General features: G+C 37.5%; 46 protein-coding genes, 1 pseudogene and 1 CRISPR repeat array (1 of these 48 only partly in view). Of the genes and pseudogenes, 28 read left to right on the forward strand and 19 right to left on the reverse strand.

Features of this window, described 5'->3' with window-relative positions:
* Positions 1-240: 240 nt before the first annotated feature.
* A complete protein-coding gene (locus F6K23_RS10875; protein WP_293154627.1) occupies positions 241-1,065 on the reverse strand; it encodes a phytoene/squalene synthase family protein in 825 nt (274 codons plus the stop codon).
* A 1,013-nt stretch (positions 1,066-2,078) separates the two neighbouring features.
* Positions 2,079-3,041 carry a hypothetical protein gene (locus F6K23_RS10880; RefSeq protein WP_293154630.1) on the reverse strand — a complete coding sequence of 321 codons (963 nt, stop codon included), beginning with the start codon at positions 3,039-3,041 and terminating at the stop codon, positions 2,079-2,081.
* Between the two features lie 631 nt (positions 3,042-3,672).
* Here F6K23_RS10880 and pstS point away from each other — a divergent pair.
* Complete coding sequence (pstS, locus tag F6K23_RS10885) at positions 3,673-4,710, forward strand: phosphate ABC transporter substrate-binding protein PstS (protein ID WP_293154633.1); 1,038 nt, start codon at positions 3,673-3,675, stop codon at positions 4,708-4,710.
* 86 nt (positions 4,711-4,796) lie between these two features.
* Here the strand turns inward: pstS and F6K23_RS10890 are convergent, their stop codons facing one another.
* Positions 4,797-5,108 carry a hypothetical protein gene (locus tag F6K23_RS10890; protein ID WP_293154636.1) on the reverse strand — a complete coding sequence of 104 codons (312 nt, stop codon included), beginning with the start codon at positions 5,106-5,108 and terminating at the stop codon, positions 4,797-4,799.
* A 441-nt stretch (positions 5,109-5,549) separates the two neighbouring features.
* Between F6K23_RS10890 and F6K23_RS10895 the strand changes: the two genes are divergently transcribed.
* Entirely contained in the window at positions 5,550-5,927 is a 378-nt protein-coding gene (locus tag F6K23_RS10895) for a DUF2237 family protein (RefSeq protein WP_293154639.1), read from the forward strand.
* A 536-nt stretch (positions 5,928-6,463) separates the two neighbouring features.
* Positions 6,464-7,213: a CRISPR direct-repeat array (repeat unit 36 nt; unit sequence CTCTAGTGCTTCGTCTGAAGCGGAATTAATGGAAAC).
* 576 nt (positions 7,214-7,789) lie between these two features.
* Here the strand turns inward: F6K23_RS10895 and cimA are convergent.
* Complete coding sequence (gene cimA, locus F6K23_RS10900) at positions 7,790-9,397, reverse strand: citramalate synthase (RefSeq protein ID WP_293154642.1); 1,608 nt, start codon at positions 9,395-9,397, stop codon at positions 7,790-7,792.
* A 154-nt stretch (positions 9,398-9,551) separates the two neighbouring features.
* Here cimA and F6K23_RS10905 point away from each other — a divergent pair, with 154 nt between their 5' ends.
* The 3 genes from F6K23_RS10905 to F6K23_RS10915 all read left to right on the forward strand — a co-directional run bounded on the left by F6K23_RS10905 (position 9,552) and on the right by F6K23_RS10915 (position 12,375).
* A complete protein-coding gene (locus F6K23_RS10905) occupies positions 9,552-9,890 on the forward strand; it encodes a 2Fe-2S iron-sulfur cluster-binding protein (protein ID WP_293154645.1) in 339 nt (112 codons plus the stop codon).
* 755 nt (positions 9,891-10,645) lie between these two features.
* Positions 10,646-11,740, forward strand: coding sequence for a glycine oxidase ThiO (gene thiO / locus F6K23_RS10910; RefSeq protein ID WP_293154648.1), 1,095 nt, complete (start codon positions 10,646-10,648; stop codon positions 11,738-11,740).
* Positions 11,741-12,024: 284 nt separating this feature from the next.
* Positions 12,025-12,375 (forward strand): SH3 domain-containing protein, encoded by a 351-nt coding sequence (locus F6K23_RS10915; protein WP_293154651.1) that lies wholly within the window; start codon positions 12,025-12,027, stop codon positions 12,373-12,375.
* A gap of 426 nt (positions 12,376-12,801) precedes the next feature.
* Here F6K23_RS10915 and F6K23_RS10920 read toward each other — a convergent pair whose 3' ends face one another.
* Together F6K23_RS10920 and F6K23_RS10925 are read right to left on the reverse strand one after the other, a co-directional pair.
* Complete coding sequence (locus F6K23_RS10920; protein ID WP_293154654.1) at positions 12,802-13,335, reverse strand: hypothetical protein; 534 nt, start codon at positions 13,333-13,335, stop codon at positions 12,802-12,804.
* Complete coding sequence (locus F6K23_RS10925) at positions 13,289-13,726, reverse strand: hypothetical protein (RefSeq protein WP_293154656.1); 438 nt, start codon at positions 13,724-13,726, stop codon at positions 13,289-13,291. Before F6K23_RS10925 ends, F6K23_RS10920 begins: the two co-directional genes overlap by 47 nt.
* Before the next feature lie 59 nt (positions 13,727-13,785).
* On the opposite strand from F6K23_RS10925, the pseudogene F6K23_RS10930 reads away from it, so the two are divergent.
* The 3 genes and pseudogenes from F6K23_RS10930 to F6K23_RS10940 form a co-directional block, all read left to right on the forward strand.
* Positions 13,786-13,904: pseudogene (locus tag F6K23_RS10930) on the forward strand (IS701 family transposase); the annotation flags it as partial.
* Positions 13,905-15,471: 1,567 nt separating this feature from the next.
* Complete coding sequence (locus F6K23_RS10935) at positions 15,472-15,996, forward strand: ferric reductase-like transmembrane domain-containing protein (protein ID WP_293154658.1); 525 nt, start codon at positions 15,472-15,474, stop codon at positions 15,994-15,996.
* Positions 15,997-16,043: 47 nt separating this feature from the next.
* Complete coding sequence (locus tag F6K23_RS10940; RefSeq protein WP_293154660.1) at positions 16,044-17,492, forward strand: WD40 repeat domain-containing protein; 1,449 nt, start codon at positions 16,044-16,046, stop codon at positions 17,490-17,492.
* 228 nt (positions 17,493-17,720) lie between these two features.
* Here the strand turns inward: F6K23_RS10940 and F6K23_RS10945 are convergent, their stop codons facing one another.
* The 10 genes from F6K23_RS10945 to psaA form a co-directional block, all read right to left on the reverse strand.
* A complete protein-coding gene (locus tag F6K23_RS10945) occupies positions 17,721-17,975 on the reverse strand; it encodes a transposase (RefSeq protein WP_293154662.1) in 255 nt (84 codons plus the stop codon).
* A complete protein-coding gene (locus F6K23_RS10950; protein WP_293154664.1) occupies positions 17,941-18,648 on the reverse strand; it encodes a transposase in 708 nt (235 codons plus the stop codon). The genes F6K23_RS10945 and F6K23_RS10950 overlap by 35 nt, the downstream gene beginning before the upstream one ends.
* Positions 18,649-18,706: 58 nt before the next feature.
* Complete coding sequence (locus tag F6K23_RS10955) at positions 18,707-18,847, reverse strand: helix-turn-helix domain-containing protein (protein ID WP_293154666.1); 141 nt, start codon at positions 18,845-18,847, stop codon at positions 18,707-18,709.
* Between the two features lie 109 nt (positions 18,848-18,956).
* Entirely contained in the window at positions 18,957-19,193 is a 237-nt protein-coding gene (yidD, locus tag F6K23_RS10960; RefSeq protein WP_293154668.1) for a membrane protein insertion efficiency factor YidD, read from the reverse strand.
* Positions 19,194-19,538: 345 nt separating this feature from the next.
* Positions 19,539-20,420: an aspartoacylase gene (locus F6K23_RS10965; protein WP_293154670.1), complete on the reverse strand. Its 882-nt coding sequence runs from the start codon at positions 20,418-20,420 to the stop codon at positions 19,539-19,541.
* 776 nt (positions 20,421-21,196) lie between these two features.
* Positions 21,197-22,054 (reverse strand): D-alanyl-D-alanine carboxypeptidase family protein, encoded by an 858-nt coding sequence (locus F6K23_RS10970; protein ID WP_293154672.1) that lies wholly within the window; start codon positions 22,052-22,054, stop codon positions 21,197-21,199.
* A gap of 154 nt (positions 22,055-22,208) precedes the next feature.
* The gene (locus tag F6K23_RS10975; protein ID WP_293154673.1) at positions 22,209-23,192 is read right to left on the reverse strand and encodes a glutathione S-transferase family protein; all 984 of its coding nucleotides are present in this window, start codon (positions 23,190-23,192) and stop codon (positions 22,209-22,211) included.
* A 124-nt stretch (positions 23,193-23,316) separates the two neighbouring features.
* Positions 23,317-23,946 carry a hypothetical protein gene (locus tag F6K23_RS10980; protein ID WP_293154674.1) on the reverse strand — a complete coding sequence of 210 codons (630 nt, stop codon included), beginning with the start codon at positions 23,944-23,946 and terminating at the stop codon, positions 23,317-23,319.
* Positions 23,947-24,207: 261 nt separating this feature from the next.
* Positions 24,208-26,436: a photosystem I core protein PsaB gene (gene psaB, locus F6K23_RS10985; protein ID WP_293154675.1), complete on the reverse strand. Its 2,229-nt coding sequence runs from the start codon at positions 26,434-26,436 to the stop codon at positions 24,208-24,210.
* A gap of 280 nt (positions 26,437-26,716) precedes the next feature.
* Positions 26,717-28,972 (reverse strand): photosystem I core protein PsaA, encoded by a 2,256-nt coding sequence (gene psaA, locus F6K23_RS10990; RefSeq protein WP_293154677.1) that lies wholly within the window; start codon positions 28,970-28,972, stop codon positions 26,717-26,719.
* 1,052 nt (positions 28,973-30,024) lie between these two features.
* Between psaA and F6K23_RS10995 the strand changes: the two genes are divergently transcribed.
* On the forward strand, positions 30,025-32,544 hold the full coding sequence (locus tag F6K23_RS10995; protein WP_293154679.1) for a hypothetical protein: 2,520 nt from the start codon (positions 30,025-30,027) through the stop codon (positions 32,542-32,544).
* An 859-nt stretch (positions 32,545-33,403) separates the two neighbouring features.
* On the opposite strand, the gene bluB is transcribed toward F6K23_RS10995, so the two are convergent.
* On the reverse strand, positions 33,404-34,048 hold the full coding sequence (gene bluB, locus F6K23_RS11000; protein ID WP_293154681.1) for a 5,6-dimethylbenzimidazole synthase: 645 nt from the start codon (positions 34,046-34,048) through the stop codon (positions 33,404-33,406).
* Between the two features lie 202 nt (positions 34,049-34,250).
* Between bluB and ribBA the strand changes: the two genes are divergently transcribed.
* The 9 genes from ribBA (at position 34,251) to F6K23_RS11045 (ending at position 40,988) form a co-directional block, all read left to right on the forward strand.
* A complete protein-coding gene (gene ribBA / locus F6K23_RS11005; protein WP_293154683.1) occupies positions 34,251-35,987 on the forward strand; it encodes a bifunctional 3,4-dihydroxy-2-butanone-4-phosphate synthase/GTP cyclohydrolase II in 1,737 nt (578 codons plus the stop codon).
* Between the two features lie 675 nt (positions 35,988-36,662).
* Positions 36,663-37,487, forward strand: coding sequence for an asparagine synthetase B (locus tag F6K23_RS11010; protein ID WP_293154685.1), 825 nt, complete (start codon positions 36,663-36,665; stop codon positions 37,485-37,487).
* 8 nt (positions 37,488-37,495) lie between these two features.
* Positions 37,496-38,479 carry an asparagine synthase C-terminal domain-containing protein gene (locus tag F6K23_RS11015; protein ID WP_293154687.1) on the forward strand — a complete coding sequence of 328 codons (984 nt, stop codon included), beginning with the start codon at positions 37,496-37,498 and terminating at the stop codon, positions 38,477-38,479.
* Positions 38,480-39,130: 651 nt separating this feature from the next.
* Entirely contained in the window at positions 39,131-39,322 is a 192-nt protein-coding gene (locus F6K23_RS11020; protein WP_293154689.1) for a hypothetical protein, read from the forward strand.
* A gap of 131 nt (positions 39,323-39,453) precedes the next feature.
* Positions 39,454-39,639, forward strand: a complete 186-nt coding sequence (locus F6K23_RS11025; protein WP_293154691.1) for a hypothetical protein — start codon at positions 39,454-39,456, stop codon at positions 39,637-39,639.
* Positions 39,640-39,843: 204 nt separating this feature from the next.
* Positions 39,844-40,029, forward strand: coding sequence for a hypothetical protein (locus F6K23_RS11030; RefSeq protein WP_293154693.1), 186 nt, complete (start codon positions 39,844-39,846; stop codon positions 40,027-40,029).
* Positions 40,030-40,080: 51 nt separating this feature from the next.
* The gene (locus F6K23_RS11035) at positions 40,081-40,266 is read left to right on the forward strand and encodes a hypothetical protein (RefSeq protein ID WP_293154695.1); all 186 of its coding nucleotides are present in this window, start codon (positions 40,081-40,083) and stop codon (positions 40,264-40,266) included.
* A 171-nt stretch (positions 40,267-40,437) separates the two neighbouring features.
* Positions 40,438-40,623: a hypothetical protein gene (locus F6K23_RS11040; protein WP_293154697.1), complete on the forward strand. Its 186-nt coding sequence runs from the start codon at positions 40,438-40,440 to the stop codon at positions 40,621-40,623.
* 170 nt (positions 40,624-40,793) lie between these two features.
* The gene (locus F6K23_RS11045; RefSeq protein WP_293154700.1) at positions 40,794-40,988 is read left to right on the forward strand and encodes a bacteriocin; all 195 of its coding nucleotides are present in this window, start codon (positions 40,794-40,796) and stop codon (positions 40,986-40,988) included.
* A gap of 613 nt (positions 40,989-41,601) precedes the next feature.
* On the opposite strand, the gene F6K23_RS11050 is transcribed toward F6K23_RS11045, so the two are convergent.
* Complete coding sequence (locus F6K23_RS11050) at positions 41,602-41,892, reverse strand: GIY-YIG nuclease family protein (protein WP_293154703.1); 291 nt, start codon at positions 41,890-41,892, stop codon at positions 41,602-41,604.
* A 774-nt stretch (positions 41,893-42,666) separates the two neighbouring features.
* On the opposite strand from F6K23_RS11050, the gene F6K23_RS11055 reads away from it, so the two are divergent.
* The 7 genes from F6K23_RS11055 to F6K23_RS41740 all read left to right on the forward strand — a co-directional run bounded on the left by F6K23_RS11055 (position 42,667) and on the right by F6K23_RS41740 (position 52,980).
* Entirely contained in the window at positions 42,667-44,874 is a 2,208-nt protein-coding gene (locus F6K23_RS11055) for a PhoX family phosphatase (protein WP_293154705.1), read from the forward strand.
* A 1,257-nt stretch (positions 44,875-46,131) separates the two neighbouring features.
* The gene (locus F6K23_RS11060) at positions 46,132-47,865 is read left to right on the forward strand and encodes an iron uptake porin (protein WP_293154708.1); all 1,734 of its coding nucleotides are present in this window, start codon (positions 46,132-46,134) and stop codon (positions 47,863-47,865) included.
* 815 nt (positions 47,866-48,680) lie between these two features.
* Positions 48,681-48,812, forward strand: a complete 132-nt coding sequence (locus F6K23_RS11065) for a hypothetical protein (protein ID WP_293154711.1) — start codon at positions 48,681-48,683, stop codon at positions 48,810-48,812.
* A 56-nt stretch (positions 48,813-48,868) separates the two neighbouring features.
* On the forward strand, positions 48,869-49,753 hold the full coding sequence (lgt, locus tag F6K23_RS11070; protein WP_293154714.1) for a prolipoprotein diacylglyceryl transferase: 885 nt from the start codon (positions 48,869-48,871) through the stop codon (positions 49,751-49,753).
* Positions 49,754-51,181: 1,428 nt separating this feature from the next.
* A complete protein-coding gene (gene cobM, locus F6K23_RS11075; RefSeq protein WP_293154717.1) occupies positions 51,182-51,982 on the forward strand; it encodes a precorrin-4 C(11)-methyltransferase in 801 nt (266 codons plus the stop codon).
* 398 nt (positions 51,983-52,380) lie between these two features.
* Entirely contained in the window at positions 52,381-52,659 is a 279-nt protein-coding gene (locus tag F6K23_RS41735) for a hypothetical protein (protein ID WP_367267684.1), read from the forward strand.
* Positions 52,660-52,980: a hypothetical protein gene (locus tag F6K23_RS41740; RefSeq protein WP_367267685.1), complete on the forward strand. Its 321-nt coding sequence runs from the start codon at positions 52,660-52,662 to the stop codon at positions 52,978-52,980.
* A gap of 439 nt (positions 52,981-53,419) precedes the next feature.
* Here F6K23_RS41740 and F6K23_RS11085 read toward each other — a convergent pair whose 3' ends face one another.
* Positions 53,420-53,662, reverse strand: coding sequence for a hypothetical protein (locus tag F6K23_RS11085; RefSeq protein ID WP_293154720.1), 243 nt, complete (start codon positions 53,660-53,662; stop codon positions 53,420-53,422).
* A gap of 750 nt (positions 53,663-54,412) precedes the next feature.
* Here F6K23_RS11085 and F6K23_RS11090 point away from each other — a divergent pair.
* The 3 genes from F6K23_RS11090 to F6K23_RS11100 all read left to right on the forward strand — a co-directional run.
* Positions 54,413-55,756 carry a TIGR03279 family radical SAM protein gene (locus tag F6K23_RS11090; RefSeq protein WP_293154722.1) on the forward strand — a complete coding sequence of 448 codons (1,344 nt, stop codon included), beginning with the start codon at positions 54,413-54,415 and terminating at the stop codon, positions 55,754-55,756.
* A gap of 287 nt (positions 55,757-56,043) precedes the next feature.
* Entirely contained in the window at positions 56,044-57,327 is a 1,284-nt protein-coding gene (locus tag F6K23_RS11095) for a transposase (protein WP_293154725.1), read from the forward strand.
* 49 nt (positions 57,328-57,376) lie between these two features.
* The coding region annotated (locus tag F6K23_RS11100; RefSeq protein ID WP_293154728.1) for a hypothetical protein crosses the window boundary (this coding region is incomplete at its 3' end): on the forward strand, positions 57,377-57,671 show 295 of its 1,550 nt. The annotated region continues 1,255 nt past the right edge of the window.

Raw genomic sequence — 57,671 nt, forward strand, 5'->3', positions numbered from 1 at the left:
CGACCGAAGGAAAGGTTATATCAAATCCGTTTGCTTCGGATTAATATAGTTCTATTGTCGTCATACAATGGTTAAGGGCGAATGCCATTCGCCCCTACAATGTCAACTCTTATCTTTAAATACTGAATAACACCGATGCTACCGGATTTGATATTAGGGCAGATAAAAAGCTTAAAAGTTAGACAACGCAATATTTTTCCTTCTTCCTCTTTCCTTCTTCCTCCTTCCTTCTTCCTTCTGCTATGCAGAATTACTGCAGCGTGAAATTAGTTCCATCACTTGCGAACGACTCAACTTGTCTTGCCCCATAGTTAAAATATCTAGAGTAGCATGAGCAAGAGTCAAAGGAATTTGGCAAAAATTTCGAGCAGGTCCTGGAGGAAGAGAGTTAGTATAAGAGTCAGCTAATAAAAGATTACGTTGGGCATAGGTTTGCAAATCTTCCGCAGTCCAATTATCGGGAAAAAAATCTACGCCCCTAGCTAAATCTTCTGTATGGTTGCGGAGAATATTCACCGCTTGTAGACCTCGCCCAAACCCAATTGCTTCAGTACGATTAGTCTTAGTATTATCATACCAACTCCATAAATCAGAAAGTAATAATCCCACTGCACCAGCCACACTAAAAGTATAGCGGTCTAAATCTGATTCTGTGTGAATTGCCCAATTATTTTCAGCCCAATAAGCCATCCGGTCTGCCATTGCTGCTGTTACATCCCAGATCCTGGGCGCTATTGTCTCTGAAGCCAGTATTGCCCATTCTCCTACTCTTTGAGTTACTTCTGGTAGGTGAGTAATATTAAAGTCTAACTTGGCTGAAAAATTTTGGAAACTTGAATGGTCAACTCCTTCCTGTAAAAGTAAACTAATCTTTCGCAACAATTTTGCCTTTGTGAAGCTATCTAAATCTGGATGATCCTCAATTTCATCAATGGCACGCATACAAAGATAGGCTGATGTAACTGCCTCTTTTAGCCCAGATGGTAATTGACTAATAGGAATATAGAAAGTACGACTTGTTTCTTTTAGTATATATAAGGCATCTTTATCTTCAGGTCTGTTCATCTTAATTCAACTCCTCACGGCCATTTTTGGTTTAATGTATTAGTTTAATTGATGCTCAACACTAGATAGTTGGGGCATTTCTGAAACTTAATTACAATAAACTGTCAGTTTACTATAACCGTAGTGAAGTAGTCAGTAGTAATACCATTTCACTGAAGTTATAAGTCAAAAGTCAAAAGTCAAAAGTAAGATTTTATCAGTGTCAGTCCAGTAGTGGCGTGACACGCCTAAAACTGTGTAATAGATTTTTGTTTCTAGGTGTCTTGATCTCCCCACACTCCCCACACCCCCCACACTCCCCACACCCCCCATCTAATCCACCATTTAAGGTGTGTCATGCCAGTAGGGTGCGTTAATGAAATGTAACGCACCATCTAGATTTGAATTTTCGGTGTGTTACGCTGATGATTTCACATTTGGATAGGTTATCAAAATTTTGGCAGGAAATCTGAGATTATTTTGCTAGCGAAACTTCCGACTCAAGTGCGACCTGGTGGCGCTTCGTTCCGACTGATTGCCACAACCTGCGGGGTCGAACCGCTATTCCCTATTCCCTATTCCCTGTTCCCTGTTCCCTATTCCCTGCCATAGCCATAACTTAATTAGTGCTTGCTGATTAAATATAAAAGCATTGATAGGTAAAGGTTTGAGCCTTCTTTAATTCCCAAGGGGTGCGCTTGTTTTAGTCTAAAACCCTCAAAAAGTTAGTATAAAAGGCAAACCTTCGGACAGAAAAATTGAGGAACAATTCTTACTCTTACCTCCTCGCTCCCGACCCTTTTCTCCTGTCTTACCAAAAAATGAGGTCCAAAGCCTCCCCTTTTAAGGGGATGAAAAAATATTCAGTTCAGTATTTCAAGCCTCCAGCTTTAGTCGGAGGTACTGATAACTGATAACTGAAATGACCCTCCACGGTCGGGGGAGGGGCGAGGGGTGGGTTTTCTCCTGTCTCCTGTCTCCTGTCTCCTGTCTCCTGTCTCCTAACCCGACCAAAAAGCTTTATTCAGCAAACCCTAATTACTCATAATTTTTTCTAGAAAAGGAAGTCCAAAGGCAATAATAATACTAACCGCTAAACCAGCGAAAGCTTTTAAAGCATCACTAAAAATAATCTTACCTACATCCTTCATTTCACGGTTTTGGAAATTGTGAGCTATTGCTATTTCTCTTCCTGCTAAAAGACCGATAAATACCCAAGTTGTACTCATTGGCATTTTGCTCCATTCTTTAAATAATAATAAGATTAATCCATAAATCAAATCTACAATTGTTGCCGAACGAATATCTTGAGTATTAGTTTTACTGGTAACTATATGTTGAATTGCACCACCATTTCTGTAAAAGATAATTGCGTGTAAAATTAACATCACAAACATGGAAAAAAATAGCATTGAAGCATCAAGATTTCGTGGCAAGTATGCAAAGATATTTGCTAAGTCTTGAATTAACCATTGGCTCCACAAAAATGCTGTTGATACCCACTGCAAAATTACCCAATGAATGGGTGCTTCTTTGTCTGCTGTACTGAGAAATTTCTCTTCTAAAGTTTTAGTGATGAATTTATAAATAAGTATAGCTGTGACAAAAGCTAACCCATAGCCAAAAAATGATTTAGTCAGCATACTGATGAGATTGCTAGGAGCAAAAACTGTGATAATTAGAAAAGTGGTACTAACAGGAATTCCCCAATTTGTTAAAAATAGAAGTACAAAAGGAGGAACTATATAAATCCAACTAAAATTTTCAGGAAAAGGAAATTCTGCCAAACGCCCATAAGCTACATCTCCATCATTAGTAATCCAGCCATATAAAAAAACTACCAACAAAACGGAGGAAATAAACAGCCATAAAACCCACCAAGGGCGCTGAGAATTAGAACTTAAAAATGTGCCAAGAGTTTGGATAGCATCGTTAGCTACAATTGAATATGATGCTAATAGAAACCCTAGCAACATCAATATATATTGACTGTTCATATTTTGTCGATATATTCTCAGATATTGAACAATTATAAGTAAGCATTCAGCCGTCAGCTATCAGCTATTGCTTTTAGTTTACGATAAAAGCTTTATTAATTATATTACTAGAAAAGTTGCTTCCCTTATTTTTAAAGTTTATATTAATTTTAAAATGTCCTTAATAAAATAGTTTTGTTGCGCTCTATTTTGCAGCTAATAGATATTTGCGCAGCATTCCGCAGGAAATGCTTACAATTATAATAACTACAGTTTACCTGATGAATATTTTTATTTGGAGAATGATTATACTTATAGCGGAAGTCAGGAAATAGGGATAAATAATTGATAATTTATGGATAATAATTGATTTGATTTTTAATTTTCGGAGATGTCTTAGTTTCAGGCTAAAATATTTTTTAGTTATCTAATAGAGAGTACATAATAAAAGTTTTCGACTAAAGTTAACAATAGATTAAAATATTGGCAAAATCTTGAGAAGATTATATAATTAAATTATTGCCTATAGAAACTCTATAAAAATTGTAATATAAAGATTTAGTAACATAGATAAAGTGCCTCATATTCAAGCTGCTATCCTCGTTATTATCTAGAGACTTATAAATAATTAGATTTTTCCGGAGGCTCATATATGGTTTTATTAAAAACTATTTGGCAAAATGCTCTAACAGTGACAGTTGCAGCAGTTACTCTTTCACTTGCTACATCTGGTGAAGCCATCGCCCAAACTATTGAAGGTGCAGGAGCATCATTCCCTGCTCCTTTGTATGACCGTTACTTTCAAAAATTAAAACAAGATACAGGAATTACAGTAAATTACAATTCGGTGGGTAGTGGCAAAGGTATTGAGAGTTTTATTTCAGATACCGTTGACTTTGCAGGTACAGATGCACCACCAGTTGCAGCAGAAATAGAGCAAATGCCAAAAGGAGTAGTTATGGTACCTACCGCAGGAGGTGCTGTAGCAGTAGTTTATAATTTGCCCGGAGTTACCGAACTCAAACTATCTCAGTTAGTATTGCCAGATATCTTTGCAGGTAAAATTACTAAATGGAATGATCGCCGAATTGCTCAGGACAACCCAGGAGTTGACCTACCTGACTTACCTATTAAAACTGTGGTACGAGCTGATGGTAGTGGTACAACTTTCATTTTCTCCAGGCATTTGAGTGCTGCCAGTCCAATTTTTAGTCGAGAAGTGGGTGCATCCAGAAAACCTGATTGGCCAAAAAATCCCTTGGAAGGTAACAAAAATGATGGAGTAGCTGCTTTAGTGAAAGAAACTGAAGGTGCGATAGGGTATGTACAAGATACTTTTGCTCGTCAAAACAACTTGTCAACAGCAATGCTGGAAAACCTAAAGGGTCGGTTTGTCGAACCTACTCTCGAAGAGGCAAATATTGCATTATCCGGACTGAGATTTTATCAAGACTTTACTCCTGCTAACGAAGCTAACCCTGATGATGGATACCCTATCGTTGGAGTCACTTGGTTATTAATTAAGGAAAATTATGAGACTTCAGGTCAAGCAACTGCAGTTAAGAAAATGGTCAATTGGGTTTTACAGGAAGGTCAAAACTTGAACAATACTCTTGAGTATACCCGTGTTCCAGAAGCTATAGGTGCAAAAATTCTGGAGAAAGTTGAAATTCAAGTAGCAAATCAATAATCAGACTTTGAACTATATATTTGCAGGGTAGGTTGAAGAAGGTTTTTCAACAATTAATAATTACCTACTCTGCTGCATTCCATTATCTATTCTATGACTTTCATTTTTGAAACTATCCGTTCTTTACGAGTTTTACCACAAGGTTCAATACTCTCGCAGTCATTAATATTGACTTCTTCATAAGTTAATCTAACTTTTTTGTTGAGATAATAATCTTGGTCTGCACAAATATCAAAGTTAGCACCTACATTATATTCTGTACCACTTTTTAAGTCTCCGGTAATTAGCTCTTGTACCGTTCCCACCTCTAAAGGAGTATCTTGAGCAATTGCACTGATAGAAACAGTGGCCAAAGCAATTGCAGCTAGAGAAACAGAAGCTGTAATTTTTTTGAGCATTTGTAGTCTACCTTTGTTAAAATCGCTATAAGCATAAATATTACTAAACAATTAGTAGCACAAAAAAGTAGCGATCGCCCATCAAAACACCCTATTTAGGGTTTGCTGAAAAAAGTAAAGTGTGGGAAGGGTGGGGAGTTTGGGAACTTTGGGGAGTTTGGGGAGTTTGGGGAGTTTGGGGAGATTGAAGGCGAGAATGTGTGGATAGAACTATAAACATATACTGTATAACCGGATTCTATATCAGGAGGAGAAAGAATTACAAAGATGAGCGTAGTGATGACTATTAGACATCTCCAAAAATAAAAAATAAAATCAATTATCGCACTCTTATTTATCAATTATTTTTCCCTACTCCCTACTTCCTCTCTTCCAAAGTACCAAAGTGAATCTCTCTGGTAAACTAAGAAATTGAACTAAATTGAACGGAACTATTTTAAAATGATGGAATCACTAAATGTATTAGGCGAAAAGCTAGAAGTTTGCTGTACTTCTCCCATGACTGGATTTTATCGGGATGGGTTTTGTCAGACTGGACTATCAGATTTTGGTTCCCACGTTATTTGTGCGGTAGTGACAGCAGAATTTTTGGAATTTACTAAGCGTCGTGGTAATGATTTGAGTACACCTAGACCAGAATATTCTTTTCCTGGTTTAAAACCGGGCGATCGCTGGTGTTTGTGTGCGTCTCGTTGGAAAGAAGCTCTAGATTCTGGAGTTGCACCACCGGTAGTGTTGTCAGCAACTCATCAAAAAGCTTTAGAAGTTGTGCCTTTGGAGGTTTTGCAGGAACACGCTCTTTCAATAGTTGATAATTAATAATGGATAATTGATAATTACCTCTCGTTGAAAACGGATAGGGTTGACTAATCATGAAAATCTTTTCTTGCTTCTTCTTTAAAGGAGAGGATTTTTACCTTAATTATTCGGTAAGTTGAAAAAGGCGGTTAGTACTGATAACTAATAACTAAAAAAACTTCTAACTTCTGACTTCTGACTTCTGACTTCTGACTTCTAAAAGGGGGTTGACAATTTGTATACTTAAGGTTAGTATAGAAAGTAAGGAATTTGGTATAAAGAACCTCGACAAATGAATAACAGTAACTTTTTAATCTTTTTTAGTATTTAAAGAGTGGTTAAAAGGTTGTTTTTCATCTTTGCATGGTACCCCACATACGCGCCTCCGAGAATCGCTGAAACCCTGATTCTCTCGTTGACCCGCATTGATGCCATGCTAGGAGAGGGTTTGAGGCGTGTCATTTTGGCAAAATTTGCCTTGTTGATTTTTTTATCAAAGGGGCGCGTATATTTGGGGGTCTGAAAGCCTTACTCTGTCGTGGTTCTAAAACCGAACTCTCTAGTGCTTCGTCTGAAGCGGAATTAATGGAAACAACTGAGTTTCCACGAAAATTGCAACAAAGAATCTCTAGTGCTTCGTCTGAAGCGGAATTAATGGAAACCTTGCGGATCCTGATCATGAATTTCATTATAGAACTCTAGTGCTTCGTCTGAAGCGGAATTAATGGAAACTCCTGGAGTGTTAGGATCTTTCTCTTCAGCATTCTCTAGTGCTTCGTCTGAAGCGGAATTAATGGAAACAGCATGTTAGAGGCATGCATACTGCGGGGGAAAACTCTAGTGCTTCGTCTGAAGCGGAATTAATGGAAACTATTTTCGCTAAACTGACATGCTGCTTTTTTTTCTCTAGTGCTTCGTCTGAAGCGGAATTAATGGAAACCAAAAAAAGCTCTCTTCATAATTGCTCAAAAAAAAGTTGCTCTAGTGCTTCGTCTGAAGCGGAATTAATGGAAACAGCTTGGTTTTTAATGCTTCTTTACTTAGATCGGACTCTAGTGCTTCGTCTGAAGCGGAATTAATGGAAACATTATATCAGCTCCTTGTAGTTGGGCCTTGTCTTCGAACTCTAGTGCTTCGTCTGAAGCGGAATTAATGGAAACTTTCAGAAACTTTTAGGGCTGTTCTGAAAGCTATTTTCCTCTAGTGCTTCGTCTGAAGCGGAATTAATGGAAACCTTCCGACAAAAGACCACCAGTTTTGGATTTTTGAAGCTCTAGTGCTTCGTCTGAAGCGGAATTAATGGAAACTCAAGATATATCTTGCTTGACACATCTTCTATTACCGAAATATTGTGGTTTAAAACCTCCCCTTTTAAGGGGATAATAAATAAATAAAAATTTTCATGATTAGTCAATCCTCTCCTTGAAAAGAAGAGGTAATTCTAAATTCTAAATTCTAAATTCTAAATTCTTGAATCTAGTGCTTCGTCTGAAGCGGAATTATCATTTCTAAAAAAACTTTCTCCCTTCTAAACTCCCCCCTTTCAAAGGGCAGGGCTGTTTTAAAGTATTGTAATTAAGGATGCGCGGGAGAATGGGAGTAATGGGAATAGTGGAACAGTGAAATTTGCCAAAATTTGCCGATTTTTCAGCCAATAAGCGTTTTTAAGCTCTGAGAGGATATTTAGTTTAACGCCTCTTAAAAGCCTCTATCCCCGTGTCTCTGTGTCTCCGCGTCCCCGTGTCTATTGAGAATGAAACAGCCCTCCCTTTCAAAGGGGGGTAGGGGGGGATACCTTCTGCCTTCGGACCTCCAAAGTGTAAGTATTCAACCGGACATAAGATTACAACTGCACCTGACTATCCTCAAAAGTGCTGTAAGACTCAGACAACGTAAGATTCCCTTCTGCCTTCTGCCTTCTGCCTTCTGCCTTCCAATATCAAACCATACTCTAAACTTTCAACAACCGCCTGATAAGAAGCATCCAAAATATTAAAAGAAACCCCTAAAGTAGTCCACCGTTGCTGACCATTACTAGACTCAATTAACACCCTAGTTTTAGCAGAAGTACCAGCTCTACCATCCAAAATTCTCACCTTATAATCAGTCAAATAAAAATTAGCGATCGCTGGATAAAAATTTTCTAAAGCTTTCCGCAAAGCAGCATCTAAAGCAGAAACCGGACCATTTCCCTCCGCAGCTTCCAAAATATCCTGACCATTAACAGTAACTTTCACCGTTGCCAGAGAATTACTAACTTTTTCACCATCCTTATCCAAGTGAACCTGAAAACCCTTAATTTCAAAGAAATGCTGCCTTTGGTTCAAAGCTTTTCGCATCAATAACTCAAAACTAGCTTCTGCTCCCTCAAATTGATATCCCTCATTTTCTAACTCCTTTAACTTATCCAGAATTTGCCGACAAGCAGGGTTTTGACGCTCCAGCTCAATACCAAAACTTTTTGCCTTTGCCAACACATTACTCAAACCTGCTTGGTCAGAAATCACAATGCGACGACTATTCCCTATCTGTTGCGGTTGAATATGTTCATAAGTCAGAGGGTTGCGCTCCACTGCGGACACATGAATACCACCCTTATGAGCAAAAGCAGACAAACCCACAAACGGCGCGTGGTCATCAGGAGCAAGATTCACAACTTCACTAATAAAGCGACTGGTCTGAGTCAGTTTTTCCAGTTGTTGTGCTTGAATGCAATCATAACCCAATTTAATTTGTAAATTAGGAATCAAAGTACAAAGGTTAGCATTACCGCAACGTTCGCCATAACCATTGATAGTTCCTTGTACCATCTCTACTCCTTCTCGGACAGCAGACAAAGCATTAGCAACAGCAGTACCCGAATCATTATGAGTGTGAATGCCTAATTTTGCAGTGGGCAAAGCATGGGAAACATCTGCTACTATCTGAGTAACTTCGTGAGGAAGAGTACCGCCATTGGTATCACAGAGGACTAACCATTCCGCACCAGCATTGTTTGCAGCAGCTAAGGTTTGCAAAGCATAATCAGGATTATTTTTGTAACCATCAAACCAATGTTCTGCATCATAGATAACCTGACGACCTTGACTGCGGAGATAAGAAATCGTATCTGCAATCATTGCCAAATTTTCTTCCAGAGTAGTTTTCAGCCCCTCAACAACGTGCAAATCCCAAGATTTGCCAAAAATTGTCACCCACCGCGTACCAGCAGATAAAATAGGTTGTAGAGTGGTATCAGATGCTGCCTGTTTTCCCGGACGACGAGTGGAACAAAATGCTACTACCTCTGCTTGAGTAAGAGGTTGTTCTTTTAGTTGCCAGAAAAATTGTACGTCTTTAGGATTTGCACCTGGCCAACCTCCTTCAATAAAAGGAACCCCCAAGCTATCGAGTTGGTGAGCGATGCGTAGTTTGTCTTCTAAGGATAAGGATAGTCCTTCTCGTTGGGCACCGTCGCGTAGGGTTGTATCGTAAATCCAGAGTTTTTTCATTATTAGTAGGGATGTTAGAAATTCAGAGAATTTTTCAACTTAATTTAAACTTTATAATTAATCCTACTTTTTCACTAATTTTTTACTTTATCTTTTAACTTTTAACTGCTAACATAGATAACTAATATAGGTCAAGATTATGAAATAATTTGTTATGGTTAAGATTCAGGCTCAAGGTAAAACTATAAGTTGCGATCGCGGTGCAAATCTGCGTCAGGTTTTACTGAAAAATGGTGTTGATGTCTATAATGGCAATGCTTCTATTATTAACTGTCGTAGTATTGGTACTTGTGGCACCTGTGCAGTGGAAATAGAAGGAAAAGTTTCTCCACTTCAATGGCGAGAAAAAGCCAGACTTTCTGTACCTCCTCATTCTCCTAATTCTTCTAAACGTTTGTCTTGTCAAGTGCAAGTTTTAGGAGATATAAAAGTAACTAAATATAATGGTTTCTGGGGGCAAGGTTCCGAAATTGTTTGGACTCCTGAAGGATAGAATATACCTTGAAAAAAATTACTAAAAATATCTGCAAAAAACGGACATATTAGGGATAAAAGTTTCAGACTTTTGAGCTATTTTTTGGTTTTTTACAAATGATTTGGGATTATTCTCTGATAATAAAAACATAGAAAAAATATTATTTATAGCAACCGCTAGATTAATGTTTGTTGAAGAAGGAGACAGGAGACAGGAGACAGGAGACAGGAGGAAAATTACATGGGGATTCGCTCCCCCAAGTAATTTTGAACACCCCCGTTGACGGTGGGGTATTAAACCCACAAAGAAAATGATAATTAGTGCGAGCATCTTGCTCGCGTCTTAACGAAGTCAGAACTCAGAACTCAGAAGTCAGAAGTTATTTTTGTAACGGTGATTTGAGCAAGGTTCAAAAAATATTTCTCCTTAAAATGCGGAGTTTTAGACCCATATTATTTTGATAAATCATCATAATTATCCGATGTTTTGACTATAGTGGCGACTGTTATACAGTAGTTTCCGAAGTTATAAGGTACAGGACTAGCGGGCAAGATGCCCGCACTACAAGAATTTTACGATTCAGACCAGTGCATTATTAGTCAGAAATATGCTGTATATTTGAATAAAACCAAAGAAAAGAACTAAAAAAGTGTTGCCAATAATCATCCATTCCTCTTTCTTCTTCTTTCTTTTCTCCTGACTCCTGACTCCTGACTCCTGACTCCTAAGTAATTAAGTTTAATATCATACACTAATTCAGCAACACCTAGAAAATGAATCAATCAAGCAATATCCTAATTATTGGTGGCGGTATTATTGGTCTATCAATAGCAATAGAACTAACATTACGAGGAGCAAAAGTAACAATTATTAGCCGTGATTTTAAACAAACAGCGACAAATGCTGCGGCTGGAATGTTAGCTCCTCAAGCAGAAGCTATCCCCCCTGGTAAAATGTTAGATTTATGTTTAAAAAGTCGGGCATTATATCCAGAATGGGTAACAAAAATAGAATCAATTAGTGGTATAGAAACTGGCTATTGGCCTTGTGGAATTTTAGCTCCAGTTTATACAGAAAAAGACAGAGAAAATTATACTTTACAAAACCTAAATTATCAATGGTTAAATCAAGCAGAAATCCATCAATATCAACCAGGATTGGGTCTAGAGGTAATTGGTGGTTGGTCTTATCCTGAAGATGGGCAAGTAGATAATCGTTATTTGTACAATTCAACTATTGCAGCAGCTAAAGAGTTAAAAATTGATATTATTGAAGGAATTGTTATAGAAATAATTCGTAAAGAAAGTAAAGTTCAAAGCATCAAAACATCAATAGGTGAATTACAAGCAGAACATTATGTATTAGCCACAGGTGCATGGTCTCAGGAGTTATTACCAATTCCTGTATTTCCTAGAAAGGGGCAAATGTTGTCGTTAAAAATCCCTTCAGATATAGCTAGAGAAAATCTACCTTTACAGCAGGTTTTATTTGGAACGGAAAGTTATATTGTGCCGCGCCAAGATGGAAGAATAGTTATCGGTGCAACAAATGAAAATGTCGGTTTTTCAGAGGGAAATACAGCAGCAGGAATTCAAATTTTATTAGGAAATGCTATTCGGTTATACCCGATTTTAAAAGATTACAAAATATTAGAATTGTGGTGGGGTTTTCGTCCTGATACTCCTGATGAAATGCCAATATTAGGAACAAGTAATTATGATAATTTGACTATTGCTACTGGGCATTATCGGAATGGAATTTTATTAACACCTGTCACAGCAATTTTAATGGCTGATTTGATTTGGGATAATAAATCTGATCTGTTATTAGATGCTTTTAATTATTCTAGGTTTATTGATAATGGATAATTATTTTGCCCCCCTAGCCCCCCAATTCTGGGGGGAATAAGAATTCATTAGCTGGTAAAAGTACCCTAATTTTGAGGGATGCGCGGGGGCTTTGATGAGGATATATGAAAAGTTGTTAAATACTGAAATTTGCCCTCCTGCCCAATTCTGGGGGGAACAAGAGTCAATTTGCATCTAAAAGTCCCCCAAAATTGGGGGATGCGCGGGGGCTTTGATATAGCAATGAGCGCTGGTTAAATTTGAAATAATAAAGAAGTTGGAAATAGTATTGTGGGAAGTTCAAAATGAATAATTGGAAAAAATATCTAACGACTACTGCTTGTGCTTTTCTATGTCTATTAGAACTTAAAATAGTTGCTCAAGCTATTACTACTGAAACAAATATTAGAACAATTCCCAAATATCAATTGGCTCAAACTCCTATTGGCTATTGCACAGTAGGAAATCTAACTGATTCACCTCTGAATGTTCGAGACAAACCAGATGGAGAAATAATTGATACTTTGGAAAGTGGAACAGTAGTTGCTCTTGGAGTTACTGATGGCAGTGAAGGTGAAAATTGGATAAGAATTATTACTCCTATAGAAGGTTATGTGTCGGCAAGATATCTCAAAGATTGTCAATATAAGTATTAACTTTATAGGATGATAAGCGCCTCAAACCTATTGATAAATAAAGCATTAATAATAATTTATCTCTACCTAAAATAAGCTTTGTTTTTACCCAAATAAAACCATCATTATAGTTTGTTTTATGTCAATCAATTATATTGGTATAATTTTCTAAAAACCACTCATACAATTTTGATATTCCTACTTAATAGGGGTTTTAACAAAGGTAAACTACAGTAAAAATTCATAGATATACCTAAAGTTTAATAAGTTGCATAAATAGTTGTATTCTATATTAATTAAAACCGCTATAAACAAACACAAAAACTACAAAAAATATGGTAAAAACTCCTGGGGTTAAATAACCTTTATTCACAAAATATTTTTGTATTGACTCATTTATAATTATTATGATAGCTGATATTCTTCTGGATAATCTTGAACAGATATTTATGGATATTCCCTAACAATTTTTTGATTGTTTTCAACATAAAAATATTTTGTTATTTTCTGAATATATTCCCGCTCATAACCAAGTGGTTTTTGAGTATCATTAAATATTAATCTGTAAAGTAATCCTCCTCCATTTAAAATATATTTATTCTTAGTTTTAACAATCGATCTAATTTTATTGATTGCTCTAGTTCTGTGAAGTTTATTAGTATCCAATTTTTCATTTACTCTATCAGATAAAATGCTGCTGTCAAAACCCTCTACTTTTTCTTCTAGGATAGTTTCTAACTGAGCAATCACATCTTGACAATTTTCGCGAAACTTTTCGTATAGAAAAACATGAACTTTGGGAAAATTATCTTGATAAAGTTTGATTAATTCGTAATAACATAGATCGATTAAGTTGATATTGGGAGCTAGATAATTGTAATATCGAGTATTTTTATTCCATCTAAATTTATTGACGGATAAATCATATTGATAGTCATCGTAGGTATATTCTTTTTTTAGGATACCAAATATATTCTTCAATCTTTCCTGTATAGCCACCCATTTTTATTGCTTGATTATAACTAGACATTAGCAGAGATTGGTGACCTCTGATAAAAAGGATAATTTCTGCTTGAGGAAATACTTCTTTGAGTCGCCTAACAATTATACTTCTATTAATAGTAAATTTAATCCCACACAATAGCTCGTCAGAAATAAGTATTTTTGATGCCGTTATTTTCCCTATTTCTTTTTTTATTTCTTCTGAGTCATAATAACAATCATCGGCATATTGTAATTTATTAAAAGCCTTACTTTGTTGAGTATAGGGTCTACTAATCAAGGTTGTATCACTTAGCCTGGGAAAAATTTTCTCCTGTAAAAAAGTTGTTGCTGTCTTAGGCAAACCTACATGAAGAAAAGTTTTTGTCATTCTAGATATTTGTTACACTAAGTTGCTTTTGGTTAAATAATATACACTAACTTTATACCTTAAGTCGAGGATTTAGCCTAATTTTAGATGTTCAGGCCATAGAAAGAGTGGTAATTTTACTGCGGGAATAGGTAGGCAGTACATTGGAAAAATAGGCAAGACAGATAATGGAATTATGACCGAATAATGAATAATTAATAATTAAATAATTCGCGCCTTGAAGCCTCCCCTTGGATAGGGGGAAAAAAAGCGGTCGATCTTCGCAGCTTCCCGAAGGGTAGGATGGCGAGGTCTCCTCGCCATATCCAATAAGTTGCTAAAAACCACTCATACAATTTTGATATTCCTACTACAGCAAACATCAAAACTACAAAAACTACGGTAACAATACCGAGTATTACAGCGGTTTTCATGATTAGTAGACCACAGTAGGGACGTTCCATGGAACGTCCCTACAAGGTTTTGCTTGTGAAGATGTGGTTCATCAATTTGAAAAGCGCTGTAAGTAATATTCCTTCACTAAAAATTTTTGCATTGAAGTGATAGGAACATGTCTGACTTTATCTGGTTTGTAGTTGATAATTATATTTTTCATGGATTAGTTTTTTTGTATTCAAATTTTATATATAAAATAATGCGACTAGGGGATTTACATTTACAAAATTACCGCTATGACTATCTCCCCAATTACAATGACGGCCGTTAATCCACTCATGTCTAAGATCATTATCCCAAACTCGACCTTTACCACGTAAATCAACATAGTTGCTTGATATTGATGGCCATGACAAAGCTCAGATTATTTTTCCGAATGAATCAGCAATGCTGTGTAAATATAGCTTTCATTAAAATTATTTACTGCCAGTTTCACAACTTGCATAACCCTTGAAAACTCAGAAATATATCATCTTAGACAACAAGAAAACTCTAATATAAAATTATTAGGAGTTAGAAAATGGCACAAATTAATAGTACACCCCAAAGCAGTCTGATAGTAGTACACAAGTAGTAATGTTTGCAGTTTATCACCAGACTTATAGAAAGTATATACTGACAAATATCTCTACTTCTACATAATTACTCTTAAATTCAAAATTAATTCACAAAAACAATGAAAATACCGATAATTTTAGGTAAATAATTTATGAAATATTCTTCTTAATACATAACTATAATTTCAGATCATATATTTCATAGTCACCAATAAAAACAATAATATTTTATCACATTAATCAGTGAAAAAACAAACTTAACGCCTAAGCATTATGACTCAATTTTTCAAGAGATTTAGAACTCTAATTTGATCGTAATTAATTATCCGGAATAGATGTTTTATATTTTGAATATATGATGAGGGGTAATCAATTTCAAAATATTCAAAATGTTAGTAGTTGCTTTTTATGCTTGAATTGAGCAATTAATAACTAGAATTAAAAAAAATCTAATTTTCAATATTTTTCTCAGTAATATCTCTTAGATTGGGTATAATCATTTAGCCTGGTAATTCTAGGAATATCATTTCTAAAAAATGATATAAAAATTATCGTTACTAGAGAAAAATAACTGCTGTAAATATTTCTATAACTGAGCAAAAAAATCTCACTTACAGCAGATTCCACTAAGCGTGAGGTACACCCATCGCGGGCAAGATTGCCGCACTTGCATTCATTTAATTGTTAATCTCTGTACTTCATATACTTTGAATATACTGTAAATAAAATTTAGTAACTAAAGGAGAGACTATTTTGGATACAGCACCAGTTGCTAACTACTTAGGTTTTTTAGCATTAGTATGCTATGTAATTACTCTACTACCAAGCATTTTGAGAATTGTGTTTCCAAGCACAAAAAAAACAGAATTTCCGAAAATATTGCTGAAGTATCGTCGTCAAATAGGTGTAATTGCTTTTCTATTTGCTTTTGGTCATGGAATATTGTTAGTGAGCAAGAGAAACTTTGACTTTTTTGATATCCAAACTTATTGGATCTATATACAAGGAGTCGTAACTTTCATTATTTTCACACTACTAACAATTACTTCCAATGATTGGAGTATAAAAAGAATGAAAAAAAATTGGAAGAAATTACATGAACTAACTTATCTAGCAATGTTCCTCTTAGTCTGGCACGTTATAGACAAAATGTGGGGTCATTGGAGCTACCTCACCCCATTAGGAATGCTCGGAATAACAAGTATAACTATTTTATTTATTGTTAGAAGATGGATAGAACGCAGAAAAAAAATGACAAAAACTAAGGGTGCAAATTAAGTCAAAAATAAGCAATAATTTTAATTTTTTTCAACAAGTAATCATCAATGGTAGGATTAAAAATTATGCTAGCTCAACACAAGCGCCGAAAATACTCTACAGTAATAGCAGCAACTACTTTAGCAACTCTTGGTGGACTGTGGTCCTGGCGATCGCTATCAATATCAACCAAAAACTTTGTCCGACCACCTGAGCAAAAAACTCTTCCCTCTCTAACCCTTTCAGGACATAAAGGATGGGTTTATGCAGTTGCTATGAGTCCAGATGGAAAAACTCTTGCTAGTAGTAGTTATGATGGTGTAATTAAAATTTGGAATTTAACCAATGGTAAATTGCTGCATACTATCAATGCTCACGCAGATGCGATCGAATCTCTTGCTATGAGTCCAGATGGTAAAATTCTTGCCAGCGGTAGTTGGGATAACCGTATTAAACTTTGGAATATTGCAAATGGAAGTCTGCTCCAGACTCTCGAAGGTCATACCGATGATGTGAAAGCTATAGCTATTAGTGTTGATGGAAAAACTCTTGCTAGCGGTAGTTATGATGGTGTAATTAAAATTTGGAATCTTAACACTGCTTCTGTTGAGGGTAGTTTTCAACATTCAGCTCCTGTCACATCTCTAGTTTTGAGCAAGGATGGAGAGATGCTTGCTAGTGGAGGTAAAAATGGTCAAATCAAAACCTGGCAATTGAATACAGGTAAACAACTCCACTCCTTGGCAGCACATAAAAACACAATTTGGACGATTGCTTTTAGTCCCGATGGTAAAATTCTTGCTAGCGGGAGTCAAGACCAAAAAGTTAAGTTATGGCAGATGGAAACTGGTCAACTACAATGCACTCTAGAAGGACACGACAAAGCTGTTTTGTCTGTTGCTTTTAGTCCCGATAGCAAAACTCTTGCTAGCAGCAGTTATGACAAAAATATTCATCTGTGGGAACTAGATACAGAAGAATTATTAGAAACATTTACAGATCATTCTAAGGCGGTTTGGTCAGTAAAATTTAATCCTGATGGACAAACTCTTGCCAGTGCGAGTGCTGATGGAACGATCAAACTGTGGTCTGTATCTGACTTTAGTAGTAACGATTTAGAGAATACAACTCCCCCATCTATTGTAAAAGAGAAAGCAGAAATTATATCTGTTTCAGAGATTACTGATATAGCTAAGTTAGAAGAGTTAAACCAAAAATTATATGACCAAATTGACCAAAGTTGGCAACAGACTCCAATATGGTATGAAGATTTAGTGTTTGAGGTAAAAGTTAATGGGGATGGAGCGATCGCTAGTTTAGAACCCATGAATGAACCTGCGCAATATTATAGTCAACAAACACCTTTACCCAAGCTGTTAAATACTGCTAATTCTGAAGTTACGAGTCAGAAAAAGTCTTTTGCAATATTCCGGGTAGTTATGACACCGACAGGGGTACTTGAGGTTAGTCCTTGGAGTGGTTGGTTAAACAAGGAGTCAGCAGTCAGCGATCAGTAGATTTTTTTTTAACTCCCTCCTTTGCAGAGTATTCCAGAACAGAAAGCAGATTTCAACTCCCTCAACTATCCGACTTATCAGAAGTCATATCAAATCTAGTTAATTGCAATAGAACCGTTCTTAGAAACCTACGATAATCTATATAAATCTATGATTATCTGTTCTGTTCTTGCTTCTACCTGGCAACGTCGGCGTTATCCAGTCCGCAAGCTGACACGGACGTTCGCGCTAGCGTTGCGGAGCAAACTGCCCGCCATAGCTAAATTTAATGCTGCATTCAAATCTCGTTCGCGCTAGCGTTGCGGAGCAATCACAGCTGAAATTGCAGTGTTCGCAATTGAAAACGCGCTCTGATAACAACAAAGATTCTTTAACAGTTCCACACCTACTGCAGGTTTTAGAACTAGGAAACCATCTATCAACAATGATTAACTTAGAACCGTATAGCTCACACTTGTACTCGCGCCTGTCTACGAAACTCATAAAAACCCATATCAGCAACGGCCTTAGCTAGCTTGTGATTTGACATCATTCCTGATACATTTAGGTCTTCTATTACTATCTGGCTGTGGTTTTTAGCTAGATAGGTAGTAAGTTTATGCAATGTATCTTTTCTAATATTAGCTATCCTGTTGTGTAACTGAGATATCTTGAGTTGAGCCTTTTTCCAGTTCTGAGAAAATTTGACTTTATGTCGGTTTAAATATTGCAACCGAGAGAGTTTAGCTTCTAACTTTTTATAAGATTTAGCACCAACAAAAACTTCACCAGTGGATAATGTAGCTAGAGATTTTATACCTAAATCTACACCAACTACATCTACTAATTTTTCAGTGCTTTGAGGTTCTCTTTCTACTTTAAAGCTGACAAACCAACGATTAGCTTTTCTACTAATAGTTACAGACTTGGGATGAGTATTATCTGGTAGAATTTCAAAAGTTTTCACCCATCCAATTCGAGGTAGTTTAATACGATTAAAGCCGACCGTAATTGAGCCATCTAAAGTAAAGCTATCATCCCTACCTTTTTTCTTGAATTGAGGTTGTCCTGAAACTTTGCTAAAACAACGCTTCCAAGCAACGGATAAATGCCTCAAAGCATATTGAGGCGCACATTTAGACACTTCATAATACCAACAGTTATTAGGTTTAACCATTGCTACTAAAAGTTTATGTAAGTCAATTGCAGTAGGAAACTTAAGTTTGCTGTCTGGATTATTGGAATTGTGCTATGCGGATGTTTCTAGTTAACCATAATCCCCAATTCCAAGCGTGACGAGCTACACCAGCGTGTTTAGCCAGTAATGTTTTTTGCTGGTTATTCGGATGTAGTTCAGTATGATATCCAAGTAGCATAAACAGATAATCCCAGATTTTTATAGAAAATACCAGATTTTAGCCAACAGTTACAAGCCCTATCTCCGCGTCTGGTGTGTCTCCCCTTCTCCGTGTCCTCAACAACCCCCTACTCCCCACAGTCCTCACACTCCCTTGGAGGAACTGGATCATAACCACCGGGATGAAAAGGATGACAACGTAAAATTCGCATAATTGCCATTCTACCGCCTTTAAAAATCCCAAATCTTTCTATCGCTTCCATCGCATATTCTGAGCAAGTAGGTTGAAAACGACAGGATGGAGGTAATACTGGTGAAATGAAAATTTTGTAGCCTTTAATTAATTTAATTAGTAATACTTTCATATTCTTAATCCCGCATTAGCAAAATATTTTTGGAGGGTTGCTCAAAATCCTTGTTACAAAAATAACTTCTGACTTTTGACTTCTTAATTTTGACTTCGTTATTGGGTCTAATATCAAATCCGTTTTATTGAACATAAAAAAATTCTCCCATCGTCATAAATACGCTCATCTTTGTAATTCCCTCTCCTCCTGACTCCTGACTCCTCCCGACTTAACCATTCTATGGCTGTTTGACCGGATTTAATATAAAACCCCGCCTTTTAAGGCCAAATATTTTTGGAGGGTTGCTCAAAATTCCTGTTACAAAAATAACTTCTGACTTCTGACTTCTGACTTTTGAATTCGTTAAAATGTCATGGTCTCTTTTTTAGTCAAACACATAGCAATACCCTTTTCGTAGTAAGCCGCCTCATTAATAAAAACTGGCCATGTAGGAGTTTCTTCTTCATAATAAATTGTTTCGCCATCAAAGGTTAAAAAAATTGGCTCCCCTGGAGTTAATTGTTGATAATCTCTCCCCTGTAACTCAGGATGAATCATTGCTGTTATTTCTCCATCTTCAGTCTTAGGATAATCCACAACTTTTAGATGTTTATAGACTGTAATATCCTGATTAATTAGATTCAATTTACCTTCATTGAAATTTTCGATAAAATCTAAACTTGCCTGAACTAATATTTCTGTTTTCTGAAATAAATCTGCTTTGAGAGTACCTTGAGCAATGGGACCTACTTCAATACCAAAACTTAATTCACAAATAGAATTTACAAAAGCATTTTCTTCTCCTGGATTAATCCAACTATAAACTCTAACATCTGGTTCAACTGAACTTAAATAAGCAGCCATTTTTAGGTTAAAGGGATGATTATTCGCTAAAACTATTGTTAATCCCATGTTAGCAGTGGTAGTATGCAAATCCAATATCAAATCAAATTTAGGATTACCTTTAGGCCCTAGGATTTGATTAATAGACTTTGCTCTAGTTTCTTCATAGTTAGTCTTGTTTTGATTTTCTAAATCCTGGAGTTTAAAGCAACGATTTAAGTCAGTATCAACGTATCTTCTCACAAGTTCAAATGCTTGAGGATTAGCAAATAATGTTTGAGTTTCAAAATTAGTTCTACTAATCAAGTCAGGAAATTTTTCCAACTTTTTAAGAAGATATATACCTGTAAATTCATTACCGTGAGTTCCACCAACAATTGCCACCTTATTAATTCTTTCCATTTTGATAAATCTCCAGCAGAAATATAATTAATTGATGATTACTAAATTCAATTATTAATCTTTGTATATCATGTCCAGTAGCATTAGTATTGTATAGCAAAAGTAGGGAACAGGGAACAGGCAGTAACGCTTAAGAGCAAGAAAAAAAACTTAAATTTCCTGTATATATTCACCCTTTAGTTTACACAAACGCGTCCCAACAGACATAATATTACTTAGTATTATACCAATTCTCAAAAGTCTTTCAACAATTAATAATTAATAATTAATAATTACCTCTCCTTTAAAACGGATAGGATTGACTAATCATGAAAATTTTTCTTTATTATCCCCTTAAAAGGGGAGGCTTTAAACCACAGTTTTTCTGTAAAAAAAAGATAGTGTAGTGAAGCGGTATTCAATAATTAATAATTAATAATTAATAATTATATCATGTTCGGATAATTAGTGATAAAAAAAGTTTTTGTTTGTAGTTGGGCTTTAGCCCTTACAATGCTTAGTATTAGGACTAAAGTCCAACTACGAGCCTAATTATAACTGTTCTACCGAACATGATATTACCTCTCCTTTTCAAGGAGAGGATTGACTCAATTGTCGGTATTCAAAGAGACATGATATAAGTGGTAGTTATGTGTAAATAATGTCAATGCAAAATACACCAATCTTGTAAATTTTACCCAATCATTTTCAACTATTCAACTATTCCCCTGCCTCCTATTCGCAATTAACTTTAGCAAAGTAGTTTACCAAGTATTTAATAATCAAAACAATAATAATTATTCGTTATTCAATTCTGTATCTTCAAGAATTAATTCTGACTCTTCAGAAACTATATTAGGTTGATTTTTATAAAAAGTTTCTAAACTATGGCGATCGCCTACATAACGCCAATGCCAAGGTTCATAACCAATATCTTTTTCATCATCAGCAGGTATCATTTCAAAGCTAAAATAAGCAGCATAATTTTGTAGCCATTGAAAAGCTGCTGTCTTTTCAAACTCCACATTTTGGTTAGTTGCTGGTGCATTACCATCTCCAATATCAACAGCATAACCTGTTACATATTCCCCATAACTTAAAGGTGAAATTTGATTGGTATTATTGGCATCATTATCCTCAATATTATTAGTATTACTCGCCCAATCTTTTAATTCAGACTTAGACTGAAATCCTCTCAAAGCAACTAAATTAATACCATCATTTCTAGCAGCATCAACCATTTTTTGAAAATTTTTCACTGCATTTATTTGCAATCTAATCTCACTATCAGAAGTTATATACTCTAATTCCATTTCTGATACTTGTGAGTAAGGAAAATCTAATAAAGTATCTTTTTTTAGTTCATTTATCGGAGTTTCATTCACAGAAGATGTAGCTACAGTATTTGCATTATCAACTTCAGTTTGAGTTGATGAAGCATTAACTTGATTGAGATTAGATTGAAATTGTAATCCCAGACTAACTGCTCCCACAACTATAACTATTCCTATCCAACCCCATATCCATTTTTGGCTTTGAGACTGAGTTTGGATAATTTCTTCATCCTTTTGAGGGTCTCGTACTGCTTCAGGAATTTCATCCACAACAGTTTCTTGGACTAATGATAAATTTTCTGACAGACTTTCGTTGTGCAAAGTTCGACTCCTGCTAGTGAATTTCAAAGTCGTTTTTTACTTTACTCAGTAAAAACTTAAAAGTAAACAATATTAGACCTGATTCTAAATTCTAAATTCTAAATCCTTTGATCCAATTTTCTTATTTATTTATAAGAAGAGGTAATTCTAAATTCTAAATTCTAAATTCTAAATTCTTGAAATCTGGACCTACAGGAATAATCCCACCAGGATTAAGAGGAAAAAGATTACCATAATAATCTTGCTTAACTGCTTCTAAATTACAAGTATCTGCTATTCCTGGAAGTTGATATAAATTTCGTAGATAAGCACTTAAATATTGATAGTCCTGAATTCGCCGCAAGTTACACTTAAATAGACCATAATAAACAACATCAAACCGGAATAATGTAGTAAACAAACGTACATCTGTTAATGTTACTGTCTCACCACAAAGATACCTACTAGCAGAAAGTACATTGTCAATTTCATCTAAAGTAGTAAATAATTCCTGACAAGCTTTTTCATAAGCTTCCTGAGTTTGGGCAAACCCACAACGATAAACTCCATTATTAACTGCATGATAAATTTTGTCATTCCACTGGTCTATTTTGGTTTTCAATTGTTCTGGATAAAGGTCAAGATTAGGATTTTTAGCAAACTGATTAAATTCAGCATTGAGCATCACAATAATATCTGCACTCTCATTATTCACAATAGTTTTTGTTTGCTCATCCCATAGCACAGGTACAGTGGCGCGTCCATTATAACCAGGCTTTGCTAAATTATATAATTCCGGTAGAGTAAAACATCCTTCTTGTTCCTCTTCCAATACCCAAATACCCCGATCGCCTGCTGGAGAAACAATAGTTACTGGAATAACATCTTCCAAACCTTTGAGCGATCTAACAACTAGAGTTCGATGTGCCCAGGGACAACCCAACCCTACAAATAGACGATAGCGTTTAGTAGCTGGTTGATATTTGTTTTCTGCTTGTATCCCTACTGTTTCTCTAAATAGACTAGCAGGACGAATGTATTCTCCTGAATTATTCCGTGGGGCAAGTTTTGACATCATTATTTGCCAGAGACTTGTCCAAACCCATTTTCCTAATTTTATTGTCAGAGAAGGTGGAAGTGATTTGCGTTTGTTAACCATTTGTTTTTTTTGAATTTAATTAAGTCAACAGTTATAGCAAGGAACGAGTTGTTGAGAACATATCTCATAGCACAAAAGCTTCTTTTTCAAAAGCAACTTCTAAGATGAAATGTCTTTTTTGAAGCTAATTAATTTCTATATTATATGTTTCTCCAACAGTTTCACAAATATAACCTGGAACTTTTTTATCAACTCTCCAGTATGTAAAAGTCTTTCCTTCAACAGTGCTAATTTTTGCCATTCCTTGACATCTATGATCGCCGAAATTGTCAAGGAATAAGTATTCTTCAACGTTACCCACTGCTTGATTGCACCTACTTGGATATAATTTGCCTTGAACTCCTCGTTTAGTGCTATAAGAGCTTCTTGCTTGTCGTTTTTCGCAAGCTTCTTGATACGAAGCTAAATGCTTAATCTTCAGTCTTCCGTCTCTGCTTGTTAAAGTTTGTTGGTTTTCTTGAGAGAAAAAAACGGAAGCTATAAAAACAAGTATAATGAGCCCAAAAAGATTTCCAAAGCATGATGAACATCCTCCTTTATTTTCAGTATTGGTGCTTCTTGCTCTATCAACCTTTTTTTCCCTTCTTTTTCTTTCTTTTTCTTTTTCACGTCTGTAAATCTCTTGTTCGATATCCCTCAATTCCCACTGCCAATTATGTATGTATTCGCTTTCTGGATTGTTCCATATTTTTTCTTCTAATCTTTCTTTTATTATTCTCAACGAATAATCAGATTCTGATTCGAAATTGCTCATTTTTTTTTCTTCATTTTGTACAGCACTACTGACCTGATCACTAAAAAAAAGCGATCGCAAGATTGATAGCTGTCCCTGGCTTAAACTGTAAACCCTAAGACTATCAACTCATCCCATCAGTTAATCTTTACATCCGTGGCCAAATCCCTGTGTGCCCTATTCTCCCAGTCCTAATATTTTCCACAAAAAAAACCCCCTACTAAAAGCAGGAGGTTTAATTTAATTAACCTACTAAACTAGGTTTGAGCTAATCTCAAGAAATTAACCAAACTTACCAGCAGTAGAGGCTATTACGAAGGCAGCGTAGGTGAGGACAAATCCTACCGTGAAGTGAGCTAAACCTACAACACGAGCTTGAACGATAGAAAGAGCAACAGGCTTATCCTTCCAGCGAACCAGGTTAGCTAGAGGAGTGCGCTCATGTGCCCAAACAATAGTTTCAATTAGCTCTTGCCAATAACCACGCCAAGAGATGAGGAACATGAAACCAGTCGCCCAAACTAGGTGTCCGAAGAGGAACATCCAAGCCCAAACAGACAGGTTATTAGTTCCATAAGGGTTATAACCGTTAATTAACTGGGAAGAGTTCAACCACAGATAATCACGGAACCAACCCATTAAATAAGTAGAAGATTCGTTGAACTGAGCAACGTTACCTTGCCAAACAGCTAGATGTTTCCAGTGCCAGTAGAACGTTAGCCACGCAATGGTGTTCAACATCCAGAACATAGATAGGTAGAAGGAATCCCAAGCAGAGATATCGCAAGTACCACCACGACCAGGGCCATCACAAGGGAATGCGTAACCGAAGTCTTTCTTGTCTGGCATTAATTTAGAACCACGAGCATCCAAAGCACCTTTGACTAAAATCAAGGTAGTTGTATGCAAACCTAGAGCGATCGCATGGTGTACCAAGAAATCGCCAGGGCCAATGGTTAAGAATAGAGAGTTACTACCACTGTTAATAGCATCTAACCAGCCTGGTAGCCATACGTTACCAGCATTAGGCCATGCTGTAGTAGCAATACTATCAGGGTTTGACAACAGCACATCCATGCCGTATAAAGCTTTCCCAGAAGCAGCTTGAACGAACTGAGCGAATACAGGCTCGATCAAGATTTGCTTTTCAGGAGTACCAAAAGCAACCACTACATCGTTGTGGACATAAAGACCGAGAGTGTGGAAGCCTAAGAATAGAGAGACCCAGCTCAAGTGAGAGATGATTGCCTCTTTGTGCTGTAATACACGATCCAGCACGTTACCTTTGTTTTGCTCGGAATCGTAATCCCGTACTAGGAAAATAGCACCGTGAGCAAATGCACCTACCATGATGAAACCAGCAATATACTGGTGGTGGGTATAGAGTGCTGCCATTGTAGTGTAATCCCTAGCTATGAAAGCATAAGGAGGCAGAGCATACATATGCTGTGCTACCAGAGAAGTGATTACACCCAGAGAAGCTAATGCTAAAGCTAACTGGAAGTGTAGAGAGTTGTTGAGAGTTTCATACAACCCTTGGTGAGGTAGGTTAAACTGACCTTCACTATTACCACCGACTAAACCAGCTTTGGAGTCAAGCATTTCTTTGATGCTGTGACCAATACCAAAGTTAGTCCGGTACATATGACCAGCTACGATAAAGATTACTGCGATCGCTAAGTGGTGATGAGCCATGTCAGTCAACCACAGTGACTCAGTTTGAGGATGGAAACCACCCAAGAAAGTCAGAATTGCAGTTCCTGCACCTTCAGAAGTACCAAACACATGACTGGCAGTATCAGGATTTTGAGCGTAAACGCCCCAATTTCCTGTAAAGAAAGGAGCTAAACCTGCGGGGTGAGGCATAGTTGTCAGGAAGTTATCCCAACCAACGTGCTGTCCGCGAGATTCAGGAATCGCAACGTGAACCAAGTGACCAGTCCAAGCCAAGGAACTAACACCGAACAGACCAGCCAAATGGTGATTTAAGCGGGACTCAGCATTTTTGAACCAAGCGAGGCTAGGACGGAACTTGGGCTGGAGGTGTAACCAACCAGCGAACAGCATGATGGATGCCAAGATCAGGAGGAAGATAGAACCCTGATATAGGTCTCCATTTGTTCTCATGCCGATGGTGTACCACCAGTGGTAAACACCAGAGTATGCGATATCTACTGGGTTAGAGGCACCTGCTTGAGTGAAGGCATCTACTGCAGGTTGACCGAATTGAGGGTCCCAAATCGCATGAGCGATTGGACGTATATTCAGAGGATCTTTAATCCACTGTTCAAAGTTTCCTTGCCAGGCAACGTGGAATAAGCTACCGGATGTCCAGAGGAAAATGATTGCTAGATGGCCGAAGTGAGAGGCAAAAATCTTTTGGTAAAGATTTTCCTCTGTCATACCATCATGGGTCTCAAAGTCATGAGCTGTAGCTATCCCGTACCAGATCCGACGGGTGGTTGGATCTTGTGCCAGGTCTTGGCTAAATTTTGGGAATTTTGTGGCCATAAATATTTTATCTAAATGTCTCGTGTGTATCTGAGAATCTTAGATTGAAGTGACATTCTCCTACATCAAATCTAAAGACTATGATATAGGCTTCCCAACCTCACGGATAGGGATTTCTGTTTTGCTGGCGCAACGCTGCGCGTTACATGTCGCGGAGCGAAACACAGGGAGTGCAAGCACTTAACCCTCCACAGACAGAGACGATGATACCCACCGCCTTTTTTTGGGGATTGAGGATCGTTCAATCCCCAAGCAAGAATCTTAAAACGCTATTGCATTCTTATCCTACTGAAATTATTCGAGCCAGGAAGAATGCCCAGGTTGTGACAATTCCGCCCAGGAGATAGTGAGCTACCCCCACTGCCCGACCTTGAATGATACTTAGAGCGCGTGGCTGAATTGCTGGAGCAACCTTTAACTTATTATGAGCCCAAACGATAGACTCGATCAACTCTTGCCAGTAGCCACGACCACTGAACAAGAACATTAAGCTAAATGCCCAAACAAAGTGTGCAGCTAAGAACATCAAACCGTAGGCAGACAGAGCTGAACCGTAGGATGTAATTACCTGAGAAGCTTGTGCCCATAGGAAGTCACGCAACCAACCATTAATGGTAATTGCACTTTGTGCAAAGTTACCGTAAGTGATATGAGATACTGTACCATCTGGGTCTACTGTTCCCCAAACATCTGACTGCATCTTCCAGCTAAAGTGGAAAATCACAATTGATAGGGAATTATACATCCAGAACAGACCTAGGAACACATGGTCCCAGCCAGAAACTTGACAAGTACCACCACGACCTGGACCATCGCAAGGGAATCGGAAGCCTAGTTCACTCTTATCAGGAATTAGACGAGAGTTACGGGCATAAAGTACACCTTTGAGAAGAATTAAAGCTGTAACGTGGATGGTAAAAGCATGGATATGGTGAACCATAAAGTCTGCCGTACCCAAAGCTATTGGCATCATTGCTACTTTACCGCCTACTGCTACAACATCACCACCAAAAGCTGGGCTAACAGATGCTAAAGCATTAGGTGCAGTATTACCGGGTGCCATCATATGGATATTTTGTACCCACTGAGCAAAGATTGGCTGTAGTTGAATCCCAGTATCAGAGAACATATCCTGGGGACGGCCAAAAGCACGCATAGTATCGTTGTGAACGTACAAGCCAAAGCTATGGAAGCCCAAGAATATACATACCCAGTTTAAGTGGGAGATAATCGCATCCCGGTGACGAATTACACGGTCCAAGAGGTTATTAACGTTCTTGGCTGGATCGTAATCCCGGACCATAAAGATAGCAGCATGAGCTCCTGCTCCCACAATCAGGAATCCACCAATCCACACATGGTGTGTGAACAGAGATAACTGAGTTGGGTAGTCAGTAGCAATATAGGGATATGGTGGCATTGCATACATATGATGCGCCACGATTATGCTTAGGGAGCCCATCATTGCCAAATTAATTGCCAATTGAGCGTGCCAAGAGGTTGTCAGAATTTCATAGAGACCTTTGTGACCTTCTCCGGTTAATGGACCTTTGTGAGTCTCAAGAATTTCCTTCATGCTGTGACCAATGCCCCAGTTAGTCCGGTACATATGGCCAGCTACAATGAATAATACTGCTAATGCCAAGTGATGGTGAGCTGTATCAGATAACCACAAGCCACCTGTTACAGGGTTTAAACCACCTTTGAAGGTCAAGAAGTCAGCGTACTCACCCCAATTTAATGTGAAGAATGGAGTTAGACCTTTAGCAAAGCTAGGGTATAACTCTGCCATTAAGCTAGAGTTCAAGATGAACTCATGAGGCAAAGGAATATCCTGTGGTGCTACGCCAGAATCTAACAATTTGTTAATTGGTAGAGAAACGTGAATCTGGTGACCAGCCCAAGATAAGCAACCTAGACCCAGTAAGCCTGCTAAGTGGTGGTTCATCATTGATTCCACATTCTGGAACCATTCCAACTTAGGAGCTTTCTTGTGATAATGGAACCAACCAGCAAACAGCATCAAGGCAGCCATTACCAAGGCACCGATCGCCGTGCAGTATAACTGGAACTCATTAGTTATACCGGAAGCACGCCACAACTGGAATAGACCAGAAGTTATCTGTATACCGTGGAAACCACCGCCAACATCACCATTTAAAATTTCTTGGCCAAATATAGGCCATACTACTTGAGCACTTGGCTTAATACCTATGGGATCTGTGAGCCAAGCCTCATAGTTGGAAAATTTAGCGCCATGAAAATATGCGCCACTCAACCAGATAAATATTACGGCCAGATGGCCAAAGTGTGCGCTAAAGATTTTGCGCGATACGTCTTCTAAATCGCTTGTATGACTATCAAAGTCATGAGCGTCAGCGTGTAGGTTCCAAATCCAAGTAGTTGTTTTTGGTCCTTTGGCTAGACTCCGCTCAAAGTGACCTGGCTTGCCCCACTTTTCAAATGAGGTGGGTACCGGGTCCTTATCTACGGTTACTTTTACCTTTGCCTCGCGCTCTGGAGGACTTATGGTCATGAAGACTCTCCCCTCTGAAAGAAACTGAACTGAACTATTGATGTTGTCAACATTGATAACATTTGTAACGAATTATCAATCTCTTTTGCAAATTTACAGGTTTTAGCTGTCTTTTGCAGGAATGCAACACCGCACTCTTTAGATTATGCCACAAAGTATATAAGACTTTGGGTGACATACTCCCACACTATACCAAATGGTTAGTGTGGGCTTCTCGCTTCCCAGTCCTGCTATTGCATCGGACTCCACGAGCTTTAAGGACGGGATGCCCCACCGCCCTTTTTGCAGAGCTAAAAACTACGCGCCTAGCTCCGCGATCGGGTTTTACGTTTACCGCCGATTCATCTGACACCAAATTGAAAATTTCGCGCGCAGGCTTCTCGACGGTTTAGCTAAATTCTTTCAAATACATAGATTCGATTTTATCGATTTGAATGTAAATGAAAGTTCTTTAGGAGATTATAAACTTGCTTAACGAGTATAAGTTGTTTCTTTACAATTATTAAAATTTCTTTAGAACAACTTAATCAGCTATTGTTGCTTATCTCACGGTAAGAAAAAAAAGTCAAGACTGATCGCGATAAAATTTACAATTCTCAAAGTTAACTTATAGCAGGGAACAGGGAAAAGTGACAAAAGCTTTTCTCTGTCTCAGTTTCATCATCAATCTCTGTCAAACACCAATTCTTTCCTTGCTATATTTTTAACATAACTTAATTAAGTATTTTTGCTCAATTTTCTAGCATATAGAAAAAGTCAAGACTTATGACCGGAAAGTTTACAATTCTCAAAGTTAACTATTCTTTGAAAACTTTAAATTTGACTAGACAACTAGACTATAAGGACTTTTTTACATTTTGAAAAGCTCTAATATTGTTCGCCATACTCTAGATTAATTAATACCAATTTCATCAAAAAACAAAAAACTAAAAAAAGTAGTTAATCCCCATCAATAGCAAAAATATTGATTTTAATGAGAAAATCATCATAAACAACAAAAAACTGAGAAAACAAATATCAATGTTAACTCTCAATTTATAGGAGTATAGTCCGTGTTTAATGTAAACTTGCCAAGAATATATGGCAGTCTGATTTCGGTTTTACAGAAAATATCCTCAAGAAGTTACATCAGTATAATGCATCGCCGACAGATGTACTTATTAGGACACGAGAAGAGGGAACAGGAAACAAAGGTAAGAATTTTAGACTCTTTATCTATTTTTGGATTTTTGACAAATCATCTAGACTTGCTTAACTTAAGAAAATTATTAACACTTCTAATTGTAGTAGTTTTAACTTCCGGTTTGGTCAGTTGTAGCGATCGCTTCTCTGAGCAACCTCAACTTAGCGAGGCAAAACCTGTAACGACTTCTATATCTAAAATATTGGAAGTTTCGCCACCAGAAATAATTCAGCAACTGCGTCAAGCGATCGACATCTACAAACCACAAGTTACAATACAAAGTCCTCAACCAGACCAAATATTTGAAGACAATACTATTACAGTACAACTTCAGGTGAAAGACCTACCTATATTCAAGTCAGAATTAGACTTAGGACCTTATGTAGAAGTAATTTTAGACAACAAACCTTATAAAAAAATCTATGACCTAAATCAACCGCTGATTTTATCAGACTTAGAACCTGGTACTCATACTATCAGAGTTTTTGCTTGTCGTCCGTGGGATGAAAGTTTTAAGAATGAAGGTGCTTATGCTCAAACAACTTTTCACATTTTCACTAAAACTACGAATAATAATCCTGCTCCAAATTTACCACTATTAACTTACAATAGTCCCTTGGGTGACTATGGTGCTGAACCCATCTTGCTTGACTATTATCTTACCAATGCACCGTCGCATTTAGTAGCACAAGAAGATCCTGAGGATGAAATAGTTGATTGGCGTATTCGTGTTACGGTTAATGGAACCAGTTTTATTACCGATCAATGGCAGTCAATATATTTAGAAGGGTTTCATCCAGGAAAAAATTGGATAAAGTTAGAATATATTGATGATGAGGGTAATGCTCTCAATGAGATTTATAATAGCACTATTGCTTTGATTACCTACAAACCAGGTGGACAAGATGTTCTTAGTAAAATCATCGCCGGAGAAATTTCACTGAAGGAAGCATATAGTATAGTTGACCCAGAATACATTTATCAGGAAACCCAACCAGAATTAACTCCAGAATTAGAAATAGAGGATATTCCTACTGCTGAACCAGAAGAAATTGAAGTAGAGGAAATATTAATTACACCAGAAGTAGAGGATATTCCTACTGCTGAACCAGAAGAAATTGAAGCAGAGGAAATATTAATTACACCAGAAATAGAGGATATTCCTACTGCTGAACCAGAAAAAATTGAAGTAGAGGAAACATTAATTACACCAGAAGTAGAGGATATTCCTACTGCTGAACCAGAAGAAATTGAAGTAGAAGAAATTCCTACTACTGAAGCAGAAGAAATTGAAGTAGAAGAAATTCCTACTACTGAAGCAGAAATTGAGGTAGAGGAAACTTTTACTGAAGAAGCAACCTCAAAAATAGAAACTACCGAAGCAAACGAACTACCAATAACAAAAGAAAAAATAGGTGAATTTGTAAATCGTGTTAGAGATAGATTTAAAGGTCTTATAAATAAAGTTACCGAAAAACAGAAATCAGCAACTCTAGACACAATAGAAAAACCAAATTTAGAAGAAAATTTCAATCCATCAGAAAAATCTGAAGTTCAAGATTCACTTCAGGAAAATGAGTTTCCTAGTCTGCCAGAAATAGTAGAGGAAGTACCAACACCAGAATCAGTAGAAAAACTGCCTCCGCAAGAAACTTCTGCTTTGACCCCAAATGTAGAAGAAAGTAATGAATCAGTAGAAAATCCTTCTACTTCTATACCTGAAGTTGTAGAAGATTTTCCACAAGATACTATTTCAGAATCAGAACAAATTACCGAACAAAATTCTGAAGTAGTTGTAGAACCTATTCCCACTGAAAGTAATGATTCTACTATTTCTATACCTGAAGCTGTAGAAGATTTTCCACAAGATACAATTCCAGACTCAGAACAAATTACCGAACAAAATTCTGAAGTAGTTGTAGAACCTATTCCCACTGAAAGTAATGATTCTACTATTTCTATACCTGAAGCTGTAGAAGATTTTCAGCAAGATACTACTCCAGATTTAGAACAAATTACCGAACAAAATTCTGAAGTAGTTGTAGAACCTATTCCCACTGAAAATGATGATTCTACTATTTCTATACCTGAAGTTGTAGAAGATTTTCAGCAAGATACTACTCCAGACTCAGAACAAATTACCGAACAAAATTCTGAAGTAATTGTAGAACCTATTCCCACTGAAAATGATGATTCTACTATTTCTATACCTGAAGTTGTAGAAGATTTTCAGCAAGATACTACTCCAGATTTAGAACAAATTATGGAACAAAAACCTGAAGTAGTTGTGGAGTCTATCTCACCTGAAAGTGATGATTCTATACAAGAAATTACTGAAGAAATTGAATCTGAAAATAATCTTGATTCTCCAGAAGAGATAATAGAATAAATTTCTATTTGCCGAGTAATTAATATTTAAAACTTCTCCTTTAAATAGGAAAAAAGGAAAAATATTCTTTTTAGTCGATTCTCTTATTTTCAAGGAGATGTAATTGTTAATTATATCATGTCCGGCAGCATCGGTCTTGTATAGCAAAGGTAAGGAAGAAGGAAGAGGGAAGAGAGAAGAGGAAGAAAGGCTACCCTCGCAAGAAAAAAACCATTATTTCCTGTAGATATTCACCCTTGGGTTTACACAAACGATATAAACGGACATGATATTATTAATTTTTGAAAGTAATTTTATAGCAGTCGAAGGAAAGGTTAGGACACATCAAAAGCTTAAAACTCAGACAACGTAATATTTTTCCTTCTTCCTTCTTTCTTCTTTCTTCTTCCTTCTGCTATAAGGTAAATAAACCACTTATAGAGATGTTATATAAAACGCCTCTATAAGTGACAAATATCCAGTCTTAATAAGCCTTAATATACAATCCGGTTATATAGTATATGTTCATAATTGGTGTCTACACTTCAATCCCCCCATCTCCCCATCTCCCCATCTCCCTATCTCCCTATCTCCCTACGATACAATAACTATTCAACCGGATTCTATATAATAACCTATTCCAAGGTAAGCATTCAGCTATTAGCCATCAGCGCTTCAGCACTAATACCCTGTGCTTAAGGACCAGGTTTAAATGAATATAGACTTTGGAGCTGACTTTTGTAACAAGATTTTTCGTTTCTCAATTAAATATTGCTTTGATAACTAACTAAAAGGAGTAGCTGATAGCTGATAGCTGACGGCTGAATGCTTACATTCCAAGACAAAATTAATAGCTGATAGCTGACAGCTGAATGCTTACTTAATAACTGTCATGATAAATCACTGCGTCCTTTAATTTACGCTTTTCCCAGTTAACAATTTCCAGCAAAGGACGTTCTGTGAATTCTGTGACATAACCTAAACATAAATACGCTATTAATTCATTTTCTGGAGGAGCATTAAGAATAGTTTTTACCTCTTTTTCGTCTAAAATACTTACCCAACCTAACCCTATATTCTCCGCTCTAGCCATTAACCACAAATTTTGAATTGCCAGACAAACACTGTATGGTCCAACTTTCTCTGTACAAGTTTGACCTAAGACAGGATTAGGTGAGGGCTTATAAAAAACAGCAATATTAACAGGAGTTTTAGTCATTCCAGTGCCAATCAATTGAAATTGATGAGGTAAAGGCCGATCTTTGAATATTTCTTCTGCTTTTTCATTTTCTCTTTCAAAAGATGCTTTGATTTTGGCCTTAATTGATGGATCACGAATAATCACAAATTCCCAGGGTTGAGAAAAACCAACTGAAGGAGCGTGTAAAGCAGCAAATAGTAAACGCTCTATTACTAGATCGGGAATTTCTTTACTAATAAACTTTGCTACTGGTTCTGTTCGACGATGAACGATAATATCTTCAAGTGTTTGACGTTCTTGTTCTGTAAAAATTCTACCTTTCATATTATTTATTTCCAATTATTGTATGATATTTTCTATCTGAAACTCAATTACTTAATAGAGTCTTCAAGTTCCTGTAAGGTATATTCTCAACTATCTATCTAATTTATTCATTCTTGTTACTATACTTCCGTAGCCTAGGAAACCCTATAATCTTTGTATATCGTTATAATCTTTGTATACTTTTAAACATATTTTGAAAAAAATGGCAAAACCAGGGAAGCTATCTGTGAATAAACAGCCAAACGAACAATTTCAATTTGACTCCATTGATGCTGCACTAGCAGACATTAAAGCAGGTAAGTCTGTAGTAGTAGTCGATGATGAACATCGAGAAAACGAAGGAGATGTAATTTGTGCAGCTCAATTTGCGACTCCAGACATGATTAACTTTATGGCAGTAGAAGCTAGAGGTCTAATTTGTCTGTCATTGACAGGCGATCGCCTTGACGAATTAGATATTCCACTTATGGTTACTAAAAATACTGATAGTAACCAAACAGCTTTTACTGTTAGTATTGATGCTTCCCCACAGTTGGGAGTTTCTACAGGTATCTCAGCAGAAGACCGAGCGCGTACTATTCAAGCTGTCATTAACCCTACTACCAAACCGGAAGATTTACGTCGTCCCGGTCATGTCTTCCCCATTCGAGCTAAAGAAGGAGGAGTATTAAAACGAGCTGGTCATACAGAAGCTGCTGTTGACTTAGCTAGATTAGCAGGTTTATATCCAGCGGGAGTTATTTGTGAAATTCAAAACCCAGACGGTTCGATGGCAAGGTTACCTCAATTAATAGAATATGCTCAAACTCATAATCTGAAATTGATCAGTATTGCCGATCTTATCAGTTATCGAATCAGACACGATCGCTTTGTTTACCGAGAAGCTATTGCTAAGTTACCATCCCAATTTGGTGAGTTCCAAATTTATGCTTACCGCAATACTCAAAATAATTCGGAACATGTAGCTATTGTTAAAGGCAACCCAGAAGAGTTTCAGGAAAAGGATGTCATGGTGCGGGTACATTCTGAGTGTTTGACTGGAGATGCTTTCGGTTCCCTCCGTTGTGACTGTCGAATGCAACTGCAAGCAGCGATGAAAATGATAGAAAAAGCGGGTGCGGGAGTGGTCGTCTATTTGCGACAAGAGGGTAGGGGAATAGGTTTAATTAATAAAATGAAAGCTTATTCATTGCAGGATATGGGATTAGATACTGTGGAAGCTAATGAAAAATTAGGGTTTCCAGCAGATTTGCGCAACTATGGTGTGGGAGCGCAAATATTAAATGATTTGGGTGTGAAAAAAATTCGTTTAATTACAAATAATCCTAGGAAAATAGCAGGTTTAAATGGTTATGGAATTGAAGTAGTAGATCGGGTGCCTTTGTTAATTGAAACAACAGATTATAATTCTACTTATTTGGCGACGAAGGCGCAAAAATTAGGTCATATGTTGTTACGCAGTTATTTAGTGACAATTGCTATTGATTGGAATGATGAAAACACAGAAGGAAAATTTGTTGATAATTCTTTGGTTAAAACTTTGAAATCTCCCCTTCAAAAGCGCTATGAATATTTGGAAAAATTACGCAGTTTAATCAAAGAAGATGATTTTCTGTTGCGGGAAGAAACTAGAGCAGTGGCAACAGCGGTTTTTGCTCAAGCACCTTTAATAGTTAATTTTGGTTTAGAAAAAGCAACATTAATTACATCTGAATGGTATCAACAATCAAATAATCCTTATTTGGAGGCGATCGCTAAAGTCTTAACAGAAATATCCCAATGGGAAAATATTTTCAAATTGGAATTTCTCATTGCTTCTGGTGTCGATCCTATGACTACCTTACAAGGAAAACTAAAACGTCATAGTTTTGAAATAACTGAATTATTGACAGTTATGGAACATTTGGAAACACAAAAAATTTATAGTTTAAAAGTTTAGGAGTCAGGAGAAGGAAGAAGGAGTCAGGAGACAGGAGTCAGGAGTCAGAATGGAAGAAAGAGGTGAAAATGTCATTGCGAGGGGGGTGAGAAACACTAGAAGTCTATAGTTAGCATTTTCACCCCCCGAAGCAATCCCAATCCCAATACTAGAGATTGCTTCCCTGACGGAATGCTTCGCAAACCCTGTCGCTCGCAATGACAATGTGAAAATGTCATTGCGAGGGGGGTGAGAAACACTAGAAGTCTATAGTTAGCATTTTCACCCCCCGAAGCAATCCCAATCCCAATACTAGAGATTGCTTCCCTGACGGAATGCTTCGCAAACCCTGTCGCTCGCAATGACAATGTGAAAATGTCATTGCGAGGGGGGTGAGAAACACTAGAAGTCTATAGTTAGCATTTTCACCCCCCGAAGCAATCTCAATCCCAATACTAGAGATTGCTTCCCTGACGGAATGCTTCGCAAACCCTGTCGCTCGCAATGACAATTTGAGATTGCTTCCCTGTCGGTCGCAATGACCAAAATATATACTGCGTAAGTCCTGTTTAATATTTGTCAACCATCAACTTTGTAACTGCTGAGTAGCGATCGCCCATAGATTGTACTAGATTGTAGGGTATGATTTGTGGGTAGTTAGTCGCACACTCCAAATTAAAGTAGGAAAATAGAAAAATGTGTGGTTTTGCTGGTTTTGTGAATTTCAAAAAAAAGAGTGAGGAAGCAGATGCTAATCAGCAGATTTTGCAACGCATGGCTAAACAACTAGAGCGACGCGGACCAGATGATAAGCAAATTATTCAATCTGGAGCTATTTCCATTGTGTTTCGCAGACTTTCTATCGTTGATTTAGCTGGAGGTTCTCAGCCAATTTGGAATGATAAGGGAACAGCATTTGTAGCTGTTAATGGCGAAATATATAATCATCAAGAATTAAAGTCTCAACTTGCAATTCCTTATAATTTTAGGACTCAATCTGATTGTGAAATAATATTACCTTTATATCAAGAGTATGGAGAAAAAGCTCTGGAAAAAGTTAATGGAATGTTTGCTCTTGCGGTTTGGGATAGTAAACAACAGGAATTATTTTTAGCACGAGATAGATTTGGTATTAAGCCACTTTATTATTGGATTGGAGATGATATTTTTGTGTTTGGTTCAACTTTGTGGTCAGTGCTTTGTCATCCTCAAGTTCCCAACCAGTTAGATTGGAATATGGCAGACCGTTTAAATAAAAGTGGGGGATATATAATCCCTGAAGAGACTGGTGTTGGTACAATCAAACAGTTGTTAGGAGGACATTGGCTAAAATGGGGGAAAAATCAGCAAACTACTCCAAAGTGCTATTGGAATCTTAACTCCTACTTTGGCACTATGAATCTACAAAAAACAGCTCAAGAACATATTTTGAATTATCAAAATTTGTTGGTTGATAGCGTGCAAAAGCGATTGATGAGTGATGTACCAGTGGGTGTTATGTTGAGTGATTTGAGTGGATAGATTCTGGATTGGTAGCTGCGATCGCTTCTCAGAAACAACCATTGCATCTTTTCTTTGGAATTTCAGAATTAGCAGAGCAAAATGGTGATGCTAAAGCTGCACGAGAACTTAGCGAATATCTGGGATTACCATTACATATCGTTGATATCGATCCAGTTAATTTATTAGAACGGTTAAACTTTTCCCTAAAAGATTTTGAATATTATATCTGGATGTTAGAATCTTTTAGACCTGATATTAGTAGTATTATTGAGTGGTCATTTAAGCACGAAATTTATCAACAAGTTCGTGCCATAGTACCAGATTTAAAAGTATTATTACTTGGACAAGGTGCTGATGAATTTGCCGGGGGTTATTCAACCATTAAAATAACTGATTTACCGGATAAAGAAACTAAATTAGTAAATTCTTGGAATGAATATAAACAACAGTGCCAAAATCAATTCGAGAATTTAGGAATTGCAGAAAAAGACAATTTTTTTCACCTGGAAATGCAGCTCCGTTTAAGAAGTTTGCAGAACCATAACTTGCATGGAGAAGATCGAACTTCAGCTAGTCATGGACTCGAAGTTCGAGTTCCTTTTTTAGACCACCGCTTAGTTGGTTATTTAGCTGCTATTCCTACTGAACTTCATCAAGATTTATTTTGGCGTAAAACTATTGTCAGACAGTCTGCTATTGATTTTATGCCGGAAAGCTATCGAGAACGGGATAAATCTTACGGTGTTTTACCATTAACTTGGCAAAAAGGTTTTCTGCGACAATTAGTAACTCATGGTTTTACAGAATTTCAAGAAAAATATCTAGAAGATTTTTGTCATAAATATGTTGCCGAATCAGCTCACGAATCATTTAAGAAAAGGTTAGAAAGTTGGTATATTAATGTTCAAAATGACAGTGAAGAATGGCAAGAATCAGCGATTAGACTAACTAATATCATGTCAACTGTTATTTTTAACAATTTGTGCCAAACTAGAGTGCAACAAAATTGATGATTTCAAAGTCAAAAATAAGAATTTTTAAGTCAAAAGCATTTCAATTCAAAAGTCAAAAGTTAAAATTGATCGGGGTTGTATTACCAAACAGGTACACAATCAATAGACTTGTCGCTTTATCAGCGGTTTTCATTTGAATAGACCACAGTAGGGACGTTGCATGCAACGTCCCTACTGGTTTATCATTTTTTTAGTGTGGTTCATTAACCTGAAAAGCGCTTTATGAATTTTAAAAATCTCAAAATCCTTGATCAAGAGTATGAAATACTGGGAATTATTGTTCTGTCTGAGTTTGAGAGATTTTTTCTATCTATATTAGCGACAAGTCTAAATATATGGTTTAAATGCTTAACAGCTTAGGATTGCTATACCATTACAGCGCTTTTCAGATTGATGAACCACATATTCACAAGCAAAACCTAGTAGGGACGTTCCATGGAACGTCCCTACTGTGGTTTACTGAAATGAAAACCGCTGTAATGAAAAAAGATTGTATGAACATTAAATAATTATTAAACTATATTGACAAGCATTATCTTATAGCATATAATAATAAGTTTTTATCATTATATTCCGTGACTACCCCCTCGCGTCAGGGCTAAGTCAGGGAATAGGAATATAATCAACAGTAAGATACTGGAGTTGAAAATGTTTACAAATAAGACCAAATCAAACCAACAAGGAAATCACACTCATAAAACAACGAAAAAATCAGCCCAAACACATCAAGCAGCGGACTGCCAAGGGGCTACAATACCCGACCATGAACTCTTGAGTGACAGCGATCTGGACGCGATAACTGGTGGATTATGTTTGGGGCCAGTTTGTCTACATTTTTAACTTTCCTGGCGGGAAGTCCCGCGCTCTCCCGCAGGGGAGCGTCGGCAGTTGGACTTCCGCTTGGATAAGTTTGGCACGACGACCCTCACTACCTGTTTTAATTGATAACACTTTTCATAAAACCAAAAAAAATGAACAATCGTACTAAAAACAATTCTATTCGCCCACACCAAATCTCTAAACCTACTCTGTCCAATTCCCTCCAACCCCAAAAACCAACTCCAGGCAACCAGGAGCCAGAGCGGGATTTTGTACAACTCGGAGAAGAGCAATTAGATGCAATCGCTGGCGGGTTTCATGTTCATATACATTTTTAGATAACCCTCACTACCTGTTTTAATATACGGCGTTGCTGAATTGAGGGATGAATCTTCAGTGGGACGGGCATCCTGCCTGTCTGAAAATATCAACAACGGGCAAGATGCCCATTCCACAAAAGTATTAATAACGGGCAAGATGCCCATTCCACAGCGCATTTATGCAGCCCCTAATTGACAACACTTTTCGTCAAACCAAAAAAAATGAACAATCGTACTAAAAACAATTCTATTCGCCCACACCAAATCTCTAAATCTACTCTACCAAACTCCCTCCAACCCCAAAAACAGACTCCGAACAACCACAAGTCTGACCAGGATTTTGTACAACTCGGAGAAGACCAATTAGATGAAATCGCCGGTGGCTTTAAGATTCATATACATTTTTGACGACCCTCACTACCTGTTTGAATTGACAACACTTTTCGTAAAACAAAAAAAATGAACAATCGTACTAAAAACAATTCTATTCGCCCACACCAAATCTCTAAATCTACTCTACCAAACTCTCTCCAATCCCAAAAACCAACTCCAGGCAACCAGGAGCAAGAGCGGGATTTTCTAGAACTCGGAGAAGACCAATTAGATGAAATCGCCGGTGGCTTTCATATTCATGTTCATTTTTAGATAACCCTCACTACCTGTTTGAATTTACATAAGACTTACGCATGAACGCTATTGGTAGGGTGTGTTTCCGCTAAGAGCGGACATGAAAAGCGGTAGCGTAACGCACCAATACTTCTTATGTAGTGCCTTTGCGTAAGTCCTGTTACAGCACTTTTCATAAAACCAAAAAAAATGAACAATCGTACTAAAAACAATTCTCTTCGCCCACACCAAATCTCTAAACCTACTCTGTCCAATTCCCTCCAATCCCAAAAACCAACTCCAGGCAACCAGGAGCCAGATGGGGATTTTCTAGAACTCGGAGAAGACCAATTAGATGCAATCGCTGGGGGCTTTCATATTAGTCTTCATTTTTAGATAACCCTCACTACCTGTTTGAATTTACATAAGACTTACGCATGAACGCTATTGGTAGGGTGTGTTTCCGCTAAGAGCGGACATGAAAAGCGGTAGCGTAACGCACCAATACTTCTTCTGTAGTGCCTTTGCGTAAGTCCTGTTACAGCACTTTTCATAAAACAAAAAAAATGAACAATCGTACTAAAAACAATTCTCTTCAACAAGCCAACTACACTCGTCAAAACGAAAAATTTGGCCAAGTACAAATGGACGCACAGGACGTAGAAGCGATCGCAAGCTACAAGAAATTGACTGATGAGGAGTTGGAGAATATTATAGGTGGTTTTTGTAAAGTAAGAGTTGGTAAGAGATGCCTATCATAGAGTTGATAACGCCCCTACTAGATATAGTGGTTCTGCGTAAGTCTCGAACATTAGGACTTACTTATATCTATATATTCTGCATAACATCTGTTGCCTGTGGTGCTCGATCCTGATTAAGGTGTGTTTAGGCAATATTTCTGGAGCCTAACGCACTTTTTTAACCAGATAGACAAACCCTTAGAATTGGGCGATCGCTCTGAGTGTTAACAGAAATAGCTCAATTCTCACTACCTGTTTTAGACGAGGTGGGATGGCAATTACGAGGTGGAAATGTGCGCAGCGAGGGGGTGAGGAAAAATAGAAGTCTAAGGGAGATGAATTTTAGCCCCCCAAAGCTACGATAGATTGCTTTCCTGACGGAATGCTCCGCAAACCCTGTCCCTCGCAATGACGAAGTGAAGTGGAAATGTCCGCAGCGAGGGGGTGGGAAACACCCTCAAGTCTCTGGTGGCTATTTTTCACCCCCCGAAGCAATCTCTAACTTTGAGATTGCTTCATTACGCTGACGCTTCATTCGCAATGACAAGGTTGAATAGTCATTCCCTAAATCTACGAGAGATTGCTTCCCTTCGGTCGCAATGAAAAAATCCTACAACTTTATAATAATCATATTTCAAACTATTTCTAGATACAAATCTTTCCACTCCAAATTCATACTATTAATTAAATTAACTTTTTTCTGTCGAGAACCAGCTTTAATCTGTTTTTCACGAGCGATCGCTTCGGAAGGATTTTCATACATTTCAAAATAAACTAATTTATTAATATTATATTTTTTGGTAAATCCTTCTACTAATTTTGACTTGTGTTCATAAACTCTCTTGATTAAATCGTTGGTTACACCTGTATAAAGAACTGTATTACGCTTATTAGTCATTATGTAAATATAATATTCTTTTGTCATAAAGTCTTGCTGAAAAAATGGGGGATTTTATAATTATAAAATATCAAACAATTTCTTGTTATTCTCCTAAACTACGAGAGATTGCTTTCCTTCGGAATGCTCCGCAAACGCTGCCGCTCGCAATGACGAGGTGAAAATGTCATTGTCACGGGGTTGGGAATGACGAGATGAAAATGTCATTGCGAGGGGGTTGACAAAACTACAAGTCTATGGTTCCAGATTAAACCCCCCGAAGCAATCCCTCAAGCTTCTAGAGATTGCTTCCCTTCGCTCGCAATGACGAGGTGAAAGTGTCATTGTCAGGGGGGTGGGAATGACGAGGTGAAAGTGTCATTGCGAGGGGGTTGACAAAACTACAAGTCTATGGTTCCAGATTAAACCCCCCGAAGCAATCCCCAAAGCTCCTAGAGATTGCTTCCCTCTGGTCGCAATGACGAGGTGAAAATGTCATTGTCAGGGGGGTGGGAATGACGAGGTGAAAGTGTCATTGCGAGGAGGTTGACAAAACTACAAGTCTATGGTTTCAGATTAAACCCCCCGAAGCAATCCCTCAAGCTTCTAGAGATTGCTTCCCTGCCGCTCGCAATGACGAGAGAGATTGCTTTCCTTCGGAATGCTCCGCAAACGCTGCCGCTCGCAATGACGAGAGAGATTGCTTTCCTTCGGAATGCTCCGCAAACGCTGCCGCTCGCAATGACGAGGTGGAAATGTCATTCTGACTCCTGACTCCTGCTTAAAGCTATAGTAAAAAGAGTCAAACTTATTCCTTTGTCTATGAACATTAAACGTCGAGAATTCCTCCTATTTCTTGGAGCAAGTGCCGGAACAATTGCCCTGAGTTCTTGTCAACAACAATCTTCAACTCCAATCACCCAAAAATATCCTATCAGTAGCACTTCAACCAATAATATTAACTTTCAACCAGTTAAAGGTCCAATGCCTTTAGCAAACAAGGAGGGAGAATTTAAGATGGATGATTATAGCACATACGAAGTAATAGATGACTTAATAATTCCAGAAGGTTTTACTTACGATGTTATTGGGTCATGGGGTGACAAAATAGGTGATTCACGTTTTGGCTACAATAACGACTATCTTTCCTACATTGAAACTGGTGAAAATGAAGGATTATTAACCATAAACTTTGAATATATTAGTCCTTTGCCTTGGGTAACAACTTATCAAACAGTTATTGGTAAATCTATGCCTTTTGCAGAATTAGCAGCAGCATTTAGACAGGTAGGAGAATCAGGAATTAATTCTTCAGAATTACTTGAAAATTCCCTGAAACAAAATATTATCGCAACAGCTAAAGAAGCAATGATTGATATGGGAATAGGTGTAATTTCCATACGTCGCGAACCCGATGGAAAATGGGTAAGAACAAATTCAAAATTTGACCGCAGAATAACAGGTATTTCAGGATTAGAAGACGGGCGTTATTTAAAATCAACAGGACCAGCAGTAGCAGTTTTTAATAAAGGGAAAGGCAAAGGTTATAACGATAAATTAGGCGATCGCATCATTGGTAGTTTTGCTAACTGTGCAGGTGGGACTACACCTTGGGGAACAGTATTTAGTGCCGAAGAAAATTTTCAAAATTATGTGATAGAACCAGTCTATCCTGATGGTACTTCTGTTGACCCGACCAGAGAAAAATCCCTCTTTATTGGTGAAAGAGGAGTCGCTGGTCTGGGAAGTGTATTTGGTTTAGCTGGTAATAAGTATGGTTGGATGGTAGAAGTAGACCCAGCTAACCCTGATGACTATGGTACAAAACATACTTGGTTAGGTCGTTATCGCCACGAAGCAGTCGGTATTAGAGTAGAAACTGATAAACCATTAGCATTTTATTCCGGATGCGATCGCCGTAGCGGTCACCTATATAAATTTGTGAGTAAAGATAAAGTAAAAGACCCTACTGATAAAGCTAACTCTCAACTTTTGACGGATGGAATGTTATATGGTGCTAAATTTAATCCTGATGGTACAGGTAGTTGGATTTCCCTGCAACCTGATACTCCCGTGAATCCAGATTTACCAGAAGTCCATGTTAACAATATGATTAATCTACCCCAAAGACCTGATGGTGGTAGCTTCAAAGCGATAACTGCTCAAGAAGTAGAAAGGTTCAAACAGAAATATAAAACTCTGGGGGACCTGTATAAAGGTAATGCTGAACAGAAACAAGGAGCTATTCTCATTGATGCTCATCTAGCTGCTAATGCTGCTGGGGTTACTTGTACAGCACGTCCCGAAGATACTCAGGTAGATAAAAATGGTAATTTATTTATTGCCTTTACCTCCGGGTCTCCCAGTAAATATGATGGCAGTCCAGACAAACGTATATTTAAAGGTCCTGACGGTGAAGCTTACGAATTTGGTTGGATCATGCGTTTGACTGAGGATGATAATCAACCAGATGCTATGACATTTAGTTGGGAAATGTTTGCTACTGGGGGCGAACCAATGGAGGGTGGACTAGGATTTTCTAATCCTGACAATTTAGAATTTGATCAACAGGGTAATCTGTGGATGGTGACAGATATTAGTACCAGTAAGCATAATAAAATAGTGCCTATGAACCGAATGGGTAAGGATGGCAAACCAATAAACCAGTCTACTCTTTGTGGTTTATTTGGTAATAATTCTATCTGGAAAATTCCTACTTCTGGTCCTAATGCTGGAGAAGCTTACTTGTTTGGAATAGCACCAACAGAAAGTGAAACTTGTGGGCCTTTCTTTACCAAAGACCAGAAAACCTTGTTTTTAGCTATTCAACATCCAGGAGAATATAACGGTATTCGCCAGAATATGACTTCAGAAGCTCGTCAGTTGGCAATGAAAACTACAGATGGTTCAGATTTTGTCCAGACTCGTATGGTGCCTATGGGGTCTAATTGGCCAACTAAACAAGTTAACGATCCTCCGAAACCTTCAGTTGTGGCTATTCGTCGATTGGATTCAACACCTATTACTTAATATCAGGGAACAGGGAACACAGGGAACAACGAAAAACATTTCCCTGTCTAAGATTCATCATCACTCTATGTCCATACTTACCTATGTATTGCTTTTGTGTGTAGAAATTGAAAAACTGAAAAAGGATAAATAGTTATAAGTTGGTCGTTAAATCGAATTATTTTTTAATTTGACGTTATTATTTTAATTTCATATTTTACTATCAGTTTGTCTTACTATTCTTTTCCTGCTTAGTTTTTGGCTTTTTTTCAGAAAAAAATATTCTGAAAATTAGGTTGCAAATTGTCAAATTAGGTGTAAAATTTGCGACGAGACCGTAATTTTTACCTGAAAAACACAGGAGCATGAAAGCCATCGTCCTTTAAGCTATGGATGAAAGGCGAGGAGTCGGATTTTAATCCGAAGTATTTGATCTTACAAAAGCAAGCAGAAAGCTAATTTTAGACTTAAGCAGACTGTGTAGGGGCACTTTTACTTGTCCCCAAAGATTATATCTTTGGTCAGCTAAGAAGAGACGGATCAACACAGATAAATCCGTGTTGGGTAGTATCTACTTAGAATCCCCTCGGCAACAGCTGTGGGGGAATAGTCAAAAATTAAGGAAAAATCTAATTTCTAATGTGGCATCTTAAGCTCATCTCTTGTAAACAAACTGTATATACAGACAAAATAACTAAACTGTGATATAGAGAAGAGAATAATGGTTGAGCTTTTCGTAAAGAAATACTTACCACTCGTGAAAGCTAACAAAAAAAAGTAAACTCACAGCTAGATTTCGGTCTATGCCGAGGAGTTTAGGAGTCTGCCCTTCAGGCTTTAAGCAAATGTGGATTTATGAGGGGCTGTATGCGGAATTTACTTCCGCACATTTATTCGCCCCGTCCCAAATGGGGGTGGACTAACCACAGAATCCAGGGTGTTTCAACCCCTGGAGATGTCAATAATCTCTAAATATAATCAAACAACTTTTGCAGTTGGCCATTTAAAACTTTAGATCGAAAAAAAATATTAAGACTTATTCAAACCTTTGTTTTTTCGTAAAACAAAAACAAATATAACGCCCTAGTCTTGATATATCAAAACAAAAGTAGAGATTCAGTATAAAAAGGCGGTGGGTCCCATCGTCTCTGTCTGCGGAGGGTTAAGTGTTTGCACTCCCGGTGAAACAGAAAGCCCTATCCGTGAGGTTGGGAAGCCTATATCATAATCTTTGATTTGATGTAGGAGAATGTCACATTGGTGTGAGGGTTAGTAAATATGACAAGACTTATCTGGAAAACTCTAAAATACAGTCCTAGTGTTTTTAGCGCAGCATTATTAATGGCAGGTTCAGCGATCGCTGCTGAAGCTCCTTTACAAACTTTAGGGAGTGGCGAAAATTCGGCAAATCAGAACTTAGCCCAAAGTACCATAGAAAATCCATCTTCCTTTGAAATAGCTCAAATAGATATTCGCTCAATGCCCATGGATGACCCTTCATTGGCACCAGTGGCAGTATCAGACTTAGAAGATGGAGATTCACTAGATCAGGTAACATCCGTAACTCAGTTATCAGATGTACAACCGACAGACTGGGCATTCCAAGCACTACAATCCTTGGTAGAGCGTTATGGTTGTATCGCAGGTTATCCTGATGGGACTTATAAGGGAAATCGAGCGATGACCCGTTATGAGTTTGCAGCAGGTTTGAATTCTTGTTTAGACCGAATTACAGAATTAATTGCGGCCGCAACTTCTGACCTAGTAACTAGAGAAGATTTAGCAGTTTTACAAAGACTGCAAGAGGAATTTGCAGCAGAATTAGCTGCTTTGCGAGGACGAGTAGATGCTCTAGAAGCTAGAACCGCAGAACTAGAAAATAATCAGTTCTCCACTACGACCAAACTTAACGGAGAGGTTTTGTTTTGGTTGAGCGATACCTGGGGAGAACAAGCTGAGGGACGCGGAAGATCCGGCAGTGATGAGGACGAAACTCAGACAACCTTTGGTTATCGGGTTCGTTTGAACTTTGATACCAGTTTTACAGGAGAAGACCGCTTAAGAACTCGTCTACAAGCTAATAACATTCCTAACTATAGCGGTGGAAGTTTGACCAATAGTTTAATGACTCGTTTAGCTACAGATAGTAGCCCAGATGATGATGTTTCCATTGGTAAGTTGGCCTATCGTTTTCCTGTACTAAATGGTAGAGGTGAAATAGAACTAGCTGCTACAGGCTATGGTATTGATGACTTTATCGGAGTTATTACACCTCTAGAAAGTAGTGGTGCTGGTGCTATTTCCAGATTTGGACGATTCAACCCTATTTATTATCGTGCTCCTTCTGATGCTGGTGTTAAGTTTGCCTACGCTTTCAATGATGCAATTCAGGTAACTGTGGGTTATGCTGCACCAGATAAGGAAGATCCTCGAGAAGGTAGAGGTGCTTTTAATGGTTCATTTAGTGGATTTGGCCAGTTTACAATTGAACCAAATGACAAACTTGCTTTTCAAGTCGGTTATTTGCGCGGCTATCATACGAAAAATGATGTTAACTTGACCGGAAGTACAGGTAGTTTTCTAGCCAGAGATCCTTTTGATGGTAGAGCAACTACCACAGATACTATTAACTTTGAGGCTCAATGGAGAGTTACTGATGGCTTTCAGATAGGTGGTTGGGGCGGTACTTTATTTGCCCGTCCTGAAGATGATGATGATACTGATGATATCACTATTATTACTGGTGCTTTGACTTTAGCTTTCCCAGACCTACTGAAAGAAGGTAGTCTAGGAGGTATTATTGTTGGTGTACCACCAATTGTTACTGATGGTGGTGATAATGATGATTTGAAAGATGATGATACTTCTATACATATTGAAGCTTTTTATCGCTTCCAAATGAACGACAATATCGCTATTACTCCCGGTGTATTTGTGATTACAAATCCTAACCACATTGAGGATAATGACACTCTTTGGGTCGGTACATTAAGAACTCAATTCAGATTCTAAAACTTTGAATTAACAACAAGAAATATATTAGTTAGTCAGATTCCATTATTTCGACAACTTTGGCAATTTAGTAAATGATAGAACAACCGATTAGCTAGTCAGTTTCTGGAATAGTTTTATACCCCCTAGCTAGCCTTTAGAAGTGCTGATTAAAAGCTAAGGGGTTTAATTTTTGGCTTGCTGAATAAATGTATGATTTTAAAGGAGTCATACCATTTCTCAAAAGTCTTGCTACATCTCCTTGAGAGTAGGGAGTAGGGAGTAGGGAGTAGGGAGTAGGGTGAAAAGACATAAGATATTTTGGTTTAATGCCGATAATCTTTATAAATATTACTGAAGCATTATTATTACTTAATAACTTAAGTTCATCGGAAGTATAGCATTATTTTTGGGAATTGGTATCAGTAGGGGTGTTAACGATAGTTATGCGAAGCAAACGCGTTTCTTGCGTATACTTCGCATAACTATCGTACAGGAGTCAGAAAGGAGTTTTTCGGTGACTAAATAGAAAGAAATAGGTATAATTTGCACTATTGTTTTGACTGTATAACCGGATTTCATATCAGCAGTCAGCATTGAAAGGTTTTCAAGCAGACAGAGATTTTAATGCTGCTGTCAACCTGAAAAACTATGTGTATCAGTAGCTTGAGTTTCAAGCGATTTTAAGCCTGTGGAGAGAATAAGTTACAGACTGCGGTCAGTGGTTCTCACAGAAGCAGGAAGCTAGCTCCAAAGCTCAAAATCTCATTTGGGTAAGTTTGGGTAAGTTTAGTAGAACGGAAAAACTATTTATATCATGTCCGGATAAATTAGTGATGAAAAAATTTTCTCCTCTTGCTCTTTCTTCTTCCTTCCTGACTCCTATCTCGTTATTTATAACTATTCAACCAGACATAATATTACTTAACTATATGCTGTGCGATCGCTATATTCCTCAAAATTTCTAACTTTTGACTTTTAGCTATTAAGGTATTCTTATTAAGTAATTTTTCTATGTAAATCTATGATATTAGAGATTCCCATATTACCTTTAGGCTTTCAATTTACTTCTCCTGGTCCAATTATTTTTGAATTGGGGCCTTTGGCAGTCCGTTGGTATGGACTTTTAATTGCCACAGCAGTATTAATCGGAGTTACTCTTTCCCAATATTTGGCTAGACGCCGTCATGTTAACCCTGAGTTATTAGGCGATCTAGTGGTTTGGTTGGTATTAGCTGCAATTCCTGGAGCAAGGTTGTATTATGTTCTGTTTGAGTGGGAGAAGTACCAACAAAATCCTATAGATATGATTGCAATTTGGAAAGGAGGCATTGCAATTCATGGAGCAATTATTGGTGGAGCAATCGCTGCTTTAATTTTTGCCAGAATTAATAAAATATCTTTCTGGCAATTGGCAGATTTAGTGGCCCCTTCTTTGATTTTGGGACAAGCCATTGGTAGGTGGGGCAATTTTTTCAATTCTGAGGCTTTTGGTAGTCCCACTGATTTACCTTGGAAGTTATATATTCCTCCAGAACGTCGTCCATCGGAATTAGTAAATTTTGATTATTTTCATCCCACTTTCTTATATGAGTCTCTATGGAATTTGATGGTATTTGGACTATTACTATTCCTATTTTTTAGAGATTTGCGGGGTAGATATCGACTTAAAGTAGGGACTTTATTTCTTGTTTATATGGCAGCTTATAGTAGTGGACGAATTTGGATTGAGGGATTACGGACTGATAGTTTGATGTTAGGGCCACTGCGAATTGCCCAATTTGTGAGTTTAGCTGGAATTTTGTTGGGGTTAGCAGGTTTGGCTTGGCTATATTTGTTGAAGCGACCTTTACCTGATATATGGCCTTCAGAGAATAGGTATAGGGAGGAAGAGACGCAAAGAGATTGAAATGCTAATGAAGAAGGAAGAAGGAAAATTGGATGGCGATAGTCTTCGACACGCTACTTCGTGTCTTATCGCCCCAAACAATTTTCAGCACCCCCGTTGACGGTGCAGGGTCAATTTATCTCAACGTTGGTTGAAGACCCGCGCTCTCCCGACGCTCCCCTTCGGGATGAAAACCAATCAATCTTGCAGTTTTACAGATAATTTGTTAAAATAGAATACTCAACCAAAAACCAAGGTTGAGATTACTATTGTTTTTTTCAAGTCCCGTCGCCGAGGGGCACTCGGAGACGTTAAACGGACACAGAGGAAGCGTTAGACTGGCATTGCCAGCATTTTCCAGTGAGGTGTCAACCCGCCCTGAGTCGTTCAGTCAGCTTAGTCTGTTTGATTGGTGGATGGGAATCCCGCGCTGTCTCGCAGAGCAGCGTCGGGAGGATGTCAATGTCATTAGAAATTGATGAGGGGATGGGGAGATGGAGAGATTTGTATATTTGCACAATTTTTTGTATTTCATATTAATATTCTCTGACGACAAAGAATTAGCCTTGCCGTTGACAGTGGGATATTAAACCCGCAAAAGAAAAGATATAGCGCTGTGCGCAGGCAACAGCTCCGAAAGGCAACAGGCAACAGCTCATCTGGGGGAATCAAAAGCTGATAATATTAAGACTTTTAGCTATTGCACACCTCCTGTCATTTGTAAATATGCCAGCGCACATTGCTATAAAGAAAGCTCTAGACAAAAAGTCCAGAGCTATACCAGGGTGCATCTACCATTCCTTTTCTCTGAATATAGGTACTAACATCAGGAAAAATCACGAATACTGAAGAAAATTTTTTGGCTAATAAATTTCAATAGATATCTCCAGAAAATAAACTTGCTTTTTATTTAAGATAAGCTAGAGTTGTAAAAGTCACTGAAAAATCATTTTTCGTATCTTTGGCGTGAAAATTTATTCCCTGTTCCCTGTTCCCTGTTCCCTACTGTGTGCAAAAAGTCTATAGAACCCATTTGAGAACTATACAATTATGTAGTCAAGTCTTTTCGCGCATCAATGAGTGAGGAAAAATCATCTGAAGGAGTGTTGAATTTTTTGTATTATCTCTCCCCACATCTTCCCTCTTACCGAATTATTAATAATTAATAATTAATTATTAAATAATTCGCGCCTTGAAGCCTCTCCTTGATCGGGGAAAAAAGCGGTCAAGGGATGGCGAGGTCTCCTCGCCATATCCAATCGACTCCTGTGAAGAAATAATATTTCCTTATATTCAATTCCGTAGCGGTTAAAACCCGAGGTAATTATCAATTATCCATGATCAATTAATGAACTCCTGTCTCCAGTATAGCTGTCTCCTGTCTCCTAACTCCTTGCTAAATTTATGAAGATACGATCGGGGGTTCTATATCTTTTTCGGAGAGGTCTAATGAATAATACAGAAAGTCTTGAAGCAGCAGTCTACATTGTAGGGGCAGGTCCAGGAGACCCGGATCTATTAACGGTGAAGGCTTATAAAATCTTGGCGAAAGCAGATGTGATTCTATATGCAGATTCTTTGGTACCCAAGCAAATGTTACGAGATGTACGTCCTGATGCTGAGGTTATTGGAACGGCAAATAAAACCCTAGAGGATATTTTGCCTTTAATGATAGACCGAGTGAGAAAAGGTTGTTCTGTAGTACGTCTCCATTCTGGAGATCCAAGTTTGTATGGGGCGGTTTATGAACAAATGCAGCTTTTGGCAGAGGCAGAAATTGATTTTGAAATTGTGCCGGGAATTAGCGCATTTCAGGATGCAGCAGCTAAGTTAAAAGTAGAGTTGACTGTACCTGGGTTGGTGCAGACAATTATATTAACTAGGATTAGTGGAAAAGCTACAGGAGTTCCTCCCAGTGAAGAGTTGGGTAGTTTGGCTGCTCACGGGGCAAGTTTATGTTTGTACTTGAGCGCTCGTCATGTTTGGGAAGCACAACAAAAGTTGATAGAACATTACTCGCCTCAAATACCTATTGCAATATGTTATCGCTTGGGATGGCCTGATGAACAGATTTGGGTTGTACCTTTGGAGAAAATGGCTGTTGTTACTGAGGAGAAACAGTTAGTCAGAACAACGCTCTATGTGATTAGTCCAGCGTTGGAGAAAGTGGAAAAAGTGGGGCGTTCTGGTCTTTATAATCCTCAACATACTCATTTATTTCGAGGAAGTAGTTCAACAATTAATAATTAATAATTAATAATTAATTATTAATTATTACCTTTTCTTGAAAACGGATAGGATTGACTCAAAGGAAAATTTTTTCTTGTTTCTCCTTCCAACCTACATGAAGTACAGATATTAACAATTAAATGAATGCAAGTGCGGGCATCTTGCCCGCGATGGATGTACCTCACCAAAGTAGAATCCGCTGTATCTTCACACGTTAACGAGCAGAACAACCCAAAAATAATTAGAACGGGAGCAAGATGATCCAAAATAATTGGAATGGGAGCAAGATGCTCCCACTGGCTATACCGTGACCAAAATAATTGGAACGGGAGCAAGATGCTCCCACTGACTATACTATTACAATGCACAACTACCAATTGATTTCTATATTTTACTTCTTAGGTATTTAATTAATAAAAATGTCTTACAGCGATTTTACATTAGAAAAAATCAAACAAACTTTTGAAATTAATATCAGAGAAGAACAAAACTATTTTGCAAAGATATCGCCATTACAACCTAGTAAATTATTAACAGAAATACTGGATTATAACGTAGCGATCGCTCTAGCAAGTAATAGTGAGAAAGCCCGTTCAGAAATGATAATTGCGCCAATATTAATAGACTTAAAAAGACAAAATAAAGAACAAATAAATATATTTTCAGGCATAGATTTCACAGTGGATCCAGAAACATGATTGAACGGAATTTGTGACTTTTTGATCGCTCAATCTTCGGAAATGTTAATCCTAACAGCTCCAGTAATTGTGATTGTTGAAGCGAAAAAAGAAAACCTTAATTTAGGATTAGGTCAATGTATAGCAGAAATGATAGCAGCTAGAATATTTAACCAGAAAAAAAGTAACAATATTACTACAATTTATGGGGCAATTACATCGGGAACAAACTGGCGATTCTTGAAGCTGGAAGGGGAAAATATTATTATAGACTTAACGGAATATTATCTAAATCAAATTAATCTAATTCTGGGAATATTAGCATCAAGTATAATTAATTAAGAGTAATACAGCAAATTCTATCAGGGGTTAGGTATGGCTATAGCGGGCAAGATTCCCGCACTTGCATTCATTCCCTTGTTAATATCTGTACTTCATATACTTGCTGCTTGATGAGCTTGAGTAACTGCATTCATAATTGTACCAATTTGAGCTTTAACCTCTGCATCTTGAAATAAAAGATTTCCTAAAGTTTGTCCTGCATTTTCAACTAAACTAGCAAAAGTTTTAGATTAATCTGATTAAAGTTTTGATCTAATTCTTTGAACATTGGCTTTGATATACTCTTACCAATTTTAGATGGGATTTTTTTATACTCATGATACATAATCCAAGCAAATATTGGCATTAAAATAATTGCAGTTATAGTACCTGTGCTAAGACCAATACCTGCTTCTCCAATAAACAGAAGAAAATTACTAATTAATACTACTAAAACCAGCTAATCTACAATTTTATGAAATGGTATTCTTAGCAAGAGTTCTCCAACTGCTAGCATAAATTTTGCAGAAATTAACTCAGCTACTACCTTAGCAATAGCTTTTGCTAAAGAACTCCTTAATGCAATAACAAGAGCTTTCTGAAATACAATATTTCCTACAACTACTGTTCCTTGTGTTGCAATAGTTGTGCCAACCAATTTTACAACTGTTTCAACTGATTTTACTGCTGCGCTGTTAGTCAAATAAGAAGAAACATCTTTTGCCGCATCCTGGACAATTTTTTTTACTACTGGTATAGCAGTACGCTTTGCAACTGCTTTAGCAAAATCAACAATTTTACTTTCTTTTACAGCAGCATTAACAAGTGCATCTGCTACTATTCCTTCCTCTAAAATATAGATTGCTAAATGTTGTACTACTAGCTCCTGATTTTCTTGATAAAATTGACTAAAATTCCTAGTAATTATTTTAGTTATATTGCTGGTTAAAATAGAATCTACTCTGTAGCAAACATTTTTTTCAACATAATTACCCTTTCTAATAAAGGTAATAAATTTTCTACCGTACCTGTATCCTTCAGTAGGTTTCCAAGATAATTCATGCTTTTCTGAGTCTATCTTTTTAGAAACAAGAGTTAGACAAGTGAGTGTATCTTGACTACTAACATATTTTTTGATTTCTTATCTAAGACTTATTAGGAAATATTCCTTCTTTTCGGATAGATCATTAATTAACTTATGTAGTATTTCAGAGCTTGCAACTATATCTTTTGCCATAATTTGTATCCTTTGTCCAGTTTTTGAGTGAATAAGTTTCTGTCGGTACTGAATTAGAGCTTTGATAACACCTAATAAAGTGCTTTTATCTGTTACATCCTGTTGGAAACCCAGAAATTCTGAATGTCGATACAAAATTTTATATATACTTAATTAGGTTAAAATATATTTGATAAATGATATAATAAAAAATTTATTTGCTATTAAATATATTAAATGAGTAAAACTTCTATCAAATCTGCTCTAATAACTAAAGTAATTCCCGACTCCATTGCTGCCGAAATAGGTTTTGAACCAGGAGATACGATCGCTTCTATCAACGGACAACAACCACGAGACTTGATCGACTATCAATATATTTGTGCCGATGAATATTTAGAAATAGAAGTCATCGATGCTAAAGGCAAAACTCACCACATCGAAATAGAAAAAGACTACGATGAAGACTTGGGTTTAGAATTTTCTACCGCTCTGTTCGACAGTCTAATTCAATGCAATAACCGTTGTCCGTTTTGCTTCATCGACCAACAACCACCAGGTAAACGAGAAACTCTTTACTTAAAAGATGATGACTATCGTCTCAGTTTCCTCTATGGTTCATACCTAACTCTGACTAACCTTCCCCAACGGGAGTGGGAGAGAATAGAACAAATGCGACTCTCACCACTCTATGTTTCTGTCCACGCTACTGAACCAGAATTGCGATCGCGCCTGCTGAAAAATTCTAGAGCAGGTAAAATACTCGAACAAATTCAGTGGTTTCAACAACGACGACTGCAAATACACGCTCAAGTTGTAGTTTGCCCAGGAATTAATGATGGTATTCATCTGGAACGCACATTATTAGATTTAGCAAAATTTCATACTGGGGAAATTCCGGCAGTAGCATCAGTGGCAGTTGTACCAGTAGGATTAACTCGCTTTCGTCCTAGTTCAGATGAACTAATTCCCGTCACCACTGAAAAAGCGGAGGAAGTCATAGACCAAGTCCAAGAAATTCAAGCTAAACTGAAAGAGACATCTGGGATTAATTGCATCTGGTTAGCTGACGAATGGTTTTTGATTGGCCGTCGAGACCTACCCCCTGCCTCAGAATATGAAGATTATCCTCAAATTGGCAATGGAGTTGGTTCAATTCGGCAGTTTATATCACAATTTGAAGCTGCTGTCAAAGAAATTTTTACTAAGAACATTTACTTAAGCACCCAAAGAAAATTAACCTGGGTAGTAGGAAATGCAGTAGAAAAAGCATTTGCAGCGATCGCCGAACGCCTCAATCAAATTGAAGGACTGGAAGTAAATATGGTGGCCTTATCAAGCAACTATTGGGGACAAAGTATTAGTGTCACTGGATTATTAACAGGCCAAGATTTGCTAGAGGGTTTACAGGGGCGAGACTTAGGGGAAGGAATTATTTTACCTTCAGTAATGCTCAAACCAGGGGATAATCTATTTTTGGATGATATGACCCTAGAAGAATTAGCAGAGCGACTCAAGAAACCTATTTGGCCAGTGGCAGGAGTAGAAGAACTAATTTTGACTGCTATGGGCGATCGCTAATGCCGCTACCTGGAAGTCAAAAGTATTGATTGATAAGACCTTTAGGATTTTGTGACTGGTTAGTTATTTCTGCCATCCTGCACTAATTGAATTTTCAACTTTTGACTTTAGCTGAATAGCCGAGAAGCCTAACGCCAAATCAAAGATTATGGCGTAAGATGAATCGGCGGCCAATTGAATGGGTTCGATGCCTATTAAACTGGCCAACATACCAGCAGAAGCTTTTGCCCTGGTTGAAAAACTTGTATTATGATGTTTGTTGCCTATAACCCCGGAAATTTTCCACCATGCGAACCGCTTACCAATATAAATTAAGGCCCAACAAAAAACAAATAGCCACAATAGAAATGTGGTTAGAATTGTTACGTCGGCAGTACAACTATAGGTTAGGCGAGCGGTTCTCATGGTGGTCAGAAAACCGTTGTCCAGTTAACGCCTGCCCCTTGGTGATGCCCATTCCTCAACTAAGAGAAATTCCAGATTATTACTCTCAAAAACGAGATTTGGTCAATACCAAAGACAAGTTTCCGGAATACAAGCTAATTCATTCTCAGGTATGCCAAGATTGCATAAAACGGGTAAAACTTGCCTTTGATAGATGGTTTAAAGCCGATAAAAATGGACATAAATTAGGGAAACCAAGGTTTAAGGGAAAAGGACGTTATCGCAGTTTTACTTATCCTCAAATAAAACTTGACTGCATTCAAGGAAATAAGATCAACTTACCCAAAATAGGCAATATAAAGTTGATTAAACATCGAACGTTACCTGATGATTTTCAAATTAAAACTGTAACTATTAGTCGTAAAGCTGATGGTTATTATGTAACTTTATCCCTAGAAGACAAATCATTTCCAGCTTTGAGTTGTGAAGTGGAACCTACATTAAAAAATACTCTGGGAATTGATATGGGGTTGAAGGAATTCTTAGTAACAAGTGAAGGAGAGTCTGTCCCCATCCCTCAATACTATCGAAAATCTCAGCAGCGATTAAAGACTCAAAAGAAACGTTTATCTCGAAAGAAAAAAGAGAGTAAAAGGTGGTTAAAAGCTATTCTAGCTGTAGCTAAACAACATAAAAAGGTTTCTGATAAACGTAAAGATTTCCACTTTAAAACAGCCAATGAATTATTATCAAAAGCGGATGTCATCGCCCACGAAAACTTAAACATTAAAGGGCTAGCAAAGACTCGTTTGAGTAAATCAATTAACGATGCTGGATGGGGTCAATTCCTGTCTATTTTAACTGTCAAAGCTGTTAGCGCAGCTCCTCCGCAGGAGGCAAATGCTGGACAGAAAACTATAGGAGTGAACCCTAAAAATACTAGCCAAGATTGCTCAAACTGTGGGGAAAAAGTCAATAAAGAACTAAACATACGAACTCACTCTTGCCCGCACTGCGACATAGTAATAGACCGCGACTTAAATGCAGCGATAAATATAAAAAATAGGGCGGTAGGGCATTCCGTCCTTAAAGCACGCGCTTGCCCGACGGAATACCGGGGTTGGGAAACGAGAAGCCCACACTATAGCGCCAGCAAGCGTGTGGGAGTATGTCACCAAAGCAGTTGACCTGTTGGTTTAAAATATCAGTTGGACTTGGAGACGAAGAAAAAAATCCATGAGTGTTTTTCGTAATGTATTGGTAGTAGGAGCGATCGGAGTAGTTATTTCAAATGCGGGACAGGGGTCTACTGCCCCACCACCTATGAACTCCCAAAGTAATACTCCTAAAAATTCGATTTTAGACCCACAAGAGGTCAAAGAAAAATCTATTGAGGCAACAGAAACTCAAGGAGTCAATTCAGATACTGATTCTTTAGAGGGTATTACTCAATCGAGACATCAAGGTAGTTTATTAGAGAAGTTAAATTTCAATTCTGATTCTCCTTCATTAGGTACAGAAGTACCATCAA

The organism is Okeania sp. SIO2C9 (assembly GCF_010672455.1).
Classification (GTDB): domain Bacteria; phylum Cyanobacteriota; class Cyanobacteriia; order Cyanobacteriales; family Microcoleaceae; genus Okeania.

Coding starts and splice junctions, on each gene's coding strand:
- F6K23_RS10875 (WP_293154627.1), bottom strand. CDS start 1,065: ATGAACAGACCTGAAGATAAAGATGCCTTATATATACTAAAAGAAACA.
- yidD (WP_293154668.1), bottom strand. CDS start 19,193: ATGAAAGTATTACTAATTAAATTAATTAAAGGCTACAAAATTTTCATT.
- F6K23_RS11035 (WP_293154695.1), top strand. CDS start 40,081: ATGAACAATCGTACTAAAAACAATTCTATTCGCCCACACCAAATCTCT.
- F6K23_RS11090 (WP_293154722.1), top strand. CDS start 54,413: ATGAGTAAAACTTCTATCAAATCTGCTCTAATAACTAAAGTAATTCCC.
- lgt (WP_293154714.1), top strand. CDS start 48,869: ATGATATTAGAGATTCCCATATTACCTTTAGGCTTTCAATTTACTTCT.
- bluB (WP_293154681.1), bottom strand. CDS start 34,048: ATGAAAGGTAGAATTTTTACAGAACAAGAACGTCAAACACTTGAAGAT.
- F6K23_RS10955 (WP_293154666.1), bottom strand. CDS start 18,847: ATGCTACTTGGATATCATACTGAACTACATCCGAATAACCAGCAAAAA.
- F6K23_RS11025 (WP_293154691.1), top strand. CDS start 39,454: ATGAACAATCGTACTAAAAACAATTCTATTCGCCCACACCAAATCTCT.
- F6K23_RS41735 (WP_367267684.1), top strand. CDS start 52,381: ATGTCTTACAGCGATTTTACATTAGAAAAAATCAAACAAACTTTTGAA.
- F6K23_RS11060 (WP_293154708.1), top strand. CDS start 46,132: ATGACAAGACTTATCTGGAAAACTCTAAAATACAGTCCTAGTGTTTTT.
- F6K23_RS11095 (WP_293154725.1), top strand. CDS start 56,044: ATGCGAACCGCTTACCAATATAAATTAAGGCCCAACAAAAAACAAATA.
- F6K23_RS11040 (WP_293154697.1), top strand. CDS start 40,438: ATGAACAATCGTACTAAAAACAATTCTCTTCGCCCACACCAAATCTCT.
- cobM (WP_293154717.1), top strand. CDS start 51,182: ATGAATAATACAGAAAGTCTTGAAGCAGCAGTCTACATTGTAGGGGCA.
- psaB (WP_293154675.1), bottom strand. CDS start 26,436: ATGGCCACAAAATTCCCAAAATTTAGCCAAGACCTGGCACAAGATCCA.
- thiO (WP_293154648.1), top strand. CDS start 10,646: ATGAATCAATCAAGCAATATCCTAATTATTGGTGGCGGTATTATTGGT.
- F6K23_RS11065 (WP_293154711.1), top strand. CDS start 48,681: ATGAAAAAATTTTCTCCTCTTGCTCTTTCTTCTTCCTTCCTGACTCCT.
- F6K23_RS11045 (WP_293154700.1), top strand. CDS start 40,794: ATGAACAATCGTACTAAAAACAATTCTCTTCAACAAGCCAACTACACT.
- psaA (WP_293154677.1), bottom strand. CDS start 28,972: ATGACCATAAGTCCTCCAGAGCGCGAGGCAAAGGTAAAAGTAACCGTA.
- F6K23_RS11020 (WP_293154689.1), top strand. CDS start 39,131: ATGTTTACAAATAAGACCAAATCAAACCAACAAGGAAATCACACTCAT.
- pstS (WP_293154633.1), top strand. CDS start 3,673: ATGGTTTTATTAAAAACTATTTGGCAAAATGCTCTAACAGTGACAGTT.
- F6K23_RS10905 (WP_293154645.1), top strand. CDS start 9,552: ATGGTTAAGATTCAGGCTCAAGGTAAAACTATAAGTTGCGATCGCGGT.
- cimA (WP_293154642.1), bottom strand. CDS start 9,397: ATGAAAAAACTCTGGATTTACGATACAACCCTACGCGACGGTGCCCAA.
- F6K23_RS10980 (WP_293154674.1), bottom strand. CDS start 23,946: ATGAGCAATTTCGAATCAGAATCTGATTATTCGTTGAGAATAATAAAA.
- F6K23_RS10940 (WP_293154660.1), top strand. CDS start 16,044: ATGGTAGGATTAAAAATTATGCTAGCTCAACACAAGCGCCGAAAATAC.
- F6K23_RS10895 (WP_293154639.1), top strand. CDS start 5,550: ATGATGGAATCACTAAATGTATTAGGCGAAAAGCTAGAAGTTTGCTGT.
- F6K23_RS10975 (WP_293154673.1), bottom strand. CDS start 23,192: ATGGTTAACAAACGCAAATCACTTCCACCTTCTCTGACAATAAAATTA.
- F6K23_RS11030 (WP_293154693.1), top strand. CDS start 39,844: ATGAACAATCGTACTAAAAACAATTCTATTCGCCCACACCAAATCTCT.
- F6K23_RS10915 (WP_293154651.1), top strand. CDS start 12,025: ATGAATAATTGGAAAAAATATCTAACGACTACTGCTTGTGCTTTTCTA.
- ribBA (WP_293154683.1), top strand. CDS start 34,251: ATGGCAAAACCAGGGAAGCTATCTGTGAATAAACAGCCAAACGAACAA.
- F6K23_RS11055 (WP_293154705.1), top strand. CDS start 42,667: ATGAACATTAAACGTCGAGAATTCCTCCTATTTCTTGGAGCAAGTGCC.
- F6K23_RS10890 (WP_293154636.1), bottom strand. CDS start 5,108: ATGCTCAAAAAAATTACAGCTTCTGTTTCTCTAGCTGCAATTGCTTTG.
- F6K23_RS10925 (WP_293154656.1), bottom strand. CDS start 13,726: ATGACAAAAACTTTTCTTCATGTAGGTTTGCCTAAGACAGCAACAACT.
- F6K23_RS10965 (WP_293154670.1), bottom strand. CDS start 20,420: ATGGAAAGAATTAATAAGGTGGCAATTGTTGGTGGAACTCACGGTAAT.
- F6K23_RS11050 (WP_293154703.1), bottom strand. CDS start 41,892: ATGACAAAAGAATATTATATTTACATAATGACTAATAAGCGTAATACA.
- F6K23_RS10950 (WP_293154664.1), bottom strand. CDS start 18,648: ATGGTTAAACCTAATAACTGTTGGTATTATGAAGTGTCTAAATGTGCG.
- F6K23_RS10880 (WP_293154630.1), bottom strand. CDS start 3,041: ATGAACAGTCAATATATATTGATGTTGCTAGGGTTTCTATTAGCATCA.
- F6K23_RS10945 (WP_293154662.1), bottom strand. CDS start 17,975: ATGAGTTTCGTAGACAGGCGCGAGTACAAGTGTGAGCTATACGGTTCT.
- F6K23_RS11010 (WP_293154685.1), top strand. CDS start 36,663: ATGTGTGGTTTTGCTGGTTTTGTGAATTTCAAAAAAAAGAGTGAGGAA.